This window comes from Halomonas sp. GXIMD04776 (genome assembly GCF_049808615.1).
Taxonomy (GTDB): Bacteria; Pseudomonadota; Gammaproteobacteria; order Pseudomonadales; family Halomonadaceae; genus Modicisalibacter.
Genome location: NZ_JBNCAN010000016.1, coordinates 57,339 through 105,796, shown reverse-complemented (window position 1 = coordinate 105,796; position 48,458 = coordinate 57,339). Strand labels below are relative to the sequence as shown.

Genomic DNA, 48,458 nt, shown 5'->3' with positions numbered 1-48,458 from the left:
GCGTTCTGAAACCAAAGAACTGATCAAAAAACCATCAAATTAGAGGCTTGGGCGCGGCAACGGCCCGCGCCCTCGGAATCTGGGCGCTGCTGACCAGCCCGGTGCAATATCCGGGCTAGGGCTTCCATCGATATCTCTCACGAGTTATTCGTGTCAGCATAGTGAAAAAAGATCGAAGTTTGTTTAGGATTATCAGGCCTGTAGTGGCGCCAAGGGGGAGGGGAAGATCGTCATTGGAGATCGCCAATGACTTCGCAGCCATTTAGGATCATTGTAGTAAGATTCGCTCAATCTCACCAAGCGATGGGCTCACCGGCCCAATCCCAGAAGCTGCCGCTGTCGTCCGGAGTACGTTTGCCCATGACGTCCAGTAAACACTCGGCGACGAAGTGTGGTGTGAACAGCTTGCCTTCCGGCACCCGAGCCTGAAAAGGTTGCGATAGCGCGGTATCGGTGGTGCCCGGATGCAGGCACAGAACGACGGCCTGCCGATTGAGTCGTCTGAGTTCCACGGCGGCGGTCTTCAGCAACATGTTGTGAGCTGCCTTGCTGGCGCGATAGGCGTACCAGCCACCCAGGTCGTTGTCGTCTATTGAGCCTACCCGCGCCGAAAGACTGGCAAAGATAACCGGATGCCGACCCTGCAGAGATCCCTTGAGTGTCTTGAACAGCAGGGCAGGCGTCGCGGCATTGACGTGAAAAAGCCGGGCCAATGCACCAACGTCCAGGTCGTCGAACTTTTTCTCCGGTGTGATGCCTGCATCGTCGTCATGCAGCATGCCAATGGCATTGAAAACCAAGTGCAGCGGTGCACCCTTCAGCCGTTCTGCCAGTTCATCTTGGCCCTCCTGGGTAGTGGCATCCAACGTCAGGCGCTCCAGGCGTGAATCATCGAGTTCCAATCCCGGTTCCCGACGACTGACAGCGATGATGCGTCCCGGCCGTCGGCTGGCCAATAGCGCCTTGAGCACGGCCTGACCGATGCCGCCGGAAGCGCCAAGGACAAGTGCGCTGAAATCGTCGGGCAACTGGGTGAGCATGGTGACTCCTTTCACAGGGGGCAATAGTAGGCCGGCGCGTACTTGATTGTGACTATTGCGTATCGAGCTGTCGAGTAAGCATCAGGTGCGTATAATGCCGCCACTCCTATGAGCAACGGAACGGATGTCATGACCACCGTACGTACCCGAATCGCCCCCTCGCCAACGGGGGATCCCCATGTGGGGACCGCTTATGTCGCCTTGTTCAATTTGTGTTTTGCTCGTCAGCATGGCGGCCAGTTCATCCTGCGCATCGAAGATACCGACCGGCAACGCTCCACGTCGGAGTCCGAGCGGATGATCCTCGATTCGCTACGCTGGCTGGGGCTCGAGTGGGATGAAGGACCGGATGTCGGTGGTCCCCATGGTCCCTATCGTCAAAGCGAGCGTGGCGATCTCTATGCGCAGTACGCTCAGCAGCTGCTGGAAGCAGGGCATGCCTTCAAGTGTTACCGCAGCAGTGACGAACTGGACGAATTGCGCGAGGCGCGAAAGGCCGAAGGCCTTCATGCGGCGCTCAAACCGGCGGACCTGGCGCTGCCTCAGGCCGAGGTCGAACGGCGCGAGGCCGAGGGTTGGCCTTATGTGGTGCGCATGAAGGTGCCCAGCGAGGGTGTGTGTGTCGTCGAGGACATGCTGCGCGGCAGTATCGACGTCGACTGGACGCAAGTCGATGCGCAGATCCTGCTCAAGTCCGATGGCATGCCGACCTATCATCTGGCCAACGTGATCGATGATCATTTGATGAGGATCACCCATGTTCTGCGGGGCGAGGAATGGATCAACTCCGCGCCCAAGCATCAACTGCTCTACGAGTACTTCGGCTGGCAGATGCCGGTGCTATGTCATCTGCCGCTGCTGCGTAACCCCGACAAGACCAAGCTCTCGAAACGCAAGAATCCAACCTCGATCAACTATTATCGTCGCATGGGATTCCTTCCTCAGGCGCTGACCAACTATCTGGGGCGCATGGGGTGGTCGATGCCCGATGAGCGCGAGAAATTCAGCCTTGGCGAGATGATGGCGCATTTCGATATCCAGCGCGTGTCCTTGGGTGGGCCGGTCTTCGATCTGGAAAAACTGACCTGGTTGAACGGCGTTTACATTCGCGAGGATCTGGATGACCAGGGGCTACTGCTTGCACTGCGCGAATGGGCGTTCAATGAAGATTATGTCAGCCAGATACTGCCCCAGGTGCGGCCGCGTATTGAGACACTGTCTGATGTGGCGCCTCTGGCCGGACATTTCTTTTCGGGTATGCCGCCGATCGATGAGCGCAGTTTCGAGAGCATTACGCTCGAGCGTGGCGAGTTACTCAAGCTGCTGCAGTTCTTGATCTGGCGTCTTGAGAGGGTGTCGTTCTGGGATAAGGATAGTCTTCTACCAGAGGTAAAAAGACTCAGTAACTACTTCGAGCTCAAGATGAAGGTGTTTCTGGCGCCTGTATTCATTGCCATCACCGGATCGACGACCTCGACGTCGGTCATGGATGCGATGGTCATTCTGGGGTCGGATATGACGCGGGCACGTTTGCGCCATGCGATCCTTGTGCTGGGGGGAATTTCCAAGAAGCAGGCGAAGGGGTTCGAGAAGGAGTTTCGTGCCCTTGAGTAAGTAAAAAAACGTTGACCGGCCAGGGGTGTATGAGTAGCATACGCCCCGTTCTTACAGGACGGCGTTTGTTGCAAAGGGGCCTTAGCTCAGCTGGGAGAGCGCGACGCTGGCAGCGTCGAGGTCACCGGTTCGATCCCGGTAGGCTCCACCATCGTTTCGCACACTGTGTGCTTGTTGCGTCCCATTCGTCTAGTGGTCCAGGACACCGCCCTTTCACGGCGGTAACAGGGGTTCGAACCCCCTATGGGACGCCACCCTTCTCCTTCTGCTTTTGCGCGCTCGGTCGCTTTGACTTGTTCGATATCCCCTCTAGGTGTCTATAGTTCTCTTTCTTGTTGTGAAGAATGAAAAAACTAGCCCTGTCAAGCCTGTTTTGTTGGTTATTAAGTGCTTTTTTTCATTCTTCAAGGGTTGACATAAGTCTTCGTTTTTCCCCACCTGTGCAAGATTCACCATTACCCTGTGCATAGAAAGCAGGATAACCCCGTCGTTGCTGGGTTTGTGAAAAAATCAATTAAAATCAAATACTTGCATATGGTTAAAAATTAGCCAATTTGTAGCCAGGCCGCTATTCATGGCGATTGGATGACGTTCTCTAGAGGTTGTGAACAGCTTTATCCACAGAAAGTGTGGACAAGCGCAAAGAGGCAGCGCGGCGCTTTGAAAAACGATGAATATCGATCGTCCGGCACCTCGTTCAAGCTGTTCAAATTGCGTGATTTATCGCTCCCGGTGTACTCGTTCCATTAGGGCCTGTTGACGTTTCCTCACGGCCGCGACAGAGATTCATTGGGTGCAGAGCAAGGCGTGAGGAGCGTCGTTGGGTTGTTTCCAATGAGCGACAAACAACGCCGTGCTGTGCCCAATGGCTGGTCGGCGCTAGTACAACTGATCGATGAGAGCGGCAGCGGGTAGGTGTGCATCCATGCCGGACACCGGTTTTATCCGCTGCCCCGTTATCAGGTCGTGCACGCACAGAATGCCATGTCGCTTGCAACGGAATGGCTTTCTTGTATCGCTGAAAGAATGACAGGGCGGGATGAGTCGAAGGGATGGTCTCCAACGAAGCGGGCCGCCCTGATCAGGCGGCCCATTCGTTGCAATGGTTACTTCTGTGGATAGTCGCGTTGCGGGTATCCGGTGTAAAGCTGGCGCGGACGACCGATACGATAGTCGTTGCTGAGCATCTCGTTCCAGTGTGAGATCCAGCCGATGGTACGGGCCACGGCGAAGACGACCGTGAACATGTTGGTCGGGATGCCGATCGCGTTGAGGATGATGCCGGAATAGAAATCGACGTTGGGGTAGAGCTTGCGCTCAATGAAGTAGTCGTCTTCCAGGGCGATCTGCTCCAGGCGCTTGGCGATCTTGAGCTTGGGATCGTTGGCACGGCCCAGTTCCTCGAGAACCTCGTCACAGGTCTCCTTCATGACCTTGGCACGCGGGTCGAAGTTCTTGTACACCCGATGGCCAAAGCCCATCAGCTTGAAGGGGTCGTCCTTGTCCTTGGCCTTGTCGATGTAGCGCTGGATATTCTCTTCGGACTCGTCGCCAATCTCGTCGAGCATGTTGAGCACCGCCTCGTTGGCACCACCGTGGGCCGGGCCCCAGAGCGCGGCGATACCGGCACTGATGCAAGCGAACGGATTGGCGCCGGTGGAGCCGGCCAGGCGCACCGTCGAAGTCGAGGCGTTCTGCTCATGATCGGCATGGAGCATGAAGATGCGATCCATGGCCTTGGCGTACACCGGGTTGATCTTGAACTTTTCACATGGATTGCTGAACATCATGTAAAGGAAGTTTTCGGCGTAGTTCAGATCATTGCGTGGATAGTTGAAAGGCTGGCCGATATTGTACTTGTAGGTCATCGCCGCGATGGTCGGCATCTTGGCGATCAGGCGAATGGCGCTGACCCGGCGCTGTTTCTCATCGGAGATGTCCAGGTTGTCGTGATAGAAGGCCGCCAGCCCGCCGACCACGCCGCACAGGATGGCCATCGGGTGGGCATCACGGCGAAATCCCTTGAAGAAGTTGACGAGTTGCTCATGCACCATGGTGTGGTTGGTGATCAGCCCCTTGAACTTTTCGTATTGTTCATCGTTGGGCAGTTCGCCGAACAGCAACAGATAGCTCATCTCGACGAAGTTGGAATGATCCGCGAGTTGATCGATGGGGTAGCCGCGGTGCAGCAATACGCCATTGGCGCCATCGATGTAGGTAATGCCGGATTCACAGGACGCCGTGGCAACGAAACCTGGGTCATAGGTAAAATGGCCATTGTCGGTCAGGCTGCGTACATCGATGACGTCCGGACCAAGCGTGCCCGAATAGACTGGAAATTCAATAGCTTCATCCAGGCCGTCGATTTTCAAATGCGCTTTTTTATCAGCCATGCTAGGTCTCCTGCGGTTATCGATTGCTGGTAAGAATGCCATCTCACCTTTTGCTGCGGGGCAGCAAAGTGCTATTCACTATAAAAGCGCTGTGGGTTTTGTCAATTCGTCAATGGTGAACACAAGGTGTCGATGTTCGAGCGAAAGTGTTACTCATGATGACTGACAGGCTCATTGGCTGCCCCAGCGGCGCGTTCAATCGGCTTTTTCTACGACGTTACTAAGGGTAACACCGTGATTGCGCATGAGCGGTAACGATTTGTCATACTTCACTTCAATCCCTATAATCTTATCCACGCGACTGACAGGAATAGTAAATCGGTCGCACCATCTGGCGTACTGATGAAGACCTTCCTCAAAACCACTACCCACTCCGGTCGAGCTTGATTGAGAGAGTGGGCCAACAGGGTGTGCGACGAGCCGTGAATAGCAAAAGACCCGTAAACCTCGATCTCTCCACTATAAAGTTTCCTCTTCCTGCACTGACTTCCATCACCCACCGTGTCACCGGCATCATTCTCTTTGTCGGACTGATCTTTGCGTTCTGGGCACTGGATACATCGCTCTCTTCGCCGCAAGGATTCGAGGCGGTACGTGAAGCTCTGGAATATAACTTCCTGGCAAAACTCATTGTCTGGGGATTGCTGTCGGCATTGTCATTTCACTTCGTGGCCGGTGTGCGGCATCTGTTGATGGATTTTGACATCGGCATCGATCTGGAAGGGGGCGTGCAAACATCAAAGATCACCTTCATCGCCGCCGCGGTGCTGGTGATTCTGGCAGGAGTCTGGGTATGGTAACCAACGTAACGAACTTCAGTCGTAGTGGATTGTCTGATTGGCTGATCCAACAGGTATCGGCGGTCATCCTCGCACTCTATGCGCTTTTCATGGTGGGGTACTTTCTTCTTCATCCGCAGTTGGATTACATGACCTGGCACGGGCTCTTCGCACAGACCTGGATGCGTATCTTCTCTTTATTGGCGTTCATCGCCTTGGCGGCGCACGCCTGGGTGGGTATTTGGACTGTCATCACTGACTATATCAAGCCCGTCAGAATGCGCTTTGGAGCACAGGTCGTATTGATTGTTGCAATCTTCGTGTTCCTGGTATGGGCCATACAAATCCTCTGGGGAGCCTGATTCATGTCTGCTATGCGTAATTTATCCTTCGATGCCATCATCATCGGTGGTGGTGGTTCGGGTTTGCGGGCCGCGCTCGAGCTTGCCAAGTCCGGCAAGAAGACTGCGGTGTTGTCCAAGGTGTTTCCCACGCGCTCGCATACCGTATCCGCCCAGGGCGGCATCACCTGTGCCATTGCCTCCGCCGATCCCAACGATGACTGGCGCTGGCATATGTACGATACCGTCAAGGGCAGTGACTATATTGCCGATCAGGATGCGGCGGAGTACATGTGTACCGAAGGACCCAAGGCGGTATTCGAGCTTGAACACATGGGGCTGCCATTTTCGCGCTTCGACAACGGACGTATCTACCAGCGTCCCTTTGGCGGTCAGTCCAAGAATTTTGGTGAAGGCGGCCAAGCCGCTCGTACCTGCGCGGCTGCCGACCGTACGGGGCATGCGCTTCTGCACACGCTTTATCAGAACAACCTGAAAAATAACACCGTCTTTCTTAACGAGTGGTATGCCATCGATCTGGTCAAGAATACCCAGGGGGATGTGGTCGGCTGTATTGCTCTGTGTATCGAGACAGGTGAAATCGTACACGTCAAATCCAAGGCCACAGTGCTCGCCACCGGCGGTGCCGGCCGCATCTTTGCGTCGACCACCAATGCCCTGATCAATACCGGCGATGGCATCGGCATGGCGCTGCGCGCCGGCTTCCCCATGCAGGACATGGAGATGTGGCAGTTTCATCCGACCGGCATCTACGGCGCGGGCACCCTGGTCACCGAAGGGTGCCGTGGTGAGGGTGGCTACCTGATCAACAAGGATGGCGAGCGCTTCATGGAGCGTTATGCCCCCAATGCCAAGGATCTCGCCAGTCGCGACGTGGTCGCGCGCTCGATGGTCATGGAAATGCTCGAAGGGCGTGGCTGTGGCGAGAACGGTGATCATGTCATGCTCAAGCTCGATCACCTGGGTGAAGAAGTTCTGCAGAAGCGTCTGCCCGGTATCGTCGAGCTGGCCAAGACCTTTGCCCACGTGAACCCGGCGCAGGATCCGATTCCGGTGGTGCCGACCTGCCATTACATGATGGGCGGAATACCCACCAACGTGCACGGTCAGGCCATCATGCAAGACGGTGATGGCAACGATCAGATCATCAACGGCTTGTTTGCTTGTGGCGAAGCGGCTTGTGTCTCCGTGCATGGTGCCAATCGCCTGGGAGGCAATTCGCTGCTCGACCTGGTGGTGTTTGGCCGTGCGGCAGGCATGTTCATCGAAGGCGCACTCAATGAGGGCGTCGATTATCTGGATGCCTCCCAATCCGATGTCGATGCATCCATGGCGCGTCTCAATCGCTGGAACGAGTCGAGCAACGGAGAAGCGGTGGCGGCGCTCAAGGCGGAATTACAAGAGGTCATGCAGAACGACTTCGGTGTTTTCCGCAAAGAAGAAAACATGCAAAACGGCGTCAAGAAGCTTGCTGATCTGCGTGAACGAATCGCCAATGCTCATCTTGGTGACAAATCCGATACCTTTAATACCGCGCGCGTGGAGGCTCTGGAACTCGACAATCTGCTCGAGGTCGCCGAAGCTACCGCCATTTCTGCGTTCGAGCGCAAGGAAAGCCGCGGCGCACATTCCCGTTACGACTACCCGGACCGTGACGACGTCAACTGGCTGAAGCATTCCATCTACTTCCCGACCGAGAAAAAGTTGGGCAAGCGGGATGTGAACTTCACACCCAAGACCGTCGATACCTTCGAGCCCAAGATCCGGACCTATTGAGGGAGACTGCCATGCTTCAAGTATCCATATACCGCTACAATCCGGAAACCGACTCAGCACCTTATATGCAGGAGTTTCAGGTGGATACCCAGGGCCGTGATGTCATGGTTCTGAACGTCCTCGAACTCATCAAGCAGCAGGATAGCTCGATGGCTTATCGGCGCAGCTGTCGCGAGGGCGTGTGTGGTTCCGACGGTATGAACATCAACGGTACCAATGGTCTGGCGTGTATTACGCCACTGTCTGCCGTGGTCAAGAACAACAAGCTTACGTTGCGCCCCTTGCCCGGCTTGCCGGTCGTGCGTGACCTGGTGGTCGACATGGGCATCTTCTACAAGCAGTATGAGCGCATTCAGCCATACCTGCAGAACGACACGACGCCGCCGGCAATCGAACGCCTGCAGTCACCGGAGGAGCGTGACAAGCTCGATGGACTCTATGAGTGCATTCTGTGCGCCTGCTGTTCGACGGCTTGCCCCTCGTTCTGGTGGAACCCGGATAAGTTCGTGGGACCCGCCGGGTTGCTTCAAGCTTATCGCTTCCTGGCCGATAGTCGTGATACCGCGGCGCGGGAGCGCCTGGCCGAACTCGAGGATCCGTTCAGCGTGTTTCGTTGCCGTGGGATCATGAATTGCGTGGCCGTGTGCCCCAAGGGGCTCAACCCGACTCGCGCGATTGGCAAGATTCGCGAGCTGCTGGTGGAGAATGCCACTTAAATCGTGGCCCGCGGCTTGCTATCATGATGAACATTCCTTCGCGGCCATGAGTCGCCCTGGAAAAGGCCTAAGCGCCAAGAGCCGGTGCCCGGGTGCACCGGCTCTTGACCATTATTGCCGTGATACCGATCACAAGACCTGGTTTCGACGGCAGGGCAAGGGTGTCGCCGATGCGTGCTCGTACCGGGCGACGACAATGCCTCATGAGTGCAGGTGACTGAGTGATGCAAGAAGGCATAATGGAATTGATGTGGCGAACCTCCCACATGAGCGGTGGCAATGCCCACTACGTAGAGGCCCTTTACGAGCAGTACCTGCTCGATCCCAATGAAGTTCCGGATGAGTGGCGCAATTATTTCGACAAGCTGCCACGTCCAGAAGGAAGCCCCTCCCACGATATACCCTTGAGTCCGATCCGTGAGCAGTTTTATCAGCTGGCACGCAATCGGCGCAACGGCCAGGCCGCGGATGGTGTCGAAAGCGGTGAAAGCCGAAAGCAGGTCAAGGTCCTGCAGCTGATCAATGCCTACCGCTTCCGCGGACATCAGAAAGCGGATATCGATCCCTTGGGGTTGCGCAACCCGGTGCCAGTGCCCGATCTCGATTTGTCCTTCCATCAGTTGTCCCAAGCCGACATGGATACCGAATTCCAGACCGGTTCCTTTTTTCTGGGCAAGGACAGGGCACCTCTCAAGGAAATATATGAGGCGCTGAACCAGACCTACTGCCGCAGTATCGGCTGCGAGTTCATGCATATCGTCGATACCGAAGAGAAGCGCTGGCTGCAGCAGCGCTTCGAGTCGGTGCGCTCTCAGCCCAAATTCAGCGATGAGGTGCGTAAGCACACCCTGGAACGACTGACAGCCGCTGAAGGTCTGGAAAGCTACCTGGCGTCCAAGTACCCGGGCACCAAGCGCTTTGGTCTCGAGGGGGGAGAGAATTTCATCCCGATGATGGATGAGATCATCCAGCGGACCGGGGGCTACGGTGCCAAGGAGACCGTTATCGGTATGGCCCACCGTGGCCGCCTCAATCTCCTGGTGAATATTCTCGGCAAGAGTCCTTCGGAGCTGATCGAGGAATTCGATGGCAAGAAGGTCATCGAGAAGGGGTCCGGCGACGTCAAGTATCACCAGGGCTTCAGTTCCAATGTCATGACCCCGGGGGGGGAAATGCATCTGGCGCTGGCCTTCAATCCGTCGCATCTGGAAATCGTTTCCCCGGTGGTCGAGGGTTCCGTGCGTGCGCGTCAGGATCGCCGCGAGGACGTCGATGGCGACAAGGTATTGCCGGTCAACGTTCATGGTGATGCGGCCTTCGCCGGTCAGGGCGTGGTCATGGAGACGTTTCAGATGTCTCAGACCCGAGCCTATCGTACCGGCGGCACGTTGCATATCGTCATCAACAATCAGGTGGGCTTCACCACGTCACACCCTGAAGATACGCGCTCCACGGAGTACTGCACCGATATCGCCAAGATGGTTCAGGCCCCTATCTTCCACGTCAACGGCGATGACGCCGATGCGGTACTGCATGCGACCCAGGTGGCGGTCGACTATCGTCAGCAGTTTCACAAGGACGTGGTCATCGACATGGTGTGCTATCGTCGGCGTGGCCACAACGAGGCCGACGAGCCCTCCGGCACTCAGCCGATGATGTACAGCAAGATCAAGAAGCACAAGAGTGCCCGGGAACTTTATGCGTCCCGTCTGATCGAGGACGGCGTGCTCGATGAAGAGGCCGTCAAGGAGATGGTCGAAAAGTATCGCGACGATCTACAGGCGGGCAATCATGTCGCCGATGCGCTGGTCAAGGAGCCTAATACGGGACTCTTCGTCGACTGGTCACCGTACATCGGTCATGAATGGACCGGGGACGCGGATACCAGCATCGACATGAAGCGCATGCAAAAGCTTGCCGCGCGCATGTGCGATATTCCGGATGGCATCCAGGTCCAGCGCCAGGTGGCCAAGATCTACGAGGATCGGCGCAAGATGCATGCCGGTGGCATGGCGCTCAACTGGGGCTTTGCCGAGACTTTGGCCTATGCCACCTTGCTCGATCAGGGCCACGCCGTACGTCTTACCGGGCAGGATTCCGGTCGTGGTACCTTTTCCCATCGTCATGCGGTCGTGCACAACCAAAAGGATGGCACGACCTACGTGCCACTGGAACATATCCGCGACGGTCAACCACGCTTCACTATCCACGACTCCTTCCTTTCGGAAGAAGCGGTGCTGGCCTTTGAATATGGCTATGCCACCACCATGCCCAACGCCCTGATTATCTGGGAAGCCCAGTTCGGCGACTTCTTCAATGGCGCCCAGGTAGTGGTCGATCAGTTCATCTCTTCCGGTGAATCCAAGTGGGCGCGTCTATGCGGTTTGACCCTGCTGTTGCCTCATGGCTATGAAGGGCAGGGCCCTGAACACTCGTCGGCACGCCTCGAGCGTTTTCTGCAGTTGTGTGCGGAACAAAACATGCAGGTCTGCGTGCCGACCACACCGGCTCAGATATTCCACTTGCTTCGTCGCCAGGTGATTCGCCCCATCCGCAAGCCCCTGATCGTGATGTCGCCAAAAAGCTTGCTGCGTCACAAGGAGGCGGTTTCCAGCCTGGAAGAACTGGCCGAGGGTCGTTTTGAGATGGTTCTGGCGGATAAGGGCAAGCTCGAGGCAGAGAAAGTCACCCGCGTCGTGCTGTGTTCGGGCAAAGTCTATTATGACCTTGTGGCCTATCGCAGCGATAAGGAGCGGGATGATACGGCTGTCGTACGTATCGAACAGCTTTATCCCTTCCCCAAGGATGAGCTCTTCGACGCGCTCAAGGGATATTCCAACCTGGAACAGATAGTGTGGTGCCAGGAAGAGCCGTTGAACCAGGGGGCCTGGTATCAAAGCCAGCACCATCTGCGCGTGGTGGCCGACATGCTGTCCAATGGTCTGGGGCGTGAACTCAAGTTTGCGGGTCGCCCTGCCTCTGCAGCGCCGGCGGCGGGTTACATGTCGGTACATATCGAACAGCAGCGCCAATTGGTCGAAGACGCCTTCAACGCTTAAGGCACTCCACCGGGACGAAAGAATACATTAAGGAAAGTAAATGGCTACTGAGATCAAAGCGCCCAGTTTCCCAGAGTCCGTCAACGAAGGGACCGTTGCCACCTGGCACAAGAAACCCGGTGACAGCGTCGATCGCGATGAGTTGATCGTCGAGATCGAAACCGACAAGGTGGTTCTCGAAGTGGTGGCGCCGGAAGCGGGTACGCTGTCCGAGATCAAAGTCGAAGAGGGTGATACCTGCGACTCGGAACAGGTATTGGGCATGCTCGGCGACGCTCAGGAAAGTAAGAAGAGCGACGACAAGCAGGAGTCCGATGACGACGAAGAGGAGTCATCCAAGCAGGAAGATGAATCCGATAGTGATTCCGGCGCAGAAGACGAACAAGGCAAGGCTGAGAAGAGCGAGAAATCTGCTTCCTCAGGTAAGAAGCATGATGTGAAGGCACCGTCATTCCCTGAGTCCATACAGGAAGGCACGGTCTCGACCTGGCACAAGAAAGTCGGCGAGTCGGTCAAGCGCGATGAGGTGCTGGCGGATATCGAAACCGACAAGGTGGTGCTGGAAGTCGTCGCACCCGCCGATGGCGCGCTTGCGGAAATCAAGGTCGAGGAAGGCGAACAGGTCGAATCCGAGGCCGTGTTGGCCATCTTCGCCGAAGGCGGCGGCGAGGGTGCCTCCACCAGTAGCGGCAAGGATGAGCAGCCAGACACCCCCGATGCCAAGAGCAAGGACAAGCAGGGCAGCGGCCAGGACAATAGTGATCAAGAAGACGACGATGCCAAGGTCGGCGACAAGATAGTGGCTCCAGCCGCACGCAAGATGATCGCCGAGCATGATCTTGATGCCAACAAGATCGAAGGCACCGGCAAGGGCGGGCGCATCCTCAAGGAAGACGTGCAAAAAGCCGTTTCTCAAGGCAGCGCCAAGAAGTCCTCGGATTCCAAGGCATCCTCTTCTTCTGGCTCTGGCTCCTCTGCCGATATGGCGACCACCAAAGCGGCTGCTCAGGCCGCACCGGAAGTGGAAGGCGACCGTCCCGAGAAACGCGTACCCATGAGTCGTCTGCGTCAGACCATCGCCAAGCGTCTGGTTCAGGCTCAGCAGACCGCGGCGATGCTCACCACCTATAACGAGGTGGACATGACCGCGGTCATGCAGTTGCGCGCTCAGTACAAAGAGACCTTCCAGAAAGCGCACGATACCAAGCTCGGGTTCATGGGATTTTTCGTCAAGGCGGCCTGCGAAGCGCTCAAGCGTTTCCCGGATGTCAACGCCTCCATCGATGGTACCGATATCGTCTATCATGGCTACCAGGATATTGGCGTGGCGGTATCCACGAATCGTGGTCTGGTGGTGCCCGTCCTGCGCGATACCGACAGCATGAAGATTGCCGACGTGGAGAAAACCATCGTCGACTTCGGCAAGCGCGCTCGAGATGGCAAACTGGGCATCGATGAAATGCAAGGCGGCACCTTCACCATCACCAATGGTGGTATTTTCGGTTCGCTGATGTCGACGCCGATCATCAATCCGCCGCAAACGGCGATTCTGGGAATGCATAAAATCCAGGAGCGGCCAATGGCGGTGAACGGAAAGGTCGAGATCCGTCCGATGATGTACCTGGCAGTGTCCTACGATCACCGTATGATCGATGGCAAGGACGCGGTGCAGTTTCTGGTCGCGATCAAGGAGTTGCTTGAGGATCCGGCACGTCTGATATTGGACGTGTGATGCGCTACCAAGCCAAATTTGACCAAACAGGAAGATTTCATGGCCGATAAATACGATGTGATCGTCATTGGTGCGGGCCCTGGGGGCTACGTTGCCGCAATTCGTGCAGCCCAGATGGGACTCAAAACCGCTTGTGTCGAAAAATGGGTCAACAAGAAGGGCAAGACCGTGCATGGCGGTACCTGCCTCAACGTGGGCTGCATTCCATCGAAAGCGCTGCTCGAGGCCTCGCACAAGTATGTCGAGGCCAAGCATGATTTCGGTGACATCGGTATCGAGACCGGTGACGTCAAGATGGACGTCAAGAAAATGATGGCCCGCAAGGACAAGATCGTCTCCAACTTGACCGGCGGTATCTCCAGCCTGTTCAAGGCCAATGGCGTCACTCCCCTGGAGGGTACCGGCAAGGTGCTTTCGAAGGGCAAGGTCGAGGTGACTGACAAGGATGGCGAGAAGGCGACCTATGAAGCCGACAACATCGTCATCGCTACGGGTTCCGTGCCGGTAGAGATTCCGCCCACGCCGCTGACCGAAGGACTGATCGTCGACTCTACCGGTGCGCTGGAGTTCGAAGAGACACCCAAGCGTCTGGGTGTGATCGGCGCCGGGGTCATCGGCCTCGAATTGGGCAGCGTGTGGAATCGCCTTGGCAGCGAGGTCACCATGCTCGAAGCCATGGACACCTTCTTGCCGATGGTCGATAAGGATGTGGCCAAGGAGACTCAGAAGCTGCTGACCAAGCAGGGGCTCGACATCAAGATGGGTGCTCGGGTTACCGGTTCCGAGATCAAGGATAAGGAAGTACTGGTCAAGTACACCGACAGCAAGGGCGAGCAGGAGCAGACCTTCGACAAGGTGATCGTCTGTGTCGGTCGTCGGCCTTATACCAAGGGGGTGCTCGATGATGATGCCGGGGTCAAGCTCGACGAGCGCGGCTTCATCTTCGTGGACGATCATTGCCGTACCAGCGTGCCGGGTGTCTATGCTATCGGCGATGCGGTGCGCGGTCAGATGTTGGCCCACAAAGCCTCGGAAGAGGGCATCATGGTGGCGGATATCATCGCCGGCCATAAGGCCGAGATGAATTATGACGCCATTCCTTGCGTTATCTACACGGCTCCGGAAGTGGCCTGGGTCGGTATGAACGAGCAGGAAGCCAAGTCCGAAGGTATCGAAGTCAAGAGCGGCACCTTCTCATACGCGGCCAGTGGTCGTGCGATGGCCAACAATGCCACGGAAGGTCTGGCCAAGATCATCGCCGATGCCGAGACCGATCGCATCCTCGGGGTGCATATCGTCGGGCAGCATGCTGGTGAGTTGATCGCTCAAGGCGTTATCGCCATGGAGTTCGGTTCCAGTGCAGAAGATCTGGCACTGACCTGCTACGCCCACCCGACCGTTTCCGAGGTTGTGCACGAGGCTGCCCTGGCGGTGGAAGGTCATGCGATTCACATGGCCAACCGCAAGAAGCGCACGAAACAAAAAGGCAAGGAATAAAGCGTCGCACCCGTAAGGGGCGATCCTTTGCGATGTATCGTCCGCATTCGCGGGCGAGGGGGATGGCCAAGGCAGGCCTTGAACGTGGCTTGCCTCCGGCTGTCATTCGAGTCACATGCAACCAATGGCATGACACGATGAACCTTCACGAATATCAGAGCAAACAGCTGTTTGCCGACTATGGCCTGCCCGTATCCAAAGGCTTTGCCGTGGATACCCCCAGCGAAGCGGCGGATGCCTGCAAGAAGATTGGCGGCAGCATGTGGGTCGTCAAGGCCCAGGTACACGCTGGTGGCCGAGGTAAGGCGGGCGGCGTCAAGCTGGTCAAGAGCGCTGATGAAGCCAAGGCGTTCGCTGAACAATGGCTGGGCAAGAATCTCGTCACCTTCCAGACCGATGAGAACGGACAGCCGGTCTCCAAGATTCTGGTCGAGACCTGCACCGATATCGCCAATGAGCTGTATCTAGGCGCTGTCGTCGACCGTGGTACCCGGCGTGTAGTGTTCATGGCGTCCACTGAAGGTGGTGTCGAGATCGAGAAGGTTGCCGAGGAAACGCCTGAAAAAATTCTCAAGGCAGAAATCGACCCGCTGGTAGGTGCACAGCCTTATCAGGCACGGGAACTGGCCTTCGAGCTAGGTCTGAAAGGCGACCAGATCAAGCAGTTCACCAAGATATTCCTGGGGCTTTCCAAGATGTTCCAGGATAAGGATCTGGCGCTGCTCGAGATCAATCCGCTGGTCATCAACGAGCAGGGCAACCTGCACTGCCTGGATGCCAAGATCGGCCTCGACGGCAACGCGCTCTATCGTCATCCCGATCTGCAGGCCATGCGCGACCCTTCTCAGGAAGACGAGCGCGAAGCCGATGCCCAGAAGTGGGAGCTCAATTACGTCGCTCTCGACGGCAATATCGGCTGCATGGTCAATGGCGCGGGCCTGGCCATGGGCACCATGGACATCATCAAGCTCAATGGCGGTCAGCCGGCGAACTTCCTTGATGTCGGCGGTGGCGCCACCAAGGAGCGTGTTGCCGAAGCCTTCAAGATCATTCTTTCGGATACCTCGGTGAAGGCGGTTCTGGTCAATATCTTCGGCGGTATCGTGCGCTGCGACATGATCGCCGAAGGTATCATCGGGGCAGTGGAGCAGGTCGGCGTCAATGTGCCGGTCGTGGTTCGTCTGGAAGGCAACAACGCCGAGCTGGGTGCCGATAAGCTGGCGTCCAGTGGTTTGAACATCATCGCGGCTACCAGTCTGTCTGACGCTGCGCAGCAGGTGGTTAAAGCGGCGGAGGGCAAGTAATGAGTATCTTGATCGACAAAAGCACCAAGGTCATCTGTCAGGGGTTCACTGGCGGCCAGGGCACCTTCCATTCGGAGCAGGCGATCGACTACGGCACCCAGATGGTCGGTGGCGTGACCCCGGGCAAGGGTGGCCAGGAGCATCTGGGCCTGCCGGTATTCAATACGGTCAAGGAAGCCGTGAAGAAGACCGGCGCCGAGGCCTCGGTCATCTATGTGCCGGCGCCGTTCTGCAAGGACTCGATCCTCGAAGCCGCCAATGGCGGTATCAAGCTGATCGTTTGCATCACCGAAGGCATTCCGACACTGGACATGCTCGAGGCCAAGATCAAGTGCGACGAATTGGGCGTGCGTCTTATCGGCCCGAATTGCCCGGGCGTGATCACGCCGGGTGAGAGCAAGATCGGCATCATGCCGGGCCACATCCATAAGCCTGGCCGTGTGGGGATCGTGTCCCGCTCAGGCACCTTGACTTACGAAGCGGTCAAGCAGACGACCGACCATGGCTTTGGCCAATCGACCTGCGTGGGTATCGGCGGCGATCCGATTCCGGGCTCTACCTTCATCGATATCCTCGAGCTGTTCGAGAAGGACCCCAAGACCGAGGCGATCGTCATGATCGGTGAGATCGGCGGCACCGCCGAGGAAGAAGCGGCTGCCTATATCAAGGAGCATGTTTCCAAGCCGGTCGTCGCCTATATCGCGGGCGTCACCGCGCCTCCCGGTAAGCGAATGGGCCATGCCGGTGCCATCATCGCCGGCGGCAAGGGTACTGCGGATGAGAAGTTCGCGGCTCTCGAAGAAGCGGGCGTCAAGACCGTGCGTTCTCTTGCGGAAATCGGTGATGCGCTCAAGCAGGCAACCGGTTGGTAAGCTGAACCATGCACGCTCGTTAGCATTAAAAAGGCACCTTCGGGTGCCTTTTTAGTATCAAGAATGCAAAAGCAGTGAAAGTGCACTAGATCGAAAAAAGCCGAGCCCAGAACGGGCTCGGCCATGATCAGCCTTCATAGAATCATCATCCCCTAAGCGATGACATCGTCGTAGGATTGCTCATTTGTGCCGACCAATAGCGCGTTTAGGTCCGAGCCATTTCCATCCTGAATATTGACGTTGTTGGGCAGTTCAGCCTCGTCGTTATAGGTCTTGAAGACGAAGCGCCAGGATTCACCCGATTCGAGGGTATTGCTATTGTCATCGGCGATCCGATAGCCGTTTTCGTCGTCGATGATACGGCCATTCCAGAGCGTGTCTATGTCGCTGGAAAGATCAAAGGAAATCTCGGGATCGGCAATGTCTTCATCCGACGTATTTTCGACGATGATTTCGGTGACATGGCCTTTTGACCAAGTGCTCACGTGCTTGCCGATAATCGCAACATCCGACTCGGAATCGGCTTCTTCCGAAGAACCCGAGCCGTTATCGAGAATATCCGAAATGCTGGGGCGCTCGAGCTCATCACCGTCCCAGGTATCCTTGGATTTGGTGTCGAGTACGGTGCCGTCGCCGAAGACTATCTTCTCGATGTTATCCAGGGTATCCCGGCTGCCCTTGTCCTTGTGCTTGACGAATACCTCGCCATCATCGAACCAGATATCGTAGTCATCGTAATCCTGGGTGTAGCGGGCAGTATCGTCGCCATCACCGCCATCGAGGATATCGTCGCCATCGATCCAGTCGTTGCCCGGGCCTCCTTGAAGGATGTCATCGCCGTCACCGCCGTTCAGGGTATCGTTGCCCAGACCGCCGTTGAGATAGACGCCGTCATCGGAGCCATTCACATCATCATCGCGGCGGCTGCCCATGACATAATCGAAGGTGACCTCATTGGCCTCTTCATCGGTGATGGCGCCGAAGCTTTCACCCCCCGAATTGATCCAGAGCGTCGGTGACAGGTTGTCGCCGGCCTCATCACGAATGGATCTTTCCACGTGAACGGTATTGTCATGATCGCGCCCGCCATGGAAGTTGATATCCCGGTCAGTGGAGTCGATCTGAACATCATTGCCCACGGAGGAGCGCCAGGAGGCGAACAGTAGACCATGCCGCATGCCGCTGTCCGTCAGATTGGTGAAGTCGCCGTCGTAGCTCTCGTGCAACTCATAGGCATAGCCGTTACCACCACTGCCCTTGTTGAAGGAACCCTCGGCCTCGATGTCGTTGACGTCGCTATCCAGGGACTTGGAAAAGCGAAATGCCACCGAAGGCGTATCGACGACCTTGATGTCGGACAATTCGCTATCCACCGTGCCATTGAGAGAAAGCGCGCTGTAATTCTTGAGCTCCGGCATGGTGTTCTTGAAGGCGCTGGGGTCCGGATCGTCAGGTTCGAAATCGATGGTGAAGCCTTCCAGCGTGACGTCATCCACTGTTTCAAGACGCTCGACCTCAGTGTCGCCTCGGTCAAAATCGAAATGAACGCCGCGGTCTAATTTCACGCTTTTGCCATCGACGGACTCCACCTTGGCCATACTCGTGCGTAGCTCGGCATACTTCTGTTTGCGCCAGGAAGTATCGCCGATCTCGTCGAGGAACTCCGAATCGTTGTCCTGCCAGATGCGCACCGTATCGCCTGCTTCCAGGTCGTGTTCCTGATCCAGTTTCAATTGCCGTGAGCCCTTATCGATGCTTGAGGCAAGGCGACCCATGTCCCAATTCTCTTGACCATCCAGGCGCAGACCGTAGGTGTCATTCCGGTCAAGAGCCTTGTCACTGAAGGTGAGAGTCGTCTTGTCCGAGCCGGAGCCAACCAGAGAAATATCGGAGCGGGTAATGTTGATGGAGTCGTCTAAGGTGTAATTGCCTGACGAGAGCTTGATGGTGGCACCCCGAGGTGCATTATCGATGAGTTCTTCGAGTTCTCTTGCGCTGGTGTCGGTACCCGCGTGGATGGTATTGCTACTGCTCATGCACTATCTCCAGTGAACAAATGAGGCACAATAAAAAGATCGGTTGTGCCAGGTTCATTTTCATACTCAAGTCTCCCTTCAGAGACTCGGGTACGAGTCACACGATTGATGGTGTGTTGAACCTGCCTTTTTGTTTGTCCTTTCCCTGGAGTAAAGGCGAAGTCGCCGCGCATGCTAACGAGTAAGCGAACCTAGTGGCAATAGGCTGATTTTGTTGATAATGAGCATTTTTTTAATGCTAATAGAATTATGAAAGTAATTTTATTTGCTTGATCTTTATAATGCCCTGAAAAAGCAAGGTTTTAACCCTCATTAAACGTTAAAAACAGTGTTTGTAAATTAACGAGTATGTCTTATATGGTACAAAAAAAATCATTTGAATGACGTTCAGTAACACTTGAGGAGGGGGTATTACTCGCAAGAGGGTTCGACTGTCAAAAGCCTTGCAAAAAAACGACGAATACCGAGAGTTCGATATTCGTCGTGGAAATGAAAGCTGCTGGAGAGGGGAGGAGAAAAGCCAGGAAAGATGCAGGTTCAGGAAGCGGGGCGGGCAACCAACGAACGAGTATCCTCCCGAGCCTCGGTGAGTATTACCTGAATGGCATCGCCCAGCTTGAAGCGTTCTTCGTCTTCGATGTGCACACGGCCTTCCTTGTCGTCGATCACGACCTTGTCACGATCGCTGTGCATCAAGGGAGCAGGAATGAAGACGGTCGCGCCATTGGCGACGAGGCGAGCACGCATACCCCCCCGGTTGATAGCGACGATTTCAGCGTCGAAGGCTTGCTGATCCTTTGCGGCCGGCGTGAGGTAGCGTACGTAGAGCCAGTCCTTGACATCGCGCTCCGCCATACGGTTGAGCTTGCGTCGTTCGGTGAGTCGCTCGGTCAGTGCTTCGCTGGCCTCGGCAGGGGCCTGCTCATTCTTGAGTACGCGCTTGATGAGGCGGTGATTGACCATATCGCCGTACTTGCGGATCGGCGAGGTCCAGGTCGCGTAGGCGGCAAGTCCCAAGCCAAAATGCGGGCCGGGTCGCGCTGACATGCTGGTAAACCCCTGGAAGCGACGCAGACGCGCATCCAGCCAGGCATCGTTGCGCTCTTCCAGGGCACGTTTGAGTTCGCGATAGCGGGGTAATTCAAGCAAGGCTTCCCGCGCAACCTCGATCTGCTGGGCGGTGAGAAATTCCAGCGCCGCATCGGCCTTTTCGGGTTCGAAGGCGCGATGCACATTGAAGATGCCATGGCCCACCTTTTCGGCCAGCAAATCGGCACAGCAGGCATTGGCGGCAATCATTGATTCTTCGATCATACGATTGGCGATACGCCGATCCTCGATACGCACGTCGAGCACATTGCCAGCGGCGTCGAGATCGAAGACGTAATCGGGGCGATCCTTGAACACCAAGGCGTGCTGTGCCCGCCAATCGGTGCGGGCCTCAGTGATGGCCGCCAGGGCCTTGAGCTGTTCGCCAATCGCATTTTCCGGAGACCAATCCCCCTTGTTCTCGAGCCAATCCGAGACTGAGTCGTAAACAAGGCGCGCATGAGAACGCATGATGGCAGCGAAGAAACGATAGCTGCCTAGCGCCCCGTCCGCCTCGATATCCAAGGTGCAGACCAGCGCTGGACGTTCTTCGCCTTCCTTGAGCGAGCAAAGATCGTCGGCAAGAGTTTCCGGTAGCATGGTCACGTTCTGGCCCGGCAGATAGACCGTAAACGCACGAGTCTGGGCTTCCAGATCGGCGGCATGCCCCTCAGCGACATAGCCGGTGGGGTCGGCTATCGCCACGCTCAGGCGCCAGCCACCTTCGGGACGCGACTCGATATAAAGCGCATCGTCCATGTCCCGGGTCTTTTCACCATCGATGGTGAAGAAAGGCATGGCGGTGAGATCTTCCCGCTCGAGTCCTTCGTCTGCCAACGACCAATCATCGTCGGTTTGTGGGGAGGCCTGCTCCAGCGCATGGCGGGCTAGGGTGACACGCCAGGGCACTGCTGGATCGTCATGCTTGGCGATCAGTTCATCGATCTGACTGAAGAAGGCACGATCGTCCGGTTTGAGCGGATGGCGCACCAGGCGGGCGACGATCCAATCGCCGTCATCGATGCTGTCTTCATCGAGGCTGCGTTTGATGCGCGCCTTGAGCACGTTGTTGATAGAAGGATGATCGGGAATCACCGCCAGACGACCGTCACGTTTCTGCACCCGTGCGATGAAGCGATCCAGACCGGCCTCGAGCAGTTTTTCAGGTTCGACGGACTTCTTGTCGCCTTCCTCCTTGAGGACCGCTTCGACACGGTCGCCATGCAGGACCTGCTTCATGGCGGGAGGCGGCACGAAGTAGGAATCGCCATTATCGGTTTCTAGAAAGCCGAAACCACGATCGGTGCCCTTGATGACACCTTCCACGCGAGGGGTGGTTTCACGGATCTGTTGCTTGAGCTGCGCCAGCAGCGCGTTGTTCTGCAGCATGAGGACGTCGTTACGGTTGGCGGGGGTAGGGTGCTACTATACGGATTCGGGCCGCCGTCGCCAATCCTGACCCTGTAACCACAGCCCTATAACCACAGTCCGGGCATCGGGGTGGGGCGGCGACCCAGTAGCGAATGCGATCAGGCCGGGTTCATGGACCTGCTTCAAGGCCGGACATTAGGCAAGTACGTCGGCGATCGCACGCTCACCGTCGAGTAGCATGAACTCTCGATCGAGGAGATGACGATTCTGGACCAGGTGCAGCAGGGCATGGGCGACATTCGCGCGAGAGACCCGGTTGTCCCCGGCTTCTTCCAGCGACCCCGCAACGTGCTGACTGGCCTGCTCGTCGGTCAGACGCCCCGGCTTCAGGATCACATGGGGGACGCGGGCGGCGCGCAAGTGAGCGTCGGCGGCATGCTTCGCGGCCATATAAGGGCGCATTTTATCGGGGGCTACCAGCGGCTCTTCGGCACGCAGCGCGCTGACCATCACGAAACGCGACAGGCCAAGTTCGCTTGCTAGATCGGTGGCCCGCACCGCGCCGTGCAGGTCGATCATCAGTGTCTTGTCGGGCCCGGTGTGCGGCCCGGATCCCGCAGCGAAAACGACCTGATCGCAACCATAGAAGGCATGGCGAAGATTGCCTTCCAGGTCGGCGATAACGGTTTCGATACTGCGCTCTTGAAACCAGCGCTGCTGATTGCTATCTCGGATCATGGCTCTGACCGGCACGCCATCGGCCTTGGCCAGTTCACAGAATTGACGGCCTATCTTGCCGTTGGCTCCAATTACCAGTGTCTTCATCATGATCTCCTCGTTGATGGATGAGACGAACGCTCGCGATGGCTGGCGCAATCGATACACAAGGTGATCGCCGGATCCGCCGCGAGTCGGCCCTCGGCGATCATTTCACCGCATTCCAGACATTCGCCATAGTCATCTTCCTCTATGCGGGTCAGAGCAGCCTGAATCAAGGCCAGCCGTGCCTGCGCACGGGCATCGGATGCCTGGGCCATGGCCTGACCCTGCAAGGCATCCATGCGCGACAGGCGGCCGGTACGGCTCTGATCCAACTCGACGGTTGCGCTCGCTTCATCGCGGCTATCCGCGTCCGCCAGCAGTTGCTCGCGCTCGGCTTTCAGGCGCTGGCGCAGTGTGTCCTGATCGATGCTCATGGCTGGAATCCCCCAATGATCTTGATTCGCGCTACTCTGTCGTCTGCTTTGAATGCCTTAGGATATCTCATGTCTCCTCACCTCATCGTCTCGGACCTCGACAATACGTTACTCAATGCCGAACACACCCTTGACCCTTTAACCATCGAGACCTTCCAGGCGCTGGCGGCACGTGGTCATTACCTGGCGCTGGCCTCCGGTCGTCACTTTCACGATATCCGTGAATTTCGCCGACGACTCGGGGTTGAAGCGTATATTCTCAGTGCCAATGGCGCTCACTTATACGCCCCCAACGATGCGTTGATTGCCGAGCAGTGGGTACCCGGCGAGCAGGTACGGGAACTGATACGCATGCCCCGAGATACCGATATCCGTTTGAACTTATACACGGTGGACGACTGGTTGATCGATGCCCCGGCGCCGCAATTGTTGGCGCTACATGCGCATACCGGGTTTGGATACCAGGTGGCCGATTTGCACGCCCATGATGGTGAAGGCGTGGGCAAGGTGCTGTTCATTGGCGATCCTGAAAAAATCGCAGCGCTGGAGGCAGGCATTCATACCGGCATGAGTAGTTCCTTGCATGTGACGTACTCGATGGCGAACTCTCTTGAAATCATGGCAGAGGGCGTCCATAAGGGGGGTGCGCTCAAACGTCTCCTGCGTCATCTCGATCTGCCACCTTCAAGCTGTCTGGCCTTTGGTGACAATCTCAATGATGCGGAAATGCTAAGCATTGCAGGGCAGGGCTTCGTCATGGCCAATGCCCATCCGGAATTGTCCCGACGGGTGCCCCAAGCAACACGGATTGAATCAAATCGTCAAAGCGGCGTTGCTAGGCGACTACGCCTTCATTTCGATCTTGATCAGGCAGCTCTTGGCAAGCTCGAGGAATGAACTGCGCCTGGTGATTGGAGTAGAGCGCAAGATGTCTCACTAAGGGTGATCGGTTCTTGACCGGTCGAATGGAATGTCTCGGGACAAGGAGTGTCATTATGTCGGAATCAGGAAAGCACTCTTTGAGTGACTATGCGCGGCGGGTCTGGGTGGCGGTGGGCATCGTGGTAGCCTCGCTGATCCTTTTGCTGTTGCTCTGGTTCAGCGCCAATGTGTTGTTGATGGTGTTTGCGGCTCTGCTGGTAACGCTATTTTTCTCTATTCCCACCAACTATCTGCATCAGAGAAGTCCTTTATCCAGAAGGCTTGCCCTGCTTGTAGTCATGCTTGTGTTCCTGGCACTACTTGCCGGCTTTATCCTGAATTTTGCACTGGGAATGAGTCAGGAATTCGAGCGGCTGCTGAAGATTCTGCCGAACTCCTGGTCCAGCCTGGAGGAGCTCATACTGCAATATCCTCTGGGTAAGGAAGCCATTGATCGTTTCGAGCAGTTCGCCAATCAATTTTCTGTGCCCAGTGGCGCCATAAACAGCTGGTCGTCCCAATTATCAAAGGTATTATCCTCGACGCTGGGCGCACTGCTCAATGTTTTTGCCGTAGTGCTGATCGGCCTGTTCGTGCTCCTCGAGCCGGATAGCTATAAAAAAGGCGTACTGGTACTTTTCGCACCCAGTAAGCGCGACGAAGCGAGAGACTTTCTGGATCTGGTCTATTACAAGTTGACCTGGTGGCTGCTTGGACGCTTGATCTCGATGAGCGTCATCGGACTGCTTTTTGGTCTGGGCCTATGGGTACTGGGCGTACCTATGGCGCTTTCCCTGGGTATTTTAGCGGGACTTCTATCCTTCATTCCTTACCTGGGGCCTGCGCTGGCAGCAATACCCGCATTGCTGGTGGCTTTTACTCAAGGCTCGACCACCATGCTTTACGTGGGCTTACTCTATCTGGCCATCCAGTTTCTCGAGAGCAACATCGTGACGCCCCTCGTTCAGCGCAAAGCGGTCAGTATTCCTCCCGCCTTACTGTTGATCGTGCAGCTTTTACTGGGGGTTTATACGGGCATTCTCGGGCTCTTGCTGTCGGAGCCGCTGATCGTCTTGAGCATGCTGGTTGTCCAGCGTTTCTATGTGAAAGAGTGGCTTGAAGACAAGAAACCGGCCGAGGCCAGAGAAGAAATCATCGAGGAGCAGGAGTGATGCCTTGCTCCTCGAGAAGGTGACTAGACGTGATAAAAGTGTCCAGAAGTTATCAGATAACTGTATTCAGCGCACGGTAATGACGTTGCATTTCGCCGTGTGAGCGACACGATGCGAGACGCTACCGATGATCAGACCGGTGATGTTGCTCAGACCACGGCTGCCCATCACGATCGTATCCGAATTGGTTTTCTTGGCTTCTTCGATGATGATTCGAGCAGGGTCGCCTTGACGCAACGACCCTTGGACGTCGGTCATGCCGCGTTCCTTGGCTGCTTGCTTGGCGGCCTCGAGTGACTTGCGTCCGGCGCGTTCGAGTTCTTCCGAAGAAGCCTCCATGGATACCGCGCTCATGCCCCAGACCAGCATGGTATCCCGGGAAAGACGCTCCGGGATGTGCAGGATGTGCAGTGATGCATTATCGACACGCGCCAACTTGCAGGCCACATCCAGCGCTTTCTTGGCGCCTTCCGAGCCGTCGACGGGAACCAGAATCTTCTTGAACATGCCACTCTCCTTGATCGTAAGGGCGCTCAGCCATCAGGTTCAGTGTAGTGTTTTGGGTGCCCATCGACATGATTCGGATCAAGATCATGGCGGGTTGTCGCGCGTGCTGGGTGTTTCCAGGCGCCGAAGCCGTTGCCAGAGTTCGCTGCGCAGATCCGCCATGCGGGGCGCTTCACCTTCTTCGAAGGGCAGCGGGCGCGTCACCCGCAGGGCGCGCAAGCCAAGCCGTGCCGATAACAGCCCGACGCCCAGCCCTTGCCCGGCCCGAGTCGACAGCTTGCCGGCCACATTCATCGAAAATAGATCCATGCTGGCATCGGCGGCCATTTCACTGGCGCCGGCAAACGCCATGTTGGACAGCACATTGCGAAACAGGCGCAGACGACTGGCGTACCCCAGCTCGAGACCGTATAGCGCGGCGATACGATCCAGCATCGCCAGGTTGCGCCAGGACACCAGCATCATGTCGATCAGCGTCAAGGGGCTGATCGCGACCATAACCGCAGTGTCGCTGGCCATGCGCGAGATCAAGCGGCGGGCCTCCCGATCTCTGGGAGCGAGCAGATGGTGTGCCAGTAACTGGCGCGTTTCGTTGGCGTCGTGATGGGGTTCATGAGCCTGAATGAAGGCTTGCCAATGCGGATCATCCTGGTTCATGCGCATCTGTTCGCGTAGATGATCCGCCAGTTTTCGCCCATCACGACCCGAGCGTCCTTCCAGGGTTTCCAGATCGCGACGCAGTGCCGAGTGGCGGCGTAGTCGGCGCAGTCGCCATAACTCCCGCAGCAGCGCCATGCCGCCCAGCCCCAGGGCCAGAATACCGAGAAGGCTCCAGGCGCCGCTCAAGAGATCACCACTCATCGATGACGCATAGAGTGTTTGTCCTAGCTCCACGATGCCGAGGGTCAGGGTGCCGGACAGCAGTGCCAGAAGCCCCCAGCGTCGTTTGCGTGGGCGTGCCAGGCTACGAGCAAGCGCCGTGTCGATGTTCGCGGATGGTGCTTCGTCCTCCACGGGTCGCGAACTCAGCTCGACGGCATAGTGCTCGGCGGGACGTGGATCCTGATGAGTGGCATGGCCGGGGTCATCCAGGGTAAAGCGCTGATGGGGCCGAGGGTCGTTCATGTCAGTTTGTCTCCGAGCAGCCAGTCGAGAGCGGCGTCCATGCGAATGTGCGGCAGGCCCTCGCCACGAACGTCCTGGGAAAGAGGGCGAAAGGCATTGAAAGCGAAGCCTTGACGTGCCCAGAAGTCGTGACGAGGTAGACGTGTAGGCACCTCGCCAGGGAATATCAGCGTCTCTTCGCCGTTCAGGGTCACGCCACGCAGCGCCTGGGTACGCGTGCCCTTATGCTCTACTTCATGAGCCTGGGTCGCCCGGATCGACGCCAGGGAAAGCGCCTTGACCGGAACATCGGCGAACCGCAGATCCTTGATCGGCTCGGCCAGCAGCGCTTCGAGCAGGGTCACCAGATTGGGGTGTTGTTCCGGGGTGACGTGATCGGCCTTGGTGGCGGCAATGGCCAGCCGATCGATGCGCGGCGCGAACAATCGTGAAAGTAGGCTGCGCTGCCCGTAATCAAAGCTCTGCATCAGCGTGGCCAATGCCCGGGAGAGATCCTCGAAGCGTTCCGGGCCGGCATTGAGCGCTCCTAGTACATCGACCAGCACGATCTGACGATCGAAACGTCGGAAGTGCTCGCGGTAGAAAGGTTTGACCACATGCTGCTGATAATAGGCAAAACGCCTCGCCAAGGTGTGATAAACGCTCTCTTTGGGTAGAGCGTCGAGATGCTTGCGATCGTCCTTATCCAGCCCCGGCAGAGGGAAGAATTGCAGGACCGGAGCGCCCTCGAGGTCTCCGGGCAGCAGAAAACGCCCAGGCTGCAGGTCCGCAAAGCCGGCTTCCCGGGCGGCGCGCAACGACTCGGCGTAGTGCTCGGCGATAGTCGCAAGTTCCGCTTCGTCCGCCTCTGCGGCTGGGTCGAGCGCTGCGACCGCATCCAGCCAGTCGCTGGCCATGGCGCGACGTTCCGGGCTCAAGGTCCTCTGCTGGCGCTGGCTCCAGCTGAAATAGTCGTGTTCCAGTAGTGGCAGGTCCAGCAGCCATTCCCCCGGATAATCGAATAGATCCAGCGTCAAGGTGGCGTTGCTGCTGCCCAGACCGCCGAATAAGCCCGAGCGCTCCGGTCGATAGCGAATGATCAGGCGTAACTCACTGATGCCGCGAGTCGGCTCAGGCCATTGTGGTGGTGTGCCGTCGAGGCTGGCCATGGCCTGGTCGTAGGGAAAGCGTGGCACGCCCAGATCCTTCTGGGCGATGCGTTGAGCCCCCATCAGACGCCCTTCCCGGGCCGCCGGTAACAGGTCCAAACGTGCCTCCAACCCGGCATGGCGCAATTGATAGACCAGCGAGGTGAGAAAAGCCGTCTTGCCGGCCCGAGACAGACCGGTGACCGCCAGGCGTAGCTGGCGGTCCCGGCCGCGTTCGATGAGGTTATTGAATTCGCGGGCCAGGGTGTGACGCATGGCACTTGGGTTCCGAATCGAGAGTTAGTGTTCAATCTGCGGGCGGCGGTCGGCTTTGACAAGATGCTGCCAGAGCAGGATTGCCACGGGCATCAGCGCGAGCGGTAGCAGCAGCCGGTTGAGGCCTTCCCAGCCGAGGCTGGCCTCCAGTGGCCCGGCGAAGAGTGATGTCAGGCCTACCGTAGTGAATACCAGAAACTCGTTGGTCGCCTGGGTGCGGGCCTTTTCCGAGGCGCGATAGGTCTCGGTCAAAAGCCCTGTGGCGGGTAGAAATGTCAGATTCCAGCCAAGTCCCAGCAGTATCAAGGCCGAATAATAGCCATACAAAGTAACGGAAAATTGTGCCAGCACGCCGCAGCCTGCCAGCAGCAAGCAACCGACGACAATCATTGTTCGTGCACCATAGCGTGCCGTCAGACGCCCGGTAAAGAAGGCGGGCACGAACATGGCCAGCACATGCCATTGGATGGTGGTGGCAACATGATCGAAATGAAACCCGGCCCGCTGCATGGCCAGGGGCGTTGCGGTCATGGCCAGGTTCATCACGCCATAGCCGATCAACCCGGCCGAGGCGGCGACGATGAAGAGAGGTTGACGCAGGATCTCGAACAGCGGGCGGGTCGGACCTTCATCATGGGTCGCCTGAGGGGGCGGTAGATGAATGAAAGCCAGAATGATCAATGCCAGGACATACAGTAGTCCCAAGCCGAGGAAACTCCCGAGAAACGGTGTCGCGAACAGATCCTGGCTGGAACGTGCCAGCCAGGGGCCAAGAACTGCGGCCAGCACGCCGCCTCCCATGACCAGTCCGATGGCGCGATCACGCAGCTCGACGGAGGTGGCCTCCACGGCAGCAAAGCGGTAGAGCATGCCGAACCCGATGCCGATACCGATCAGCCAGGTACCCAGCATGAAGCCTAGAAACTGCTCGCCTACCAGCGCCAGGCTGGCTACCGCGACTCCACTCAAGCCGATCAGATTGCCCAGCAAGAAGCCACGCTTGCGTCCCAATCGGGCCATGATCAACGATGCCGGAATGGTCGCGCACATCAAGCCCAACCATTGGGTCGCCACCGGAGCAGTGGCCCAGGCCGGCCCGGGGGCAAGCTGGGCGCCGATCAGTGGCGATACCGCAATCAATAGAATGTTGCCGCTGACCAGCAATGCCTGGCACAGCGACAACAAGGTGACGGTCAACGGCATGATGTTGCTCCAGCACTCAGCCTGCGAAGGCGATATAGATCGCAATGACCAAAATCACCAGCACGATGCCCGCCGGTATCGCGCCTTTCCAGGGCGTGAGGTCGACCTGACCGCTGTCTTCGTGAACCCAGGCGGTGGCGCGGGGACGAAGCTTGCCCAGCAGTAACATCATCGCCACCAGAGCCACGAAGACCAGGCTCACGAAATGAAAATCGTGAACAACGTCCAAAAGCCCGGTAAAGGGCGGTACGAAGTAGACCAGACCGATGATCGCGCAGCCGCCGATCAGGGCGATCTTGGCGCCAAGGGCCGGCACCCGCTTGGTCAGCAGACCCACGATGACCACGGCCAGAATGGGAATGAAATACATGGCGTTCATCTTCTGCAGATAGCCGAATAGGCTTTCCTGGCCGGCCAGCAGCGGTGCGATGGTCATCGCCGCAACGGCCATGATCCAACCGAAGATCTTACCCACGCGCACGACCTGCTCTTCGCTGGCGTCTTTCTTGAGCACGTCCTTGTACAGGCCCAGGCTGAACAGGGTAGTGGTGCTGTTGAGCGCCGAGTTGAAGGAGGAAAGAATGGCGCCGACCATGACCGCCGCAAAGAAACCGGTCAGATAAGGGGGAAGCACGTTGAAGACCAGATGGCCGTAGGCCTCGTCGGCACGAATGCCCTCATCGGCGTAAAGCTGGTACGCGATGATGCCGGGCAGTACCAGATACAAGGGCCCGAGCAGCTTGAACAATCCGGTCAGCAGCACGCCTTTCTGGCCTTCGGCAAGGTTCTTGGCGGCGAAGGTGCGCTGAATGATCTGTTGGTTGGTGGTCCAGTAGAACAGGTTGATCAGAAAGACCCCGGTGAACAGCGTGGCGAAGGGTACCTGTTGGCCCTCTTGACCGATGGAGTTGAGCTTGTCGGGGTTGCTCTGCTTGAGTGCTTCCCAGCCCGCCAGCACTCCGCCGTCATCGCTTACCGCCTGGAGGCCGAAATAGACGATCACGAAGCCACCGATCAGCAGGCCGACGCCATTCAGGGTGTCCGAGACGGCAACGGTGCGAAGCCCTCCGAACAAGGCATAGATCGAGCCAATGATGCCGACGATCCATACCGTTGCCCAGAGCAAAGTGGTATTCGATTCGATGCCGGTCAGCCCCTCTAGATCGAGCATGCCCTGCAACCCTACCGCCCCGGAATAGAGGATGATCGGCAGCAGGATCACTGCATAGGCGATCAGGAAGATGATGTTACAGATAAGCTGAGTCGTTTCGTCGAAGCGGATTCGCAGCAACTGCGGCACCGTGGCGATGCCGCTGCGCAGAAAACGCGGCAGGAAGAACAGGGCCAGCGCCACCAGCGCGATGACCGCTACCACTTCCCAGGCCATGACACTCAACCCATCGGTAAAGGCCGCGCCATTGAGCCCCACCATCTGTTCAGTGGATAGGTTGGTCATCAACAGCGACCCGGCAATCAACGGAAAGGTCAGGCTGCGGCCGGCGAGAAAGTAACCGCGGGTGCTGCTGTGATCGTCACGCCGGGTAACGATCCAGGTGATCAGGGCGACCAGCCCGGTAAAGAATAGAAACGACAAAAGCGTGAGGGTATGCATCGTTTACATCCTTGTGTGCATTTGTTGATGTAGGTATCGGGGCTACAGCATATCGCTGTTGCGACGTGCCCGCGAATCCTGGTCAGGCATGCTTATCCTGGCGGCAGAGTGGTTACCGGGGCGGGGGGCGGGACAAGCCCAAACAATTGCGCCAGCAGCGGGCTGGCAGCAATGAGAAAGCCGAGCCCGGCAATAAGATAACCCAGGGTGCGTCGGGAAGGGCGTCGTGTCAGGGTCAAACCTGCCAGGCAAGTGACGATACCGATGATGTTCAATAGGTAACCGGCCATTTCCATGAATTGGGCAAAGGACATCATGACTCCTGACTATCGGCGGATTGTGATCAAGCGAAGGTTGGGCCTGGGGCGCGCTTGAACTAATCTGATTCTATTCATAACAGCAACTCGACGGAGATCGCATGCAATGACCGATTCCCCTGCGCAAGCGGTACTGCATTTCTGGTTCGATGAAGCCACGCCTCGGCAGTGGTTCAGTAAGGATAACGCCTTCGATCGTAAAATCACCGAGCGTTTTTCGCCATTGCTTGATGCCGCCGTTGCCGGTGAGCTGTGGATGTGGCGCCGTTCTCCCCAGGGACGTTTGGCGGAGATTCTGGTCCTCGATCAATTCTCGCGCAACATCCATCGTGGTCAGGCAGCAGCTTTTGCTCAGGACCCCCAGGCCCTGGCCTTGGCTCAGGAGGCGGTGGCGGCGCGGGCCGATCGCCATCTCAAGGTGGCGCAGCGGGCGTTTCTTTATATGCCTTACATGCACAGTGAATCGCTACGTATTCACGATGAAGCACTGCGACTTTTCGATCAGGCGGGGCTCGAGGACAATCTCAAGCATGAGCGGCGTCATCGTGACATCCTCGAGCGCTTCGGGCGCTATCCTCACCGCAACGAGGTGCTAGGACGTGAGTCGAGCGTTGAAGAACAGGCATTTCTGCAACAGCCCGGCTCGTCTTTTTAATCGGTTTGTGGCTGAACCGTTTTGTGGCAGGCTAGGATCTTTATTTCTTCATGGACGATGCAAGGGAGATGAGCGATGGGATTGATTCTATGGTTGATCATCGGCGGGCTGGCAGGCTGGATCGCCGGTAACATCATGCGGGGTGGTGGTTTCGGTATCTTCGGTAACGTCGGCGTGGGTATCGTCGGCGCGGTGCTGGGCGGTTTATTGTTCAGGTTGTTGGGATTGCATGCAGGAGGCTTCATCGGCTCTCTGGTCACTGCGACCGTCGGTGCCGTCTTACTGCTCTGGATCGTGTCCAAGGTGCGCCAGGCCTGACGCAAAAAAGCGCAAAAAAACACCCCACGATCATTGATGGTCGTGGGGTGTTTTCATATGACAGCCATGTATTACGGCATCAGGCGCTGGCGGTCTGCTTGCTTCCTACCAGCTCGGTCAGTGCCTGCTCGATGATGGCGAAGCCTTCCTCGAGTATCTTGTCTTCGATGGTGACGGGCATCAAGAAGCGAATGGTGTTGCCGTACATGCCACAGGAGAGCAGAACCAATCCATTCTTACGCGCCTTCTTGCACAGTGCGCCGGCGAGTTCGGCATTCGGGGTATGGTTGGCCTTGTCGGATACCAGGTCGAAGGCCGCCATAGCGCCCAGGTTGCGCACGTTGTCGATGCAGTCGAACTGCTGCTGCCACTGACCGAAGCGCTTGGCCAGCTTGTCACCCAGCGCCTGGCTCTTCTCGAGGATGTTTTCTTCCTCGAACACCTCGAGTACCGCCAGGACTGCCGCGCAGGAGACCGGGCTGCCGGTATAGGTGCCGCCCAGAGAGTTGCCGCCGGACGCGTCCATGTGCTTATCGGTGCCGACGACGGCGGAGATCGGCATGCCGTCGCCCATGCTCTTGGCCATGGTCATGATGTCCGGCTCCACGCCGCTGTGCTCGATGGCGAACATCTTGCCGGTGCGTCCGAAGCCGCTTTGCACCTCATCCACGATCATCAGCATGCCGTGCTCATCGCAGATGTCGCGGATCGCCTTCAAGAAGCTCGTCGGTGCCGCATAGAAACCGCCTTCACCCAGCACCGGCTCGAGGATGATCGCCGCGGTGTCTTTGGGGTTGGCATCGGTTCTCAAGGCCATCTTCAGGCCGCGCAGGGCCTCGTCTTCGCTGACGCCGTGATAGGGCACCGGGTAGGGCGCCCGGAAGACCGTGCCCGGCATGGGCCCGAAATCCGTCTGGTAGGGGTTGACCTTGCCGTTCATCGCCATGGTCATGAAGGTGCGGCCATGATAGCCGCCGTCGAAGCAGATCACGTTGGTCTTGCCCGTGGCGGCACGCGCCACCTTGACGGCGTTTTCCAGTGCCTCGGCGCCGGAGTTGGCCAGCATGACCTTGGCGTGGCCGCGAACCGGTGTGATCTGGCTGAGCTTCTCCGCCACTCTCACATAGCCTTCGTAGGGCATGACGGTCTGGCAGGTGTGCATGACCTTGTCGAGTTGTGCCTTGACCGCCTCGACCACCTTGGGATGGCGATGGCCGATATTGAGTACGCCGATGCCGCCGGCGAAGTCGACGAAGCGGTTTCCGTCCGCATCCCAGATCTCGGCGTTCTCGGCGCGGTCGGCAAAATGAGCAGCAGGGCTTGCTGCGCCGCTGGCGACATAACGCTGCTTGAGTTCATTGAGTTGGGCGTTGTTCATGGTAAAACCTCCTGGTTCAAACCAAAGAGCGCAGTGGAAAATAACTGAACGATCATCATCTCGAACGCAGTGTGTATTATTTTAAACGACTCGCCAAGCGTCTTGTGATAATGCTCGTGATACTTCTTCCCTCTACTGTCGATGCACAATGCGATGAGTGCAAGAGCATCGGCCTGTGCGATGCTTTCCGTTACACTATATCGCTGTTTACTTTCTTAGATCTTCAAGCGCCCGAGGTGTGATTTGGTCGATCCCCTTAATGCATGGTGGTCGCAGCAGTTAGTGCTTTGCGGTTGGGCCTACGCGCCTGATCCGATCGCGGTGGAACCGGCGCAGGCCGTGACGCGATTGGCCGAATTCGACATCGTCGAGCGAGGTGAGCTGGGCTGGCGGTTACTCGAGGCGTTCCCAGCCGGTGTCCCGGATCCCCAGTCTCAGCTCGCCGCCATGGAGTATCTGGCACTGGCGGTTGCGGCGGACTGGTTGAGTGTTGAGCATGCCCGAGCCTGGATGCTGCGTTTGACCAAGACCCTCCAGGCTCGCTATGCCGATCTGGACGAGTGGTTGGCGGCGCTACGTGATGTTCGTCTCGAGCGAGGCTGGGCCCAGGGCGATGAAGCATTTGCCAGAGCCAGCGAGGCACTGGCGACGCTTGAGCATGACGGGGAGGGCGTTACCTGGCGCTTGCTGGGCGACTATCTGGAAACCTGTACGGAAAAACCGCTATGGCCCAGTACCGAGACGTCTCACGCCTGGTTGCCCCGGGCGCTGTTTGCGCCATCGCTGGTGGAGTCGCCAGATTACTTACGTGATTGGCCTGATGCAGCTGCCTGGTTAAACCGAATTTGGCAGATTCAGGATCGGGATGATCTGATACGGACGCTGCTGTGGTTGGGGTCCCAGGGGCATCGCTATGGGTGGGATCTCGATGTGGCTCGGTTGCTGGAGCAGGATGAGTCGGCACGCCAGGCCTGGTTGGCAGGGCTTATCGATCAGCGCCGCTACGGAGAGATAGTGCTGGCCTTCATCACTCAAGGAGAGCCACTCGAGTGGGCCGCCTGGGATTGGTTGCGTTTGATCGACCTGGCCTATGCCGGGCTGGCCCTGGGGTGGCTGGCCGACGACGAAGCCGAGCATTTTGCCCTGCACGGGGCTGATCTGCTCACGCGACGCTACAGCGATTGGACGGCGTTGGTACATGCCTATCAACGCGGACGGTGTCTTTTCGAAGGTCAGTATCCCGGGGGAAAGTCGATCACCGAGGAAGCGGCATTGCTTCTCTACTCCCCGGTCTCTCCCTGGTGTATACCGCTCAAGGAGTTGATTAACGACAGGCAGCGCGAGGTGTCACGCGAGGCCATGCGTGACTGGCATCGGGATGATTGGCATTGGGTGCTGGCCCTGGCCTCCGTGCGTGAGCCGGAGTTGCTTTATCGCCAGGGAATAGCGGCGTCGATACCCGAGGCGCGTCGCGAGGATGCCAGACGCTATCTTGCCGAGACGCTGGGCCTGTTTGCCGATGAAGGAGTACAAGGGCTGGCGCGTTATTGGTTGCCGGCACAGTCGCATCATCTCAATCAGCTGGCCGCGGATGTCGCGCACAATATTCTACCGCCGAGCAAGACGGTGTTCGGACAGCCATCACCGGAGGAGCTGCGTGCTCGAAGTGCGCTGGCGGCTTGTGCGGGGCATGCCGCGACCATCCATATGGCAGAGAAATACGCATTCTATCTGTTGATGGCCGACGATAGCGGGAGTTTCGATCATCATGAGTTGAGACGTCTTGCCCGGGCATTGCGCAGCGTGCTGTGTCATCTGTATGGGGAAGCCCAACGGCTTCTCGAGGCCTGGATAGCCTGGGAAACGGTACTGCCGGAAATGCCCGACGATACGCTGGTACATGAAATACGCTGGCATCGGGACGACCCAGGGAGCTGTTTTTATTGGCTGGATTGGCGGCGTCCAGCGTGGCGAGAGCCTGGGCCCCGGCCCTCGTTATCCCGGTTCACCGCCCTGGCCCTGACCGGCCCTCTCAATCCGGGTACCTGGGGGGAGCCCCAGCGCGAAGGGGTGGTGGAAGGCGAGGCGGCACGCCAGTGGCTGGAGAGTCATTATGGTCTGCATAACGCCGACGAACTGCGGGAGTTCCTCACGTTTTTACTCGATGCCGGCGATCGCCAGGAGTATCAGATCAACTATGCACCCTATACTCTCAATCGCGCACGCCTGGAAGAAGAAATAGCCATTCTGGAATCCGGCGAATGTTCGGAAGACGAACGGCATCACCTGTTGCGTCTGCGCCGCGTGCGGGACAACGATACCCGCTGCAATGATACCGACATGGCGGCCTGGGATCTGGCTCAGGCCGTCGATCTGGCCATTACGGGATGCACGCTTGGTTGGCTGGATGAAGCCACATTGGAAAACATGCTCGACAAGGCTCTGTTCCTGGCTCAGCAGCATTACGGCAGCTGGCAGACCTATGCCGAGGGGCTCTTCGCGGGATTTGCCTTCTTCATGGGAGAGACCACGGAGCGAGAGGCTTTTCTGCAGGATTTTCGAAAGGGTCTGGTCGCCTGGCTATGTGGTACGCCCCCGTTGGCAGGTCCCTGGGCGAGCCTGGATTTTCCCGGCTCGCGGCCGCGTCATTGGGCGCCCCGTCATATCGACACACTCCCCGGCGATAGCCGAACGCTACACTGAGACCCCATGATCGAAGCCTATAGTCGAGACTGGTGGCGAGCGACCCTGGCGCTGTGTCTGGGGTCGTTTACCGTCTTCGTCAATCTCTACGCCGCTCAACCCTTGTTGCCGGAATTGCGTCAGGAATTCGACGTATCAACTCTTGCAGCATCGATGGTAATGGCGGTGGCACTGCTGACCCTTGCCTGCTCGTTGCTCATCTTCGGTCCGCTGTCCGATGCCATCGGCCGCGATCGCATCATGCGGTTTACCTTGCTGATCGCCGCGTTATGCTCGCTATCGTTGATGTTTGTCGACGATTTTACTCTGCTGCTCATGGTGCGCGCGCTCCAGGGGGTGGTGCTAGGAGGGCTACCAGCGGTCGCGATTGCCTGGATGGGGGATGAATTCGACTCCCGAGCCTTGATGTTGGCGGTGGGGTTTTACATCAGTGCCAATACCTTAGGGGGTATCGGTGGGCGTGTCGTGGGCGGCTTTGCTGGTGAATATGGGGGATTGCATGCCAGCTTCATGGCGGTAGGACTGCTCAGCCTTGGGTGTGTCGCCCTGTTCTGGTGGCTGTTGCCGTCGGCACGATATTTCGAGTCGCGGCCGTTTCGTCTGAAGACCGCCCTCGAAGCCCTGCTGGATCATCTTCGCAATCCGCTGCTGCTGGGCGCCTATCTGATCGGCGGGCTGAACTTCTTCATCTTCATCAATCAGTACAGCTATATCACCTTCCGCCTGCACGAGGCGCCTTACAGGCTGTCGACGCAATGGCTGGGCATGATCTTCGTCACCTATCTGGGAGGCACGCTCGGCTCGGCGTTATCCGGGCGTCTGGCGCAGCGCCTACCCCAGCCGGTGTGCATGATGGTGGGCATCCTGATCCTGATGGGCGGTACCCTGGTGACGTTAAGTACGTCGCTATCGATCATTCTGCTGGGCCTGGTGATCAACGCCTTCGGTTTCTTTCTATGTCATTCCATGGCCTCGAGCTGGGTGGGGCGACAGGCGACTCACGCTCGGGGCAGCGCCACGGCGCTTTATCTGGTGTTCTATTATCTGGGCGCAAGTCTGGGTGGGTTTTATCTCGAGCCGTTCTGGAATGCGGGGGGGTGGCAGGGCGTAGTGCTGGCATCCTGGCTGATACTCAGTGGAACACTGGGTTTGAGCATTTGGCTATGGCGGCGAACGGCGCCATAGCCAGAGCAGGACAATGGGGCCATGCCAAAGAGCTTTGTATCAACGCGCTTATTTGCTACCGGGCAGGCCTGCCTGCTCACCCCAGACTTCTTTCAGGCGATCGGTGCGACCACAACCCGCCTTGTAGAAACGATAGCGTACGGGATTTTTCTTGTAATAATCCTGGTGGTACTCCTCCGCCTTCCAGAATTGATTGGCGGGGACGATCTGGGTAGCGATTGGCTGACCGAAACGTTCCTCGAGTTCTTTCTTGGTTTGCTCCGCCAGGCGTCTTTGCTGGTCGTTCTGATAGAAAATGGCGCTACGGTATTGGGAGCCGCCATCGCAGAACTGGCGATTTTCAGCAAAGGGGTCGATGTTGTGCCAGAACGCTTCGAGCAGAGTGGCGTAATCCACGATCTGTGGATCGTATTCGACCTCGACAGCCTCGGCATGCTGAGTCTGGCCACGAGAAACCTGTTCATAGCTGGGATTTGACTTTTCGCCACCGATATAGCCGGACGTGGTAGCCTTGACCCCCTCGACCTCATCGTAGGCCTGCTCCATGCACCAGAAACAGCCCCCCGCGAAAACCGCCGTTGCAGTATCGGACTGGGCAAGAGCGGGAAGTGACAATGTCGCTAGCGTCAGTGTCAAAGGGGTCAAAAGCTTGTGCACTGTATTCTCCAAGGATATGAATTATCCCAATTTGGAAACCTTTTTCGCCACCAAGTTCCTCGGCGTGACGTTTCTTGCCGTTTGATAATGATACGTAAGGTTTGATCGTGGCGTGCGACTGCATTAAAACCTGCCATGGCCAACGCATGCTCAATCACTGCCCGCTTAATCATCGCACCCTCAAACACCGTCCAAGGGAGACTGTCAATTGAATCGCAAGCGCCTCATCGTTCTCGCCGTGATCGCCTTGGCGATCGCTCTGTTCTTTGTCAGTGGCGCCGATGATGCGCTGACCCTGGATAATATCAAGAACCAGCAGGCACGCTTTCAGAGCTGGTTCGCAGCAGATCCCTGGCTGGTGGCCGGTGGCTTCTTTGCCGTTTATATCGCCATGGCGGCGCTTTCATTGCCCGGTGCTGCGTTGCTGACGCTGCTCGCCGGGGCGCTGTTCGGGCTGGGCTGGGGACTATTGATCGTCTCTTTCGCCAGCGCCATCGGCGCGACACTGGCGTTTCTGATTGCGCGACTGGTGGCCCAGAAACCGTTGGAAAGACGCTTTTCTCGTCAGCTTGCCAGCATCAATCGCGGTATCGAGCGGGAAGGGGCTTTCTATCTGTTTACCCTACGTCTGGTGCCGATCTTCCCGTTCTTCATCATCAACTTGGTAATGGGGCTGACGCGCATGCGGCCCTTGACGTTTTATTGGGTCAGTCAAGTGGGCATGCTGCCGGGCACCCTGGTCTACGTCAACGCCGGCCAGGAGTTGGGAGAGCTGCAGAGTCTAGGCGGTATCCTGTCACCGGGCTTGATCGCCTCCTTTGTATTGATCGGCATCTTTCCGTTGCTGGCGCGCTGGAGCGTGGATCTCATCAAACGCCGTCGCATGGCGCGGCGTTATGGCAAGCCACAAGGATTTGATTATGACATTGTAGTCATCGGTGCCGGCTCGGCAGGGCTGGTGGCAAGCTATATCGCTGCCGCTCTCAAGTCCCGGGTGGCCTTGGTCGAGCGTGAGCGCATGGGCGGCGATTGCCTGAACACAGGCTGCGTGCCATCCAAGGCCCTGATTCGTGCTTCCCGTATCGCGCAAACGGTACGCGAAGGCGGGCGCTTTGGCATTCATGCCGAGGAACCCCGTATCGATTTCAAGCAGGTCATGAGCCATGTGCACCGGGCAATCGATGATGTCGCTCCGCATGACAGTCCCGAGCGTTACGAATCTCTGGGCGTCGAGGTGATCAATGGTCAGGCGCGTTTGCAGACCCCCTGGGAAGTGCGCGTCGATGACCGGGTATTGACCACCCGGCATGTGATCATTGCCAGCGGTGCGCGTCCGAAGGTGCCTGAACTGCCGGGGCTCGAGTCAATCGATGTGCTGACGTCGGATAATCTATGGCAGCTCGAGACACTGCCCAGGCGCTTAATGATCCTGGGGGGCGGCCCTATCGGTTGCGAGCTGGGGCAGGCCTTTGCCCGCCTCGGCAGCCAGGTCACCATCGTACAGCATGCCCCGCAGTTGTTACCCCGCGAAGACGCGGATGTCGCCGAGGTGCTGCTGGCGCAGATGCGCAGCGAAGGTATCGAAGTGCATCTTGGGTCCGTTGCGACTGGCATAGAGCCCGGGCCGAGCCATGGCGATGAGGGCAAGGTGCTCGTCGTCGAACGCGACGGAGAAACGCAGCGTCTGGTGTTCGATCGTCTGCTGGTGGCCGTCGGGCGCGAAGCCAATGTCTCAGGCCTGGGTCTGGAGGCACTCGGTATCGGCACTACCCCCCGAGGTACGCTGGATGTGGACGGTACCCTGCGCAGCCTGCATCCCAATATCTGGGCCTGTGGTGATGTCGCGGGGCCTTATCAGATGACTCATGCCAGCGCGCATCAGGCCTGGCATGCCACGGTCAATGCGCTGTTCGGTGAGCTCAAGCGCTTCAACGTGAACTATCGCAATCTTCCTGCGGTGACGTTCACCCAGCCCGAGGTCGCCCGGGTAGGGCTCAATGAACGCGATGCTACGCAGCAGGACATCGCATTCGAGATTACACACTATGAGTTTGCCGAGCTCGATCGTGCCATTGCCGAAGGGGAAACCACCGGCTTCATCAAGGTGCTGACGATGCCCGGCAAGGATCGCATCCTGGGCGCGAGTATCGTGGGTGAACATGCCGGTGAGCTACTGGCGGAATTCACCCTGGCCATGACGCAAGGGATCGGTCTCAACAAACTGCTGGGTACGATCCATCCGTATCCGACCTTCTCCGAGGCGGTGAAGGGCAGTGCCGGGGTCTGGAAGAACGCCCACAAGCCCGAGCGAGTGCTGGGGTGGCTGGAGCGCTACTTTACCTGGCGTCGTCGCGGTCGTGGCCATGACCATTCCCGCAGCGTGGAGGAGGTGAGGTAGCCATGCTCGATCGATGGTCGACGCAGTGGGTACAGCCCCCGTTGGCGTGGCTTGCGACACGTCTGGCCCGTCATCGGGTTAATCCGGATCAGGTGACCCTTGCCGGGTTCGTCATCGGCATGCTGGCGCTACCGTTATTGGCCATGGAGGCCTACGCCGCCGCGCTGGTTGTCATTCTGCTCAATCGTCTGGCGGATGGGGTGGACGGGGCGTTGGCGCGGCATACCCGGACCAACAGCGACGCCGGTGGCTTTCTCGATATTGGGCTGGATTTCGTCTTTTATGCGACGGTCGTGCTGGGATTTGCGCTGGCGGACCCTGGAGCCAATGCAATGGCGGCAACGCTTCTACTGGTTGCCTTCGTCGGTACCGGCAGCTCCTTTCTGGCATTTGCGATCATGGCCGCCAAGCATGGGCTAGAGCGACCACACTTCACGCACAAGGCCTTCTTCTATCTCGATGGACTAACCGAGGGCACCGAAACAATCCTGGCGTTTGTCGCCTTTTGTCTTTGGCCTGAGCACTTCCCTGTGTTGGCGATCATCTTTGCCGCAGCCTGCATCATCACGACGATGACGCGGTTATGGGGGGGATACCGCACACTCAGGCATCGTGAATCAGAAAAGGATAAGACATGAAGACATTGATGCATGCCGGACGCTGCTGGATGAGTGGGCTGATGTTGATGGTCGCATCAACGGCCGGTGCGCAATCACTGGAATTCAGTGCTGAGGATATCGCCGATTGGCCGACACGCTCCTTCGAGGGCGAAACTCGCTACTCCTTGGTCACGCAGGCAGGGCAACAGGTGCTTCAGGCTGAGGCCAATGGTCGCGCGTCCGCCAAATATCTGGAGCGCGAGATCGATCTGACCAAGACGCCGTATCTAAGCTGGTGCTGGAAGGTGGGAAGCGTCTACCCGGGGCTCGACGAGACCACCAAGGCAGGCGACGACTATCCGGCGCGGGTCTATGTGGCCAACAAGACGGGAATCTTGCCCTGGCAGGTTCAGGCGGTGAACTATGTCTGGTCGAACAACCAGACGGTCGGTACACATTGGGTCAATGCCTTTACCGATCGTGCTCGACTGCTGGCCCTGCAGAGTGGCAGGCAGAACGCCGGGCGATGGGTCGCCGAGGTGCGCGATGTGCGCGAGGATTTCAGCAAGCTGTTTGGCAGCAGCCCCAAGGAGGTTGATGGTGTGGCGCTGATGAGCGACGGCGACAATGCCGGTGGCAATGCTACGGCCTGGTTCAGTGGGCTTCGCTTTTCCGCATCGTCAGAAGCGCCTTCCTGTCCCGAGTAATGGAAGCGGATCGATAAACGCTAACCGAACTGAGCCAGACAAACGCAAAAGAGGGCAGCCAAGGCTGCCCTCTTTAATTAGCTATCCGTGATCAGCCATCTGCTTCGCACCTCACCACTATCGAAGAGGGTGAGGCAGGATGATCAGTGCTGATGTCCGCCTTCACCGTGCACGTGGCCATGCTCGACTTCTTCTTCAGTCGCTTCGCGCACTTCCGCAATTTTGACATCGAAGTTCAATTTCTGACCTGCCAGCGGATGATTACCATCGACCGTAACGGTATCGCCTTCTACACTGGTCACGGTAACCATCAGCGGCCCGCCTTGGGTCTGAGCCTGAAACTGCATGCCCGGCTCAACGGATTCGACACCCTGGAAGGCATCACGCGGCACTTCCTGCACCAGCGCAGGCTGATTTTCGCCGTAGCCTTCTTCTGGTGTGACGGTCACTTGCAGTTTTTCACCATTCTCACGTCCTTCCAGCTCCTTCTCCAGACCCGGAATGATATTGCCGGAACCGTGAAGATAGGTCAGTGGCTCGCGACCTTCCGAGCTGTCCAATACCTCACCGGCATCATTGGTCAGCGTGTAGTGGAATGCAACAACGGAATTTTGCGCAATCTGCATTTGTGATGGACCTTTCGATAAAATATGTACTTCTCATGGTAACGTGCCAATCAATGGTCTGTCAGGAGTCGCAAAGAATTTTCATGTGCAGCAGGGTTTGGATGACGATGATTCAAGGGTGATCCTGCAAGCGGTCGGGGTGAGAGGGCGCCTATCGCTATTGCGCGGATAAGAAGGCCTGGAGTACCCTGCCGTCACATTTTGAACGCCACTTTATTCTGCTGTCCTAACTCTAGGAGTAATGCCATGACCGTGACCTTGATTTGGCTGATTGTCTTCGCCCTGATTCTGACACTGACGCTGAGAGGCTGGGACGGCGGTTTGGGAAATTTCTTCGAGCGCAAGATGCCTGCGGCATTCAAGAGCAGTCGTGATGACCGCTGGATCTGGGGTATCGCGCTGGCAGTGCTGGGCGCCACCTTTGTCGTCAAGCCGATTTCCATGTTGATGACGCTGCTACTGCTGGCACTGATCGTCTGGGGCATTACCAAGCTGGTGCGCTGGGGGCTCGCCAAGGCGCACTGATGGCTCAAACGGTTTTCGTTGCATCACCCATCCGTCTGTAATCAACAACCTCGCCTATGATGGCGAGGTTGTTGTTCATGGGCCATGGGCCGCGATCTCCTTGAATCAGCGGCTATCTCGAATCAATAGGGCGCCACGCTCATGTTGGCACCGTTGCCTATCAGACGTACGCGCTGGCCCACTTGCCAGTCCCGGTCGGCTTTCTGGACCACGATCACCGTATCACCGGTCTCGCGACGAATCTCCATCTCTACCGCATTGACTCGATTGGCGCTATCCTCGATCTTCTTGCCCGCAACACTACCGCCGATGGCGCCGGCCGCCGTGGCGATGGTCCTGCCCGAGCCGCCACCGATCTGATTGCCCAGCAGGCCACCCATGACTGCGCCACCGAGCCCACCAAGCACACCGCTATTCTGATCGTCGGCCTGGATGCTTACCGGGCGCAACGCCTGGATGGTGCCGTAAGTTACTGTCTGACCAGTTTTGGCCTGGCTACCCCGATACGTATCACCGGAGTAGATGTCGCTGTTGGCACAGCCCCCTAACGTCAAGATTCCCAATGCGATGACAGGGAGATAACGCGTCAGCTTCATGGCTTGATCTCCAAGATGGATTTGTTTAGAAACAGTGTTTTGTTAGAAGTTTAACGCGAATGGTCTGGATTGGCTACTCATTAATAGACTACAGGTCTGGAGTTTGGTGCGATGAGAGACGGAGCCTGCGTCCCGTTGTTGGTCTGAATGGCAAAGAAAGCCACAAAACGAACAATAAAAAAGGGAGGCGAAGAGCCTCCCCTGCAATGGCTAGTCGGACGCAGAGCCCACTACATTACTTGCTGGAAGTTGAGCGCCCCCCCCCAGCTCTATTCGATATACGCGTTTGGAAAAACACTCTTAACCGAACTGGCCCATGGTGTTGTCCTTGCCGCCCGCCTTGAGGGCGCCTTCGCCGGAGAAGAACTCCTTATGGTCATCACCCAGGTTGGAGCCGGCCATGTCCTGATGCTTGACGGTGGCGATGCCCTCGCGGATCTCCTTGCGCTGCACTCCGGCCACGTAGGCCAGCATGCCTTCGTCACCGAAGTAGCCCTTGGCCAGATTGTCAGTGGACAGGGCGGCGGTGTGATAGGTCGGCAGCGTGATCAGGTGATGGAAGATACCTGCTTCACGAGACGCATCCTTCTGGAAGTTGCGGGTCCAGCGATCCGCTACCGTAGCCAGTTCGGTATCGTCATATTCGACACTCATCAGGTTGGCACGGTCGTAGTTTGAGACGTCCTTGCCTTCCTGTTCCCAGGCATCGAACACTTGCTGGCGGAAATTCAGCGTCCAGTTGAAGGACGGGCTGTTGTTGTAGACGAGCTTGGCATTGGGCACTGCCTCGCGGATGCGATTGACCATGCCGGCGATCTGTCCCACATGGGGCTTCTCGGTCTCGATCCACAGCAGGTCCGCGCCATGTTGCAGGCTGGTGATGCAGTCCAGCACGACCCGATCTTCGCCGCTGCCTTTCTTGAATTGGTACAGACCGCTGGCCAAGCGCTTGGGCTTGATCAGCTTGCCATTTTGCTTGAGCACCACATCGCCGTTATTGATGTCGTCGGCACTTGCGATCTCGTCGCCATCGAGGAAGCTGTTGTACTGATCGCCCAGGTCGCCCGGTTCATTGGTCACGGCGATCTGCTGAGTCAGGCCCGCACCCAAGGAATCGGTACGTGCCACGATCACACCGTCGTCGACCCCCAGTTCCAGGAAGGCATAGCGCACGGCGTTGATCTTGGCCAGGAACTCGGCATGGGGCACGGTGACCTTGCCATCCTGGTGGCCGCACTGCTTGACGTCGGAGACCTGATTTTCGAGCTGGATGGCACAGGCGCCAGCCTCGATCATCTTTTTCGCCAGTAGATAGGTGGCTTCCTCGTTACCAAAGCCCGCATCGATGTCGGCGATGATCGGCACCACATGGGTCTCGAAACCATCGATCTTGCTTTCGATTTCCTTGACCTTCACGTCGTTGCCGGCTTGCTGGGCTTCTTCCAGGCTGCGGAACAGGTGATTGAGTTCCCAGGCGTCAGCTTGCTTCAAGAAGGTGTAGAGCTCTTCGATCAGAGCCGGGACCGCCGTCTTCTCATGCATCGATTGGTCGGGCAGGGGACCGAATTCGGAGCGCAGGGCGGCCACCATCCAGCCCGACAGATAGAGGTAGCGGCGCTTGGTGGTGCCAAAATGCTTCTTGATGGAGATCAGTTTCTGCTGGCCAATGAAACCGTGCCAGCAACCCAGGGACTGGGTGTACTGAGCGCTGTCCGCATCATAGGCGGCCATGTCCTCCCGCATGATTTTCGCGGTGTGCTTGGCAATCTCCAGCCCGGTCTTGAAGCGATTCTGGAGTCGCATGCGAGCGGCGTGCTGAGGATTGATACCTTCCCATTTGCCTGCTTGGGCCTCACGCAGTTGGGCAATAGCCTTGATCTCGTCTTGGAATGCTGACATGGAGTCATCCTTCATCAGTAGGAAAATATCTCTTGGGCGATTCAAGGCAGTCGCACGCACCCGTCTGGATGCGCTGCGACAACCAATCGGTGCAGAATGCTGCTTGATGTCATGCTGCACCAGCGAAGCCGCGATTCCTTTGCAGCCACCGGTGTGATGCTTGGTTAAGGTGGATGCGCAGGAGACAAGTTGAAATCCGGTTAATCAATGGCGCCTAGAGGTAGCCACTACATGCTTGATCCGCCGATGCTTCGATCTTGTCATATATAGCACTATCACCCAAGGTGACAGGCTTCAACAATTATTATTTAGGGGTAGGGAGCGTTGTAGTTTGACTACACGAAGAGGAGTTCATGCTTGCCCTTGTAGTCAAATTTCCAAGACAGGGATCGTGGGGAGTGTGACTAGTCGTTTAGGGAGAGTCTCATGCTGCGATGCGGTATTCCGGCGTCGAGAAACTCGTCTCCAAAGACGTCAAAACCCAATTTGCGATAAAAGTTCAGAGCCTGTATCTGGGCATCCAGCAGAATCTCGCGGTCACCACGTCGCTGTGCTGCGTCAATGGCGGCCTGCATCAACTGCTCGCCAATACCTTGGCCGCGCGCCTCTTTCAGTACCGCCACCCGGCCAATATGACCGTCCGGTAGCAGGCGCGCCGTGCCGATGGCATGGCCTTTGCGGTAGGCGAGAAAATGCAGACACTGTGGGTCGCGACCATCCCACTCCTCTTCCTGAGGCACCGCTTGTTCTTCGATGAAGACGCGTCGGCGGATATCGCTGGCCTGCTCGCCCAGGCGTGTCCAATCACCTTGGTGAATCTCGACAGCGGTTTCGGGCGTCATGGGTGTTCGTCTTCCTCTTCGTGCTCGTCATCCGCGTATGGCCAGCACAGACTGCCTCGATCGAGCAACTGAACGAGCAGCTCGGCACTGCCGGGGTGATCCAGGGCATCGGCATCGATCGGTCGATCGCCGGCCAGCAGAACGGCAAGGCCAGTTTCACAGGTCAGGCCATCGCCATCGACGAAGAGCGTGGCCCTTGAATTGCCATGATCGCGATAGGCAAAACGCGACCCCAGGGTACGTTCGAGCAGAGTGCCTTCCTGTAACTCGGCAACAAGGTGGGCGATGACCGTGGGCGACTCGGCACCGATCAATTGATCGGGATATTTGGGCTGTGTCATGGCGCGACCGAACCACTGCAGCATCTGCTCAGGATCGTCCAGGGTATTCAGAATCAATGCGCGCATGCGTGCGATGGCGGCATCATCGATTTCTCCCGGGTGGGTTGGGGGGCTGAGATCGGGATCGCCATAACGTCGTGAGTTCGGAAGCTGTTCCCCCAAGTAGTCGGCAAAGGAGGTGATGGACTCGTCCGCGGACAGGGCGCGAAAACCCACGGAGAAGGTCATGCAATCAGAGGATTTGCTGACGCCATGATGGGCCATGCCCGGCGGGAGATAGAGCATGTCGCCGGGCTCGAGCAGCCACTCCTGATCTGGCTGAACCTTGAAGCGCTCGAGGATACGCAGATCGATGCCGCGAATGATCGGGGCATCGTCGGCGACCTTGCCACCAAGCTGCCAGTGCCGCGTGCCGCTGGCCTGGAGTAGAAAGACATCATACTGATCGACATGAGGTCCGACGCTACCGCCGGGCGGCGCGTAGCTGATCATGATGTCGTCGAGTCGCCAGCGGGGCAGGAAGTGGAAGTGCTCGAGCAGCGCGTTGACTTCCGGCACATAGTGATCCACGGCCTGAACCAGCAGCGTCCAGTCGCATTTCGGCAGGCGCGCAAAGGTGGCCTCATCGAAAGGGCCGTGGCTGACCCGCCAGGGTTTATCGACGCCGTTTGCATCCTTGCCATGCTCTTCTACCAGCCGTGCCTCGATGCCGTCCTCGCAGGCCAGACCGGCCAGCTCGTCCGGGGAAAGGGGCGAGACGAAACCGGGGAAGGCACCACGGATCAGCAGCGGTTTTTTCTGCCAGTACTCTGCCAGGAACTCGGCACTCGTGAGACCGCCAAGCAGGGTCAAAGGTGCGTGTGAAGCTGGTCTGTTCATGGGTTCATGGAGTATGTCATGAGTTCATTGGTCATGAGTTCATAGCGCCTTGGCTTGTTCGATAGCATTGCCGATATAGGTGCCGGGCGTCAGGGCCTTGAGTTCGGTCTTGACGTGATCCGGCAATTCCAGGCCATCGATGAAAGCGGCAAAGCCGACCTGGTCGATGCGTTTGCCCCGGGTGAGCTCCTTGAGCTTCTCGTAGGGTTGCTCGATGCCGTAGCGACGCATCACCGTCTGGATCGGCTCGGCGAGCACTTCCCAGCTTTGGTCGAGATCGTCGTTCAAGCGAATCGAATTGGCTTCGAGTTTACTGACGCCCTTGAGCGTGGCGTGATAGGCGATCAGGCCATAGGCCAACCCGACCCCCAGGTTGCGCAGCACCGTGGAGTCGGTGAGGTCGCGCTGCCAGCGAGAGATGGGCAGCTTCTGAGCCAGGTGGCCAAGCAAGGCGTTGGCCAGCCCCAGATTGCCCTCGGCGTTCTCGAAGTCGATGGGATTGACCTTGTGCGGCATGGTCGAGGAGCCGATCTCGCCGGCCACGGTCCTCTGCTTGAAATAGCCTAGAGAGATATAGCCCCAGATGTCTCGCTCGAAGTCGATGAGGACGGTATGGAAGCGGCAGATGGCATCGAACAGCTCGGCGATATAGTCGTGGGGTTCGATCTGAGTGGTGTAGGGGTTGAAGGTCAGCCCCAGGCTCTCGACGAACTGCCGAGCGTTTGCCTGCCAGTCGATTTCCGGGTAGGTCGTCAGGTGAGCGTTGTAGTTGCCCACCGCGCCATTGATCTTGCCCATCACCTCGACGGCCTGGATTTGCTTGAGCTGACGGCGCAGACGATAGGCGACGTTGGCCATCTCCTTGCCTAGGGTGGTGGGACTGGCGGTCTGGCCGTGGGTGCGGGAGAGCATCGGCTGTTCGGCGTGCTCATGGGCCAGACGTTCGATGGCCGTGGTCACGTCCTGCATGATCGGCAGCAGATCACCGAGCCCATCCTTGAGCATCAGGGCGTAGGAGAGATTGTTGATGTCTTCGCTGGTGCAGGCAAAATGA

Annotated in this window: 40 protein-coding genes and 2 tRNA genes (1 of these 42 only partly in view); 22 read left to right on the top strand and 20 right to left on the bottom strand. The window is 57.7% G+C overall.

Translation table 11 applies throughout. The annotated features are described in order from the left end of the window. Positions 1–293: 293 nt before the first annotated feature. Positions 294–1,040, bottom strand: a complete 747-nt coding sequence (locus tag ACPF7Z_RS12275) for an SDR family NAD(P)-dependent oxidoreductase (RefSeq protein WP_425193534.1) — start codon at positions 1,038–1,040, stop codon at positions 294–296. 129 nt (positions 1,041–1,169) lie between these two features. Here ACPF7Z_RS12275 and gltX point away from each other — a divergent pair, with 129 nt between their 5' ends. The 3 genes from gltX (at position 1,170) to ACPF7Z_RS12260 (ending at position 2,908) form a co-directional block, all read left to right on the top strand. After that, positions 1,170–2,654 carry a glutamate--tRNA ligase gene (gene gltX / locus ACPF7Z_RS12270; protein WP_425193533.1) on the top strand — a complete coding sequence of 495 codons (1,485 nt, stop codon included), beginning with the start codon at positions 1,170–1,172 and terminating at the stop codon, positions 2,652–2,654. Positions 2,655–2,729: 75 nt separating this feature from the next. Then, positions 2,730–2,805: transfer RNA gene (locus ACPF7Z_RS12265), tRNA-Ala, on the top strand. Between the two features lie 27 nt (positions 2,806–2,832). Then, positions 2,833–2,908, top strand: a tRNA-Glu gene (locus ACPF7Z_RS12260). Positions 2,909–3,760: 852 nt separating this feature from the next. Here ACPF7Z_RS12260 and gltA read toward each other — a convergent pair. Continuing rightward, entirely contained in the window at positions 3,761–5,047 is a 1,287-nt protein-coding gene (gltA, locus tag ACPF7Z_RS12255; RefSeq protein WP_425193532.1) for a citrate synthase, read from the bottom strand. 422 nt (positions 5,048–5,469) lie between these two features. Here gltA and sdhC point away from each other — a divergent pair, with 422 nt between their 5' ends. The 9 genes from sdhC to sucD all read left to right on the top strand — a co-directional run bounded on the left by sdhC (position 5,470) and on the right by sucD (position 17,144). Beyond that, positions 5,470–5,847 (top strand): succinate dehydrogenase, cytochrome b556 subunit, encoded by a 378-nt coding sequence (gene sdhC, locus ACPF7Z_RS12250; RefSeq protein WP_425193531.1) that lies wholly within the window; start codon positions 5,470–5,472, stop codon positions 5,845–5,847. Beyond that, positions 5,841–6,188 (top strand): succinate dehydrogenase, hydrophobic membrane anchor protein, encoded by a 348-nt coding sequence (gene sdhD / locus ACPF7Z_RS12245; protein WP_425193530.1) that lies wholly within the window; start codon positions 5,841–5,843, stop codon positions 6,186–6,188. Before sdhC ends, sdhD begins: the two co-directional genes overlap by 7 nt. A 3-nt stretch (positions 6,189–6,191) precedes the next feature. Further along, positions 6,192–7,964: a succinate dehydrogenase flavoprotein subunit gene (sdhA, locus tag ACPF7Z_RS12240; RefSeq protein ID WP_425193529.1), complete on the top strand. Its 1,773-nt coding sequence runs from the start codon at positions 6,192–6,194 to the stop codon at positions 7,962–7,964. Positions 7,965–7,975: 11 nt separating this feature from the next. Continuing rightward, positions 7,976–8,680: a succinate dehydrogenase iron-sulfur subunit gene (locus ACPF7Z_RS12235; RefSeq protein ID WP_425193528.1), complete on the top strand. Its 705-nt coding sequence runs from the start codon at positions 7,976–7,978 to the stop codon at positions 8,678–8,680. 224 nt (positions 8,681–8,904) lie between these two features. Continuing rightward, positions 8,905–11,739 (top strand): 2-oxoglutarate dehydrogenase E1 component, encoded by a 2,835-nt coding sequence (locus ACPF7Z_RS12230; RefSeq protein WP_425193527.1) that lies wholly within the window; start codon positions 8,905–8,907, stop codon positions 11,737–11,739. A 40-nt stretch (positions 11,740–11,779) separates the two neighbouring features. Further along, positions 11,780–13,471: a 2-oxoglutarate dehydrogenase complex dihydrolipoyllysine-residue succinyltransferase gene (odhB, locus tag ACPF7Z_RS12225; RefSeq protein WP_425193526.1), complete on the top strand. Its 1,692-nt coding sequence runs from the start codon at positions 11,780–11,782 to the stop codon at positions 13,469–13,471. A gap of 39 nt (positions 13,472–13,510) precedes the next feature. Further along, positions 13,511–14,968, top strand: a complete 1,458-nt coding sequence (lpdA, locus tag ACPF7Z_RS12220) for a dihydrolipoyl dehydrogenase (RefSeq protein WP_425193525.1) — start codon at positions 13,511–13,513, stop codon at positions 14,966–14,968. A 137-nt stretch (positions 14,969–15,105) separates the two neighbouring features. Beyond that, positions 15,106–16,272 (top strand): ADP-forming succinate--CoA ligase subunit beta, encoded by a 1,167-nt coding sequence (gene sucC / locus ACPF7Z_RS12215; RefSeq protein ID WP_425193524.1) that lies wholly within the window; start codon positions 15,106–15,108, stop codon positions 16,270–16,272. After that, complete coding sequence (gene sucD / locus ACPF7Z_RS12210) at positions 16,272–17,144, top strand: succinate--CoA ligase subunit alpha (protein ID WP_425193523.1); 873 nt, start codon at positions 16,272–16,274, stop codon at positions 17,142–17,144. Before sucC ends, sucD begins: the two co-directional genes overlap by 1 nt. A 152-nt stretch (positions 17,145–17,296) precedes the next feature. Here the strand turns inward: sucD and ACPF7Z_RS12205 are convergent, their stop codons facing one another. From ACPF7Z_RS12205 to ACPF7Z_RS12190, 4 genes are all read right to left on the bottom strand, one after another. After that, positions 17,297–19,180 (bottom strand): alginate biosynthesis protein, encoded by a 1,884-nt coding sequence (locus ACPF7Z_RS12205; protein ID WP_425193522.1) that lies wholly within the window; start codon positions 19,178–19,180, stop codon positions 17,297–17,299. A gap of 537 nt (positions 19,181–19,717) precedes the next feature. Then, complete coding sequence (locus tag ACPF7Z_RS12200) at positions 19,718–21,658, bottom strand: exoribonuclease II (RefSeq protein ID WP_425193521.1); 1,941 nt, start codon at positions 21,656–21,658, stop codon at positions 19,718–19,720. A gap of 177 nt (positions 21,659–21,835) precedes the next feature. Then, positions 21,836–22,465, bottom strand: a complete 630-nt coding sequence (locus ACPF7Z_RS12195; RefSeq protein WP_425193520.1) for an NAD(P)H-binding protein — start codon at positions 22,463–22,465, stop codon at positions 21,836–21,838. Next, positions 22,465–22,836, bottom strand: a complete 372-nt coding sequence (locus ACPF7Z_RS12190; RefSeq protein ID WP_425193519.1) for a TraR/DksA family transcriptional regulator — start codon at positions 22,834–22,836, stop codon at positions 22,465–22,467. The genes ACPF7Z_RS12195 and ACPF7Z_RS12190 overlap by 1 nt, the downstream gene beginning before the upstream one ends. 69 nt (positions 22,837–22,905) lie before the next feature. On the opposite strand from ACPF7Z_RS12190, the gene ACPF7Z_RS12185 reads away from it, so the two are divergent. Beyond that, positions 22,906–23,733, top strand: coding sequence for a Cof-type HAD-IIB family hydrolase (locus ACPF7Z_RS12185; protein ID WP_425193518.1), 828 nt, complete (start codon positions 22,906–22,908; stop codon positions 23,731–23,733). A gap of 98 nt (positions 23,734–23,831) precedes the next feature. Further along, a complete protein-coding gene (locus ACPF7Z_RS12180; RefSeq protein ID WP_425193517.1) occupies positions 23,832–24,929 on the top strand; it encodes an AI-2E family transporter in 1,098 nt (365 codons plus the stop codon). Positions 24,930–24,995: 66 nt separating this feature from the next. Here ACPF7Z_RS12180 and ACPF7Z_RS12175 read toward each other — a convergent pair whose 3' ends face one another. The 6 genes from ACPF7Z_RS12175 to ACPF7Z_RS12150 all read right to left on the bottom strand — a co-directional run bounded on the left by ACPF7Z_RS12175 (position 24,996) and on the right by ACPF7Z_RS12150 (position 31,093). Then, positions 24,996–25,436, bottom strand: a complete 441-nt coding sequence (locus tag ACPF7Z_RS12175; protein WP_425193516.1) for a universal stress protein — start codon at positions 25,434–25,436, stop codon at positions 24,996–24,998. An 84-nt stretch (positions 25,437–25,520) separates the two neighbouring features. Then, positions 25,521–26,561: a TIGR01620 family protein gene (locus ACPF7Z_RS12170; protein WP_425193515.1), complete on the bottom strand. Its 1,041-nt coding sequence runs from the start codon at positions 26,559–26,561 to the stop codon at positions 25,521–25,523. Then, positions 26,558–27,964 carry a YcjX family protein gene (locus ACPF7Z_RS12165; RefSeq protein ID WP_425193514.1) on the bottom strand — a complete coding sequence of 469 codons (1,407 nt, stop codon included), beginning with the start codon at positions 27,962–27,964 and terminating at the stop codon, positions 26,558–26,560. The genes ACPF7Z_RS12170 and ACPF7Z_RS12165 overlap by 4 nt, the downstream gene beginning before the upstream one ends. A gap of 24 nt (positions 27,965–27,988) precedes the next feature. Beyond that, complete coding sequence (locus ACPF7Z_RS12160) at positions 27,989–29,167, bottom strand: MFS transporter (RefSeq protein ID WP_425193513.1); 1,179 nt, start codon at positions 29,165–29,167, stop codon at positions 27,989–27,991. Positions 29,168–29,183: 16 nt separating this feature from the next. Then, on the bottom strand, positions 29,184–30,779 hold the full coding sequence (locus ACPF7Z_RS12155; protein ID WP_425193512.1) for a solute:sodium symporter family transporter: 1,596 nt from the start codon (positions 30,777–30,779) through the stop codon (positions 29,184–29,186). A gap of 92 nt (positions 30,780–30,871) precedes the next feature. Beyond that, positions 30,872–31,093, bottom strand: coding sequence for a hypothetical protein (locus ACPF7Z_RS12150; RefSeq protein ID WP_425193511.1), 222 nt, complete (start codon positions 31,091–31,093; stop codon positions 30,872–30,874). A gap of 109 nt (positions 31,094–31,202) precedes the next feature. On the opposite strand from ACPF7Z_RS12150, the gene ACPF7Z_RS12145 reads away from it, so the two are divergent. Together ACPF7Z_RS12145 and ACPF7Z_RS12140 are read left to right on the top strand one after the other, a co-directional pair. Further along, positions 31,203–31,751, top strand: a complete 549-nt coding sequence (locus tag ACPF7Z_RS12145) for a DUF924 family protein (RefSeq protein ID WP_425193510.1) — start codon at positions 31,203–31,205, stop codon at positions 31,749–31,751. A gap of 75 nt (positions 31,752–31,826) precedes the next feature. Then, positions 31,827–32,069 carry a GlsB/YeaQ/YmgE family stress response membrane protein gene (locus ACPF7Z_RS12140; protein ID WP_425193509.1) on the top strand — a complete coding sequence of 81 codons (243 nt, stop codon included), beginning with the start codon at positions 31,827–31,829 and terminating at the stop codon, positions 32,067–32,069. Positions 32,070–32,148: 79 nt separating this feature from the next. Here ACPF7Z_RS12140 and gabT read toward each other — a convergent pair whose 3' ends face one another. After that, positions 32,149–33,447 carry a 4-aminobutyrate--2-oxoglutarate transaminase gene (gene gabT, locus ACPF7Z_RS12135; RefSeq protein ID WP_425193508.1) on the bottom strand — a complete coding sequence of 433 codons (1,299 nt, stop codon included), beginning with the start codon at positions 33,445–33,447 and terminating at the stop codon, positions 32,149–32,151. 243 nt (positions 33,448–33,690) lie between these two features. Between gabT and ACPF7Z_RS12130 the strand changes: the two genes are divergently transcribed. Both ACPF7Z_RS12130 and ACPF7Z_RS12125 read left to right on the top strand, forming a co-directional pair. After that, complete coding sequence (locus ACPF7Z_RS12130; protein WP_425193507.1) at positions 33,691–36,150, top strand: DUF1266 domain-containing protein; 2,460 nt, start codon at positions 33,691–33,693, stop codon at positions 36,148–36,150. Positions 36,151–36,156: 6 nt separating this feature from the next. Beyond that, positions 36,157–37,335 (top strand): MFS transporter, encoded by a 1,179-nt coding sequence (locus ACPF7Z_RS12125; protein ID WP_425193506.1) that lies wholly within the window; start codon positions 36,157–36,159, stop codon positions 37,333–37,335. A gap of 48 nt (positions 37,336–37,383) precedes the next feature. On the opposite strand, the gene msrA is transcribed toward ACPF7Z_RS12125, so the two are convergent. Continuing rightward, complete coding sequence (msrA, locus tag ACPF7Z_RS12120) at positions 37,384–37,992, bottom strand: peptide-methionine (S)-S-oxide reductase MsrA (RefSeq protein ID WP_425193505.1); 609 nt, start codon at positions 37,990–37,992, stop codon at positions 37,384–37,386. Positions 37,993–38,200: 208 nt separating this feature from the next. Here msrA and ACPF7Z_RS12115 point away from each other — a divergent pair, with 208 nt between their 5' ends. Genes ACPF7Z_RS12115 through ACPF7Z_RS12105 form a run of 3 tightly spaced genes read left to right on the top strand, consistent with a single transcriptional unit; the run spans position 38,201 to position 41,696 of the window. After that, complete coding sequence (locus tag ACPF7Z_RS12115; protein WP_425193504.1) at positions 38,201–40,390, top strand: FAD-dependent oxidoreductase; 2,190 nt, start codon at positions 38,201–38,203, stop codon at positions 40,388–40,390. Between the two features lie 2 nt (positions 40,391–40,392). Then, positions 40,393–41,028 carry a CDP-alcohol phosphatidyltransferase family protein gene (locus ACPF7Z_RS12110; RefSeq protein WP_425193503.1) on the top strand — a complete coding sequence of 212 codons (636 nt, stop codon included), beginning with the start codon at positions 40,393–40,395 and terminating at the stop codon, positions 41,026–41,028. Further along, a complete protein-coding gene (locus ACPF7Z_RS12105) occupies positions 41,025–41,696 on the top strand; it encodes a DUF3047 domain-containing protein (RefSeq protein WP_425193502.1) in 672 nt (223 codons plus the stop codon). The genes ACPF7Z_RS12110 and ACPF7Z_RS12105 overlap by 4 nt, the downstream gene beginning before the upstream one ends. A 143-nt stretch (positions 41,697–41,839) precedes the next feature. Here the strand turns inward: ACPF7Z_RS12105 and ACPF7Z_RS12100 are convergent, their stop codons facing one another. Continuing rightward, the gene (locus ACPF7Z_RS12100) at positions 41,840–42,322 is read right to left on the bottom strand and encodes an FKBP-type peptidyl-prolyl cis-trans isomerase (protein WP_425193501.1); all 483 of its coding nucleotides are present in this window, start codon (positions 42,320–42,322) and stop codon (positions 41,840–41,842) included. A 246-nt stretch (positions 42,323–42,568) separates the two neighbouring features. Between ACPF7Z_RS12100 and ACPF7Z_RS12095 the strand changes: the two genes are divergently transcribed. Continuing rightward, on the top strand, positions 42,569–42,847 hold the full coding sequence (locus ACPF7Z_RS12095; protein ID WP_425193500.1) for a hypothetical protein: 279 nt from the start codon (positions 42,569–42,571) through the stop codon (positions 42,845–42,847). 122 nt (positions 42,848–42,969) lie between these two features. Here the strand turns inward: ACPF7Z_RS12095 and ACPF7Z_RS12090 are convergent, their stop codons facing one another. The 5 genes from ACPF7Z_RS12090 to purB form a co-directional block, all read right to left on the bottom strand. Next, positions 42,970–43,437, bottom strand: a complete 468-nt coding sequence (locus ACPF7Z_RS12090) for a glycine zipper 2TM domain-containing protein (RefSeq protein ID WP_425193537.1) — start codon at positions 43,435–43,437, stop codon at positions 42,970–42,972. Between the two features lie 306 nt (positions 43,438–43,743). Next, a complete protein-coding gene (locus ACPF7Z_RS12085; RefSeq protein WP_425193499.1) occupies positions 43,744–45,342 on the bottom strand; it encodes an isocitrate lyase in 1,599 nt (532 codons plus the stop codon). Between the two features lie 404 nt (positions 45,343–45,746). Next, a complete protein-coding gene (locus ACPF7Z_RS12080; protein WP_425193498.1) occupies positions 45,747–46,184 on the bottom strand; it encodes a GNAT family N-acetyltransferase in 438 nt (145 codons plus the stop codon). After that, a complete protein-coding gene (locus tag ACPF7Z_RS12075) occupies positions 46,181–47,404 on the bottom strand; it encodes a JmjC domain-containing protein (RefSeq protein WP_425193497.1) in 1,224 nt (407 codons plus the stop codon). The genes ACPF7Z_RS12080 and ACPF7Z_RS12075 overlap by 4 nt, the downstream gene beginning before the upstream one ends. 39 nt (positions 47,405–47,443) lie before the next feature. Next, positions 47,444–48,458, bottom strand: the 3' portion of a protein-coding gene (gene purB / locus ACPF7Z_RS12070) for an adenylosuccinate lyase (protein ID WP_425193496.1). The gene runs 350 nt beyond the window's last position; 1,015 of the gene's 1,365 nt are visible here — the last part of the coding sequence; the start codon falls outside the window, past its right edge; its stop codon occupies positions 47,444–47,446.

Bases quoted from the DNA above. Each gene is read 5' to 3' on its own strand.
- ACPF7Z_RS12275 (WP_425193534.1), bottom strand. From the start codon at position 1,040: ATGCTCACCCAGTTGCCCGACGATTTCAGCGCACTTGTCCTTGGCGCT.
- gltX (WP_425193533.1), top strand. From the start codon at position 1,170: ATGACCACCGTACGTACCCGAATCGCCCCCTCGCCAACGGGGGATCCC.
- gltA (WP_425193532.1), bottom strand. From the start codon at position 5,047: ATGGCTGATAAAAAAGCGCATTTGAAAATCGACGGCCTGGATGAAGCT.
- sdhD (WP_425193530.1), top strand. From the start codon at position 5,841: ATGGTAACCAACGTAACGAACTTCAGTCGTAGTGGATTGTCTGATTGG.
- sdhA (WP_425193529.1), top strand. From the start codon at position 6,192: ATGTCTGCTATGCGTAATTTATCCTTCGATGCCATCATCATCGGTGGT.
- ACPF7Z_RS12235 (WP_425193528.1), top strand. From the start codon at position 7,976: ATGCTTCAAGTATCCATATACCGCTACAATCCGGAAACCGACTCAGCA.
- ACPF7Z_RS12230 (WP_425193527.1), top strand. From the start codon at position 8,905: ATGCAAGAAGGCATAATGGAATTGATGTGGCGAACCTCCCACATGAGC.
- odhB (WP_425193526.1), top strand. From the start codon at position 11,780: ATGGCTACTGAGATCAAAGCGCCCAGTTTCCCAGAGTCCGTCAACGAA.
- lpdA (WP_425193525.1), top strand. From the start codon at position 13,511: ATGGCCGATAAATACGATGTGATCGTCATTGGTGCGGGCCCTGGGGGC.
- sucC (WP_425193524.1), top strand. From the start codon at position 15,106: ATGAACCTTCACGAATATCAGAGCAAACAGCTGTTTGCCGACTATGGC.
- sucD (WP_425193523.1), top strand. From the start codon at position 16,272: ATGAGTATCTTGATCGACAAAAGCACCAAGGTCATCTGTCAGGGGTTC.
- ACPF7Z_RS12205 (WP_425193522.1), bottom strand. From the start codon at position 19,180: ATGAGCAGTAGCAATACCATCCACGCGGGTACCGACACCAGCGCAAGA.
- ACPF7Z_RS12200 (WP_425193521.1), bottom strand. From the start codon at position 21,658: ATGCTGCAGAACAACGCGCTGCTGGCGCAGCTCAAGCAACAGATCCGT.
- ACPF7Z_RS12195 (WP_425193520.1), bottom strand. From the start codon at position 22,465: ATGAAGACACTGGTAATTGGAGCCAACGGCAAGATAGGCCGTCAATTC.
- ACPF7Z_RS12190 (WP_425193519.1), bottom strand. From the start codon at position 22,836: ATGAGCATCGATCAGGACACACTGCGCCAGCGCCTGAAAGCCGAGCGC.
- ACPF7Z_RS12185 (WP_425193518.1), top strand. From the start codon at position 22,906: ATGTCTCCTCACCTCATCGTCTCGGACCTCGACAATACGTTACTCAAT.
- ACPF7Z_RS12180 (WP_425193517.1), top strand. From the start codon at position 23,832: ATGTCGGAATCAGGAAAGCACTCTTTGAGTGACTATGCGCGGCGGGTC.
- ACPF7Z_RS12175 (WP_425193516.1), bottom strand. From the start codon at position 25,436: ATGTTCAAGAAGATTCTGGTTCCCGTCGACGGCTCGGAAGGCGCCAAG.
- ACPF7Z_RS12170 (WP_425193515.1), bottom strand. From the start codon at position 26,561: ATGAACGACCCTCGGCCCCATCAGCGCTTTACCCTGGATGACCCCGGC.
- ACPF7Z_RS12165 (WP_425193514.1), bottom strand. From the start codon at position 27,964: ATGCGTCACACCCTGGCCCGCGAATTCAATAACCTCATCGAACGCGGC.
- ACPF7Z_RS12160 (WP_425193513.1), bottom strand. From the start codon at position 29,167: ATGCCGTTGACCGTCACCTTGTTGTCGCTGTGCCAGGCATTGCTGGTC.
- ACPF7Z_RS12155 (WP_425193512.1), bottom strand. From the start codon at position 30,779: ATGCATACCCTCACGCTTTTGTCGTTTCTATTCTTTACCGGGCTGGTC.
- ACPF7Z_RS12150 (WP_425193511.1), bottom strand. From the start codon at position 31,093: ATGTCCTTTGCCCAATTCATGGAAATGGCCGGTTACCTATTGAACATC.
- ACPF7Z_RS12145 (WP_425193510.1), top strand. From the start codon at position 31,203: ATGACCGATTCCCCTGCGCAAGCGGTACTGCATTTCTGGTTCGATGAA.
- ACPF7Z_RS12140 (WP_425193509.1), top strand. From the start codon at position 31,827: ATGGGATTGATTCTATGGTTGATCATCGGCGGGCTGGCAGGCTGGATC.
- gabT (WP_425193508.1), bottom strand. From the start codon at position 33,447: ATGAACAACGCCCAACTCAATGAACTCAAGCAGCGTTATGTCGCCAGC.
- ACPF7Z_RS12125 (WP_425193506.1), top strand. From the start codon at position 36,157: ATGATCGAAGCCTATAGTCGAGACTGGTGGCGAGCGACCCTGGCGCTG.
- ACPF7Z_RS12110 (WP_425193503.1), top strand. From the start codon at position 40,393: ATGCTCGATCGATGGTCGACGCAGTGGGTACAGCCCCCGTTGGCGTGG.
- ACPF7Z_RS12105 (WP_425193502.1), top strand. From the start codon at position 41,025: ATGAAGACATTGATGCATGCCGGACGCTGCTGGATGAGTGGGCTGATG.
- ACPF7Z_RS12100 (WP_425193501.1), bottom strand. From the start codon at position 42,322: ATGCAGATTGCGCAAAATTCCGTTGTTGCATTCCACTACACGCTGACC.
- ACPF7Z_RS12095 (WP_425193500.1), top strand. From the start codon at position 42,569: ATGACCGTGACCTTGATTTGGCTGATTGTCTTCGCCCTGATTCTGACA.
- ACPF7Z_RS12085 (WP_425193499.1), bottom strand. From the start codon at position 45,342: ATGTCAGCATTCCAAGACGAGATCAAGGCTATTGCCCAACTGCGTGAG.
- ACPF7Z_RS12080 (WP_425193498.1), bottom strand. From the start codon at position 46,184: ATGACGCCCGAAACCGCTGTCGAGATTCACCAAGGTGATTGGACACGC.
- ACPF7Z_RS12075 (WP_425193497.1), bottom strand. From the start codon at position 47,404: ATGAACAGACCAGCTTCACACGCACCTTTGACCCTGCTTGGCGGTCTC.